Here is a 56,164-nt window from a genome sequence, read left to right as displayed (position 1 = left end):
GGTGGTCAACCCGGGCAGGCCGCAGACGATCTTGACGTTGAGATTCTCCTCGGCGATGGCCATGCAGATGAAGTCGTAGGCGCGGCGCGAGGCGAATACCGCATAGGTGGTGGCGAAGGGCACGCAGCCTTCGCGGGCCATACCGGCGGCGGCGCTCATCAGCAGTTGCTCGGCCATGCCCATCTGGTAGAAGCGCTCGGGATAGGCCTTGGCGAAGATGTGCAGGTCGGTGTACTTGGCGAGGTCCGCGGTGAGGCCGACGATGTCCTGGCGCTGTTCGGCCAGGGCCGCCAGGGCGTGACCGAAGGGAGCCGCTCGCGTCGGCTGGCCTTCGGCGGCGATGCTGGCGATCATCGCCGAGGTGGTCAGGCGTGGCTTGGTGGCGGTGGTAGTCATCAGAAGTCCCTCCCGGCATCCAGGGCATCGAGGGCCAGGGCCCATTCGTGCGCCTCGACGCGGATGAAGTGAGTCTTGTCGCGAGTTTCCAGGAAGGGCACGCCCTTGCCCATGCGGGTATCGCAGAGAATGATCCGGGGCTGCTGGCCGGGGTGCTGGCGAGCCCGGTCGAAGGCGGCGACCAGCGCCGCGCGGTCGTTGCCATCGACGCGTTGGACGAACCAGCCGAAGGCCTGCCAGCGCTCGGCCAGGGGCTCGAACGCCAGGATCTCGCGGCAATGGCCGTCGGCCTGCTGGTTGTTCACGTCCACCAGGGCGATGAGGTTGTCCAGCTGCCAGTGGGAGGCCGACATGGCCGCCTCCCAGGTTGAACCCTCGTTGAGTTCGCCATCGGACAGCAGGTTGTAGACGAAGGATTTCGATTGCTTGCGCTTGAGCCCGAGGCAGGCGCCCACGGCGATGCCCAGGCCTTGGCCGAGGGAGCCGCCGGTGATCTCCATGCCGGGGGTGTAGGCGGCCATGCCCGACATGGGCAGGCGGCTGTCGTCGCAGCCATAGGTCTCCAGCTCTTCCTGCGGCACGATCCTGGCCTCGATCAGCGCGGCATAGAGGGCGATGGCGTAGTGACCGATGGACAGGTAGAAACGGTCGCGCCCTTCCCATTCGGGCTCCTGCGGCTGATAGCTCAGGGCATGGAAGTAGGCGACAGCCAGGACGTCGGCGACGCCCAGGGCCTGGCCGACATAACCTTGACCCTGGATCTGGCCCATGCGCAGGGCATGGCGGCGGATGTTGTGGGCGCGCTCGGCCAGCGAGAGAGTGGCGAGCTGTGGCGAAGAAGCGGTCATGATCTGTACCTCGATTAGCGATTGACCAGGGCGGCGGGAATGCGCAGGACCAGCGTGGCGCCGATCACCAGCACCCCGGTGATGAGAAACATGCCGATGGCGCTGGAGCCGGTGCTGGTGGTGATCCAGCCGATCAGGTAGGGCGAGCAGAAGCCGGCCAGGTTGGCGAAGCTGTTCACCGCGGCGATGCCGGCAGCGGCGGTGACCCCGCCCAGCAGCGTGGTGGGCAGCATCCAGAACAGCGAGGACGCCGACAGGATGCCGGCCGCGGCCAAGCACAGGCTGAGGATCGACAGGGTGACGTTGTGGCCGAAGACCGCCGCGAGGCTGAGGCCACAAGCACCCAGCAGCATGGGAATCACCAGGTGCCAGCGGCGCTCGCGGTGCCGGTCGCCGCTGCGCCCGGCCAGCAGCATGGCGACGATGGCACACATATAGGGCAGGCTGGTGAGCAGGCCGATGTGTAGTGGATCGGCCACCCCCGAATTGCGCACCAGGGTCGGCAGCCAGAAGGTGATGGCGTACTGGCCCATGACCACGCAGAAGTAGATGGCGGCCAGCAGCCACAGCCGGCGATCACGGATGAAGTCACGCACGCTGGCGTGCTCGGTCTTGTGCTGGTTGTCCTCGGCCAGTTCCTTCTGGATCAGCGCCTTTTCCTCGTCGTCCAGCCAGGTTGCCTGGTGCACGCCGTCCTTGAGATAGCCGAGCACCATCAGCCCCACCACTACCGTGGGGATGGCTTCGATGACGAACATCCACTGCCAGCCGGCCCAGCCGTGGACGCCGGCGAACTGATTCATGATCCAGCCCGACAGTGGCCCGCCGATCATCCCCGACAGCGGAATGGCGACGAACCAGAGCACCGTCATGCGGGCGCGGCGGTAGGAAGGAAACCAATAGGTGAGATAGAGCAGCAGGCCCGGCGCCAGGCCGGCCTCGGCCACGCCGAGCAGGAAGCGCAGCAGGTAGAACTGCCAGGCCGTCTCGACGAAGGCGAACATCCCGGAAAGGATGCCCCAGGTGATCATGATGCGGGCGATCCAGCGGCGGGCGCCGACCTTGTGCAGGATGATGTTGCTGGGTACCTCGCAAAGGAAATAGCCGATGAAGAACATGCCGGCGCCGAGGCCATAAACGGCTTCGCTCAGGGCCAGGTCGTTCATCATCTGCAGCTTGGCGAAGCCGACGTTGACCCGGTCCAGATAGGCGCAGAAGTAGCACAGCATCAGGAAGGGCATCAGCCGCCAGGCGGTCTTGCGATAGGCGTTGGCGCGCGCCGAGGTGGCCGCTGCCAGGGTGAGCGTAGTCATGGTCTGATCTCTTGTTGTTATGGGCGCCGCAGCCGCGGGCGCCCTTGTCGATGCAGAGCGTTGAGAACGAGGGACGATCAGTGGATCAGCATGCCGCCGTTGACGTCCAGGGTGACGCCGGTCAGGTAGCTGGAGAGATCGCTGGCCAGGAACAGCGCGGCATTGGCCACGTCCCTGGGCTCGCCGAGACGACCCAGCGGGATGCCGTCGATGATCGACTGGCGGCGCTCATCGTGCATCAGCCCGCCGGTGATATCGGTCTGGATCAGACCGGGGGTCAGGGCATTCACGCGGATGCCGTCCGGCCCGAATTCCCGCGCCATGGCCTTGGTCAGGCCCAACACCCCGGCCTTGGCGGCACTGTAGTGCGGACCGCCAAAGATGCCGCCGCCGCGCTGGGCGGACACCGAGGACAGGCAGACGATGCTGCCACCGCCCTGCTCGCGCATGGCCGGGATCACCGCCTGGGACATCAGCAGGGTGCCGCGCAGGTTGACGTCGAGGATGCGGTCGTAGTCGGCGCGGCCGATTTCCAGGGTCTTTACCGGCTGGGTGATGCCGGCATTGTTGACCAGCACATCGAGGCGACCGTAGTGGGCGAGCGCCTGGTCGACCGCGGCCCTGACCTGGGCTTCGTCGGCCACGTTGGCCGCCAGGCCCAGGTGACCTTCGCCGAGGCTGGCAGCGGCATCCCGCGCCGCGCTGGCATCGAGGTCGAGGATGATGACCCGCGCGCCCTGGGCGGCGAAGGCCTGGGCCGTGGCCCGACCGATGCCGCGCGCGGAGGCGGCGCCGGTGACGAGGGCGATCTTGTCTTGCAGCAGCAGGGAATTAAGGGGCATGACGCTATCCTTCTTGTTGTTGTGGAGGGCTGTCGCTGAGGACCAGAGTGCCCCTGCCCCAGGCCCCCAGCAACGCAGCCTGCGTCAGACCGTGCTGAATTAAATTCATGCCTGCGGCTTGGCAGCCGGGCCAGGTCTCTCGACAATCAGACTCGAACTGGCCACAGGAGCTGCGCCCCATGGATTCCGGCAAGACGCTTTCCCTGCCACCCCTGAAGGCCCTTCAAGCCTTCGAGCAGACCGCCCGCTTCGCCAACGTCGCCCGGGCCGCCGAGCAACTGGCGCTGACGCCATCGGCGGTCAGCCATCAGTTGGCCAAGCTGGAAGCCCTGGTGGGGCGTGCCCTCTTCGTCCGCGGTGCCCGCGGCATGACCCTGACCCCTGCCGGGGAGCAATACCTGGAAGAGGTCAGCGAGGTGCTGCATCGGCTGGCCATGGCCACGGATCGCGCGGCCAGCGATGCCGGCCTGGAATGCCTGCGCCTGCACTCAGCGCCGAGCTTCGGCCTGCTCTGGCTGATGCCACGGCTGGAACAGTTCCGCCAGAGTCATCCCGACCTGCAGATCAATCTTTCCTGTTCCTACGAATCCCTGCATTTCAGCCGCGACAAGGTCGACATAGACATCCGCCACGGCCTGCCCAACTGGCCGAACCTGGAGATCCGCACCCTGCAGCGCGAACGCCTGGCGGTCCTGGCCGCGCCGCAGTTGCTGGAAAAACGTCCGGTCCAATCGCCGGCGGATCTGCTGCACAGCGAGCTGATCCTATCCGAGGCCACCCTGATGAAGTGGCCCAACTGGTTCGCCCAGCAGGGCCTGGCGCTGCCGGAGCGACCCTACACCCTGAGTTTCGATCGCTCCTACATGACCCTGGAAGCCGCTCGCCATGGCCTGGGCTTCGCCCTGGAGAGCACGGTACTGGCGGCGGACTATCTGGTCCGGGGCGATCTGGTACGGGTACTGCCCCAGGATGACGACCTGCCGGTGGCCGCTCACCACCTGGTGTTTCCCCGGGCGCACTCGCGCTACGCCCGGGTACGCCGCTTTCTCGACTGGCTGCAACAGGAGCTGGGCCAGCCCTTCGAGTACTAGCCTGCCTGCAGCCGCTCCCGAAGCAAGGCGACGAATGCCTGGGCCGCCGGGGTCAGGCTGCGGCCGGTGGGCGTCAGGATGCCCACCGGCCGGGCCAGGCTCTCGCCGCGGACCGGCAGGGCCACCACCGGGGCCTCGCCACCGGCCGATTCCGGCAGCAGGGCCAGGCCCTGACCGGCTGCCACCAAGGCCAGCAGGGTGCTCATGTAGTTGGCCTCCAGGGCCGCCACCAGGCGCAGACCAGCCGCGGCGAAGGCGAAGTCCAGGCACTCGCGCACGCTGCTGTCACGCCCGGTGAGCAGCAGGGGCACGGCGTCGAGTTCGCCCAGGGTGATCTGGGTGCGGGCCGCCCAGGGATGGTCGCGGGGGACGAACAGCTGCAGGTGATCGACATACAGCGGCTGGAAGTCTAGACCCACGGCCCGCGGGCGGACGCCGATGCCCAGGTCCACCTGCCCTTCCCTGACCAGCGCCTCGACCCGGCCGGCCACCACGTCCTGCAGGAGCACCTCGATGGCCGGATGACGGGCCTGGAAGGTCTTCAGCAATTCGGGAAAGGGCCCCATGAAAAACGACGGCAGGGCCGCCAGGGTGATCCGCCCGCGGCGCAGGCCGGCCAGGTCCCGGGCGTGGGTCTGGACATCGCCCAGGTCCACCAGGATGCGCTCCAGGGGGCCGCGCAGTTCTTCCCCGGCAGTGGTCAGCTGGACCCGCCGCGGGGTGCGCTCCAGCAGCTGCACCTCCAGCCAGGCTTCGAGTTGCTGGATCTGCACGGTGAGCGCCGGGGGTGACAGGTGCAATTCCTCCGCCGCCCGGGCGAAGGAGCCCTGGCGGGCCACGGCGAGAAAGGCCTGCACATGCTGGAGCAGATTCTTCATTTTGTTTTTCTGAACGCTGCTTCGGAAGATTCCAATTTACAGGACCTCGGACGTCTTCGAATACTGGACCCACAACAACAAAACCTCCCGTGCGCCCGCCTGCCGCGCCACGGTCCAAGGAGTCCGCCATGCTCGCCCTGCTCGGTGTCGTCACCATTCTCGCGTTGCTCGTCGCGGTCATGAGCAAACGCGTCTCGCCCCTGGTCGCCCTGATCGTCATCCCCATCGCCGCGGCGCTGATCGGTGGCTTCGGCCTGGGCACCAGCGCCTTCATCATCGCCGGCATCAAGGGCGTCGCCCCGGTGATCGGCATGTTCGTCTTCGCCATCCTGTTCTTCGGCATCATGACCGACGCCGGGATGCTCGATCCCATCATCGACCGTATCCTGCGCACCGTCGGCACCCGGCCGACGCGCATCGTCTGCGGCAGCGCCCTGCTCGCCCTGCTGGTGCACCTGGACGGCTCCGGCGCGGTGACCTTCCTGGTGACCATCCCGGCCATGCTGCCGCTCTACACCCGCCTGGGCCTGGACCGGCGCATCCTCGCCTGCGTGGCCGCCATGGCCGCCGGGGTCAACTTCCTGCCCTGGACCGGGCCGGTGCTGCGCTCGTCCGCCGCGCTGCACGTACCGGTGGCCGACCTCTTCCAGCCGCTGATCCCGGTGCAACTGGTGGGCCTGGCCTTCGTCTTCGCCAGTGCCTGGTGGCTCGGTCGTCGTGAAGAAAAGCGCCTGACCCTGGCCGGCCAGGCGCCCTGGCTGGCGGACGGTGGTGCCGGCGCCGCGCCGGAGCGGGTGCTCAGCGAGGCCGAGCGCGCCCTGCGTCGTCCGCAGCGCTTCTGGATCAACCTGCTGCTGACCCTGGTGGTGATGGGCGTGATGATCGCCGGCTGGGTCGATCCGGTGGTGATGTTCATGCTCGGCACCGTGGCCGCGCTCTGCCTGAACTACCCCTCGGTGGACGCCCAGAAGGCGCGCATCGACGCCCACGCCAAGACCGCCCTGACCATGGCCAGCATCCTGTTCGCCGCTGGCGTCTTCACCGGCATCATGCAGGGCAGCGGCATGCTCAAGGCCATGGCCCAGGTGGCGGTGGCCGGCATCCCGGCCGGACATGGCCAGCTGATCCCGGCGGTGGTGGGCTTCCTGTCCATGCCGCTGAGCCTGCTGTTCGATCCGGATTCCTTCTACTTCGGCGTCATGCCGGTGATCGCCGAGGTCGGCCGCAACCTCGGCGTCGATCCGGTGCAGGTGGCTCAGGCCTCGCTGCTCGGGGTGCACACCACCGGTTTCCCGGTCAGCCCCCTGACCCCGGCGACCTTCCTGCTGGTAGGCCTGTGCAAGCTGGACCTGGCCGATCACCAACGCTTCACAATCCCCTTCCTGTTCGCGGCCTCGGTGCTGATGACCCTGACCGCCCTGCTCCTGGGAGTCTTCTAGATGAGCCGTCTTCTTCGCATCGGCTGCGGCGCCGGCTATTCCGGCGATCGCATCGAACCCGCCGTGGAGCTGGCCGAGCACGGCCGGCTCGACTACCTGGTCTTCGAATGCCTGGCCGAACGTACCATCGCCCTGGCGCAACAGGCGCGGCTGGCCGATCCCGAGGCCGGTTTCGATCCGCTGCTGGAAGCCAGGATGCGCCGCATCCTGCCGCTGCTGCGCCAGGCCGGCCGACCGCGCCTGCGGGTGATCACCAACATGGGCGCCGCCCATCCCTCCGCCGCGGCGCGCAAGGTCGCGGCCCTGGCGCGGGAGCTAGGCGTAGCCGGGCTGAAGATCGCTGCCGTGGCTGGCGACGACGTGCTGGCGCAGTTGCCCGCCGACGCCCGGCTGGACAACGGCCAGACCCTGGCCGAGCTGGGCGATCGGGTGATCTCGGCCAATGCCTACCTGGGGGTGGAAGGCATCGTCCAGGCACTGGCAGCGGACGCCGATGTCATCGTCACCGGGCGGGTGGCCGATCCCTCGCTGTTCCTGGCGCCCCTGGTACATGAATTCGGCTGGGCGGCGGATGACTGGGAGCGGCGTGGACGCGGCACCCTGGTCGGCCACCTGCTGGAATGCGCTGGCCAGGTCACCGGCGGCTACTTCGCCGATCCCGGCTACAAGGACGTGCCTGACCTTGCGCGCCTGGGCTTTCCCCTGGCCGAGGTCGACGCCGATGGCCATGCCACGATCACCAAGGTGGCCGGCTCCGGCGGTTGCGTGACCCCGGCGACCTGCACCGAACAGCTGCTCTATGAGGTCCACGATCCGGCGGCCTATCTGACGCCGGACGTCACCGCCGACTTTTCCGGTGTCGCCCTGCAGCAGTCCGCGCCCGACCGGGTCGCGGTCAGCGGTGCCCGGGGCGGGGCGCGCCCCGAGCAGCTCAAGGTCTCGGTGGGTTATCGCGACGGCTGGCACGGCGAAGGCCAGATCTCCTATGCCGGCCCTGGCGCCGTGGGCCGGGCCCGGCTGGCGGCTGACGTGGTGCGCGAACGCCTGCAACTCTGCGGCGTACCGGTGGAAGAACTGCGCTGCGAACTGATCGGCTGCGACGCCCTGCACGGCGCGACCCTGGCCGCGCGCGCCAGCGGCGAACCCTGGGAGGTGCGGCTGCGCGTCGTCGGTCGCTGCGCCAGCCGGGCGGCGGCGGTGCAGATCGGCAACGAGGTGGAAACCCTCTACACCAATGGCCCAGCCGGCGGTGGCGGCGCCACCAAGGCGGTCCGCGAGGTCATCGCCGTGGCTTCGCTGCTGTGGCCGCGTGCGGCCGTCACCCCTACCCTGGAGTTGGAGACGCTGCCATGAAACTGCGCGAGATCGCCCACGTCCGTACCGGCGACAAGGGGGACATTTCGAACATGGCGGTGATCGCCTATCGCCGCGAAGACTTCGAGCGCCTGCGCCAGGCGCTCACCGCGGAACGGGTCGCCGCCTGGTTCGCCGACAGCCGCCCCACCGACGCCGCGCCCGTGCGCCGCTACGAATTGCCCGCCCTGGGCGCGCTGAACTTCGTGCTGCCGGGCGCCCTGCGCGGCGGCGTCACCCGCTCGCTGGCGCTGGACGCCCACGGCAAGGGCCTGGGCGCGGCGCTGCTGGATCTGGAGCTGGAGGACTGAGCCTGGCGCTCAGCTGGCCGAGAGAACGTCATCGCGCGGCAGGCGCGTCACCAGCACGGTGTCCTTGTCGAGGGGCACCTGGGCGCCCTTGCGGCGCAATTCGTTGATGGCGTGCAGCAGGATCAGATTGATCCGCTCGACCTCGTGCAGGTCATCGGCCCTGATCAGCCGCGACACCCGGGCGTTGTGATCCGGCTCGATGAGGGTAACCAGGAGGCCGTCGCTGCAGCGATCCAACTGGTGGCGGACGGGCGGATCGAGTTTGGCCAAACGTTCGTGCAATCTGTCCATGCGCAGGCTCCCGACGAAGGAACGTCACCTTTTCAGGCTAGCCGTCGCGCTGGGGAACGCAAGCCTCTGTATGGGGCCTTTCACCTGCCGAGGGATGTCCGGGAGCGCCGGCTGGTAGCTGTCGCTAGACGGTGTCACGAAGCTGCCATCGACCGCTGGCACGCTGGACCTCTTGACCGCCCAACGCCGCGGCAGAGGCCACTCGATGGATACCCGCCCCGCCGTCCACCTGTTCAGCGCCCTACCCGCCCCCTTGCGACACCTGAGCCCCAGCGCCGAAGCCGTCCGCTGCCTGGCGGCCCGGGGCCGCGGCCAGCGCATAGCGCGGGCCACCCGCCACCTGCTCACGCTCGGTCATCGCCGCATCCTGCTGGTGTCGGGGCCGGAGCAGGACGCCAGGCTCACCAATGCCGACATGTACGGCCATGCCCAGGTCATGCTGGCAGAGGGACTGCCGCTGCTGCCCAGACTGGAACTTGGTTCGGCGGTCTGGCCTGAGCTGGCGGCCTTGCTGGAGGAAATGGCCCCGACGGTGCTGCTGTGCACCGGAAAAACGCTCGCCCTGGGCCTTGCAGCCACCCTGCGCGGCCATGGCGATCTTGCCTCCCTGCTCATCGTGAGCCCCGAGTTCGGCAGCCTGGACAGGGCTAGGCCCCGTCATTGAGCCTTTGGCTGGTTCTGCCGTACCGCAGAAGTTCGCCCCGCTCGGCCTGATCGGGCCCTGCAGATTGCCCGAAGCAGCCGCCTTGGGCGGATGCCGGTCGATCTCCATCCGCCGTAGAGCTGCCGTCGTGAAGCGCTCGATGCACCCTACTGCGGCAGACCTCAGGCCTCGGGCTGCCGATGCGGCATGGCGATGCCGTGCAGCTTGAGCCGCCGATAGAGCGTCGCCCGGGAGATACCCAGCGCTCGCGCGGCAGGGATGGCCTTCCAGCGATGGCGGACCAGGGCCGCGAGGATGGCCCGGCGCTCGGGACTGTCGACCGATGGGCTGGGCTCCAGGGTCTGCGGCGAACCCCTCTGCACGCTGGCCGGCAGGTGGTCGAGGGTAATGAGACCGCCGTCGCAGAGGGCACAGGCATAACGTAGCGCATTGCGCAGCTCCCGCACGTTGCCTGGCCAGTCATAGGCGAGGATGGCCTCCTGCACCTGGGGCGCCAGTTCCGGCGCAGGGCGGTCGCCGCTTTCCTCCGCCAGCAGCCGCTGCGCCAAGGCCAGGCGGTCGGCCCGCTCGCGTAGCGGCGGCAAGCCGAAGACGGCGCCATTGAGCCGATAGAGCAGGTCTTCGCGAAACAGTCCAGCCGCGACCCTGGCGTCGAGATCCCGGTGGGTGGCGCAGACCAGCCGCACGTCCACCCGCCGCGGCTGGGCGCTGCCCACCGGCAATACTTCGCCTTCGGCCAGCACCCGCAACAGACGGGTCTGCAGGAGCAGGGGCATGTCGCCGATCTCGTCGAGGAACAGGGTGCCACCATCGGCCGCCACGATCAGGCCATCGCGTCCCTGGCGCTGGGCGCCGGTGAAGGCACCGGGGGCATGGCCGAAGAGTTCGCTCTCGATCAGGCTCTCCGGCAGGGCTGCACAGTTGAGAGCGACGAAGGGCCTGGCCGCGCGATCGCCGCCCTGGTGCAGGGTGCGGGCGAACACCTCCTTGCCGGTGCCGGTTTCGCCGGTGACCAGGATCGGCAGGCCATGGCGATACAGACGCTGGGCGGTTTCCAGGGCGCGGGTGACGCGCGGCTCCTGCTCGGGCTCGGTAGCCGTCCGTACCAGGGGGATGATCGTCGTCGGGCACTGGCGCGGCGCCCGTACCCGGGCATGGAAGCTCGTCTCGCCCAGGCGCAGGGGTTCGCCGTCATCCTCGCCGAGCCGCGCGGCGGCAGCGCGGCCGAACAGCTCGTCGAGCCGCTGTGGAAGATAGCCGAGCTGGCTCAGGCAGAGTTGCCGGGCCGGGCGATTCAAGCCGGTCAGGCGGCCGCTCTGATCCCAGGCCAGCAGGAACTCCGGCTGGGTATCCAGGTAGCTGGCCTGAGCGTGGCCGCAGAGTACCCAGTCGCCGCGGGCGCTGTGCATGAAATAGGCGTTCTCGATGCGCTGGGCGCTGTCGCGGGTGAATTGCTGGATCAGCAGCTGGCTGCGGCGGTCGTCCGGCGAGCGCGGCGCCGAGACATCCAGTACCCCGAGCAACTCGCCATTCGGGGCGAACACCGGGGCGGCGGTGCAGGTGAGGTGGGCGAAGGCCGCGCGGAAGTGATCGGCCTTGTGCACCGTGACCGGCGCCTGGTCGGTGAGCACCGCGGCCACGCCACAGGTGCCCTCCTCCTGCTCGGACCAGCAGGTGCCCAGGTAGAGGCCCGCGCGGCGGCAGTCGTCGCCGAGACGCTCGCTTACCCGATAGTCGAGGGTCTGGCCCTGGGCGTCGGCCAGCAGCACGCAGTAGTCGGCCGCCTCGACCCGCGCATGCAGGGCACCCAGTTCGCCATCGGCCACGCGCAGGAAGTCCTCGGCGGCCTGCTGGTGCTGGCGCAGTTCATAGCGCGAGAGGATGCGTGGGCCTTGCAGGCAGCCCGGATCGAGATGGTGCTGCTCGAAGGAACGCCGCCAGGACGCGAGGATGCGCCCAGGCGGGCTGGCGCTGCGCAAAGGTGCACGCAGCGCCTGGTCGACGGCGCGAGCGTGGTATCTGGCCTGGGTAGACAACATGGGGCGTCTCTCCCTGAGGTCCGGTCATGGCATGGAAGGCCGGTCATTGTTCTGCCCTCCATTTAGCGCCCCACCGGCCCTGGCTTCAAGTCCGTCGCCGGTTGAGACGAATCGTCTCACGGTCTCGCCGGCCGGCCGCCGTCCTGAGACGTCGTGACTCCCGCGAAGGCGCCGAGGAAGACCTCAGCCACCCCCCGAAACCCACGCTGGGCCTGGCCTGCAGGCATTTCAGGCCGAGCTGGCACCGGCCTTGCTCAGGGCTCTGCGACGCTCCCACGACAACGACAAGAGGGCCAGACCCATGAGCGCACCCCTGCTTGGCAAGACCGCCCTGGTGACGGGCGGCGGACGTGGCATCGGCCTCGGCATCGTCACTGCCCTGGCCGAGGCCGGCGCCGATGTCGCCGTGGCCGACCTGACCCTGGAACTGGCGCAAGGGGGCGCCGCCGCCGTGGCGGCCATCGGGCGACGCGCCCTGGCCATTGCCGTGGACGTGCGCGATGCCGCCAGCGTCCAGGCCATGGTGCAGCGCTGCCAGAGCGACTGGGGTCGCCTGGACATCGCGGTGAACAACGCTGGCGTCATCAGCATCGCCTCGGTGCGCGAACTGGACGAGGCGACCTGGGACCAGGTCCTGGACATCAACGCCAAGGGCGTCTTTCTCTGCTGCAAGGCCGAACTGGAGGTCATGCGCCCCCAAGGCTTCGGCCGTATCGTCAACACCGCCTCCATCGCCGGCAAGGTCGGCTTTCCCGATCTCGCCCACTACAGCGCCTCCAAGTTCGCCGTGATCGGCTTCAGCAATGCCCTGGCCAAGGAGGTCGCGCGCGAGGGCATCACCGTCAACGCCCTCTGCCCCGGCATCGTCGGTACCGGCATGTGGCGCGGCGAAGACGGCCTGTCCGGGCGCTGGCGCCAGCCGGGGGAAAGCGAGGAACAGTCCTGGGCCCGCCACCAGGCCACCCTGCTGCCCCAGGGCGAGGCCCAGACCGAAGCCGACATGGGCCAGTTGGTGGTCTACCTGGCCCAGGCGCCCCACGTCACCGGCCAGGCCATCGCCGTGGACGGCGGCTTTTCGCTCTAGGAGAGTCGCCATGCCCGTGACCGTCGGCATCCTGCCCAATCCCGCCTCGGGGCGCGACCTGCGCCGCCTGACCGGTAACGCCGCCCTCACTTCCAGCACCGACAAGGCCGGGGTGGTGATGCGCCTCTTGGCCGCCTTTGGTGCCACCGGGGTGGAACGGGTATTGCTGCCACCGGACATGACCGGCATCGCCGCTGCCGTGCTCAAGGCCAGTGGCAGTCGCCAGGCCCGCGAGCAGCGCTGGCCGGAGCTGGTCTTTCTCGACCTGCCGCTGACCCAGACCGTCGACGATACCCGCCGCGCTGCACGCGCCCTGCTCGGCCAAGGGGCGGCGGTGATCGCCGTGCTCGGCGGCGACGGCACCCACAAGGCGGTGGCCGCCGAGGTGGGCGATCTGCCGCTGCTGACCCTGTCCACCGGCACCAATAACGCCTTTCCCGAATTGCGCGAGGCCACCAGCGCGGGCCTGGCCGGCGGCCTGGTGGCCAGCGGCCGGGTCGATCCGGCCCTGGCGCTACGGCGCAACAAGCGGCTGCGCGTCGAGGTGCCTGAGCGCGGCCTGCGCGACTGGGCGCTGGTGGACGTGGCGGTCTGTCGCCAGGCCTATCTCGGCGCCCGGGCAGTGACCCAGGTGGAGGACCTGGCCGAGGTCTTCACTACCTTCGCCGAGCCCTGGGCCATCGGCCTCTCGGCGCTCTGCGGTCTCTGGCACCCCGTCGCGCGCAGTGCCCCCCATGGCGGCTGGGTTCGGCTGGAGCCGGAGGCCCCGGCGCAACTCACAGTGCCCCTCGCCCCCGGCGTGCTGGCCCAGGCCGGTATCGCCGCCAGCGGCATGCTGCTGCCGGGCGAGCCGCGCACCCTGGCGCTGGCGGCCGGCACCCTGGCGCTGGATGGCGAGCGGGAAATCGAATTCGGGCCCGAGGCGCGTCCCCAGGTGACGCTCGACCTCGACGGCCCCCTGAGCATCGACGTGGAGCGGGTGCTGGAGCTGGCGGCGCGGCAGCGCCTGCTGGTCCACCGCCGGCCCGCGTCGCCCCTCGGCAATCCTGGAGAACAATAAGATGAGCGAGACCCCAAGCGTCGACCAATTGAGCCATGCCTACCGGGTGATGCGCACCATCCGCGCCTTCGAGGAGCGGCTGCACGTGGAATTCGCCACCGGCGAGATCCCCGGCTTCGTCCACCTCTATGCCGGCGAAGAGGCCTCGGCCGCCGGCGTCATGGCCCACCTGGGCCACGAGGACAGCATCGCCTCCACCCACCGCGGCCACGGCCACTGCATCGCCAAGGGCGTGGACGTCTACGGCATGATGGCCGAGATCTACGGCAAGAAGACCGGGGTCTGCCAGGGCAAGGGCGGCTCCATGCACATCGCCGACCTGGAAAAGGGCATGCTCGGCGCCAACGGCATCGTCGGGGCTGGCGCGCCCCTGGCCGCCGGTGCCGCCCTGGCGGCCAAGCTCAAGGGCAGCGACGCCGTGGCCGTGGCCTTCTTCGGCGATGGCGGCTCCAACGAGGGCGCGGTGTTCGAGGCCATGAACCTGGCGTCGGTGTGGAATCTCCCCTGCATCTTCGTCGCCGAGAACAACGGCTATGCCGAGGCCACCGCCTCCAACTGGTCGGTGGCCTGCGATCACATCGCCGACCGCGCCGCCGGCTTCGGCATGCCCGGGGTGACGGTGGACGGCTTCGACTTCTTCGCCGTCCATGAAGCCGCTGCGGCCGCCGTGGCCCGCGCCCGAGCCGGCGAAGGCCCCTCGCTGATCGAAGTGAAGTTCACCCGCTACTTCGGCCACTTCGAGGGCGACGCCCAGACCTATCGCGATCCCAACGAGGTCAAGCAGGCCCGCGAGCAGCGTGACTGCCTCATGCAATTCCGCGAGCGGGTGACGCGCTCCGGCCAGCTGCAACCCGCCCTGCTCGACAGCATCGACCAGGAAGTGGAACAGCTCATCGAGGACGCCGTGCGCAAGGCCAAGGCCGATCCCAAGCCCGGCCCGGAAGACCTGCTCACCGACGTCTACGTCACCTACGCCTGATCGGAAAACAACAAGGAGCGCCACCATGGCCAGAAAGATCAGCTACCAGCAAGCCATCAACGAAGCCCTGGAACAGGAGATGCGCCGCGATCCCACCGTCTTCCTCATGGGCGAGGACAACGCCGGAGGCGCCGGCGCGCCCGGCGAACAGGACGCCTGGGGCGGCGTGCTCGGGGTCACCAAGGGTCTCTACCACAAGTTCCCCGGGCGGGTGCTGGACACCCCGCTGTCGGAGATCGGCTATGTCGGCGCGGCGGTGGGTGCCGCCGCCCGTGGCACCCGGCCGGTGTGCGAATTGATGTTCGTCGACTTCGCCGGCTGCTGCCTGGACCAGATACTCAACCAGGCAGCCAAATTCCGCTACATGTTCGGCGGCAAGGCGGTCACTCCCCTGGTCTTGCGCACCATGGTCGGCGCCGGCCTCCGGGCCGCCGCCCAGCATTCTCAGATGCTGACGGCCTGGTGGACCCATATCCCCGGGCTCAAGGTGGTCTGCCCGGCCACCCCCTATGACGCCAAGGGGCTGCTGATCCAGGCCATCCGCGACAACGACCCGGTGATCTTCTGCGAGCACAAGCTGCTCTACGGCATGCAGGGCGAGGTGCCGGAGGAGTCCTACGCCATCCCCTTCGGCGAAGCCAGCTTCCTGCGCGAAGGCGACGACGTCAGCCTCATCACCTATGGCCGCATGGTGCACCTGGCCATGGACGCCGCCGCCAACCTGGCGCGCCAGGGCATCTCCTGCGAGGTGCTCGACCTGCGCACCACCAGCCCGCTGGATAGCGACAGCATCCTGGAAAGCGTGGAGAAGACTGGCCGCGCGGTGGTCATCGACGAGGCCAATCCGCGCTGCTCGGTAGCCACCGACATCGCCGCCCTGCTCGCCGAACAGGCCTTCGACGACCTGCGCGCCCCGGTGCAGCTGGTGACCGCGCCGCACACTCCGGTGCCCTTTTCCGATGCCCTGGAAGACCTCTATATCCCCGACGCGGCCAAGATCGAGCGCGCCGTGGTCAAGATCACCCAAGGGAGACAGGCCGCATGAGCCAGATCCATACCCTGACCATGCCCAAGTGGGGCCTGTCCATGAGCGAGGGTCGGGTCAACGCCTGGCTCAAGGCCGAGGGCGACCCCATCGCCAAGGGCGATGAGGTGCTCGACGTCGAGACCGACAAGATCAGCAGCAGCGTCGAGGCGCCCTTCTCCGGCGTCCTGCGCCGCTGCCTGGCACAAGAGGACGAGACCCTGGCAGTGGGCGCCCTGCTGGCCATCGTGGTGGAAGGCGACGCCAGCGAGGCCGAGATCGACGCCGTGATCGCCCGCTTCCAGGAAGCCTTCGTACCCGGTGGCGAAGACGCCGCCGAGGCCGGTCCCCAGGCCCAGCGCATCGAACTCGATGGCCGGCCGCTGCGCTATCTGGAACGCGGTGAAGGCGGCCTGCCGCTGGTGCTGATCCATGGTTTCTCCGGCGATCTGGACAACTGGCTGTTCAACCACGAGGCCCTGGCCGCCGAGCGCCGGGTGATCGCCCTGGACCTGCCCGGCCATGGGCAGTCCGGCAAGACCCTGGCCACGGGCGACCTTGCCGAGCTGGGCGCCGCGGTGCTCGGCCTGCTGGATCATCTGGACATCCCCCGCGCCGTGCTGGTCGGCCATTCCATGGGCGGCGCCGTGGCCTTGCATCTGGCGCAGGTGGCGCCGCAGCGGGTCGCCGGCCTGGTGCTGATCGGCAGCGCCGGCCTGGGTGCGGAGATCAACGGCGACTATCTGCAAGGCTTCGTCGCCGCAACCAGCCGCAACCAGCTCAAGGGGCCGGTCAGTCTGCTGTTCAGCGATCCCGGCCTGGTCACCCGGCCACTGCTGGAGGACCTGCTCAAGTACAAGCGCCTGGAAGGCGTGGATCAGGCGCTGCACCAGCTGGCAGGCAACCTCTTCCCCAACGGCCAGCAGGCCCAGGTGCTGCGCCAGGTACTGGGCGGCGAGATGCCAGCGCTGCTGATCTGGGGCAAGGCCGACGCCATCATTCCGGTCCAGCATGCCGATGGCCTGCCCGCGGCCGTCCAGGTCGAGATCCTGGAGGGCCAGGGCCATATGGTGCAGATGGAAGCCGCCGACCGGGTCAATGCCCTGATCCAGGCCTTTCTGCCCCGCTGCCAACGCTAGAGGAGTCTCATCATGAAAGCTGCTCGTTTCCATGCCGCCCGCGATATCCGGGTGGAAGACATTCCGCCGCCCGGCGCGCCGGGCCCTACCCAGGTGCTGGTGAAAAACCAGTTCTGCGGCATCTGCGGCACCGACCTGCACGAATACCTAGGCGGGCCGATCTTCATTCCCACCGCGCCGCACAGCTACACCGGCGGCCAGGTGCCCCAGATCCTCGGCCACGAGTATTCGGGCGTGGTGGAAGCCGTGGGCAGCCAGGTGACCGCGGTGAAACCCGGTGACCGGGTGTCCATCCAGCCCATGGTCTCGCCGCGGGACGACTATTACGGCCGCCGCGGCCAGTACCAGCTCAGCGAGCAGCTGGCGATCATCGGCCTGTCGCATCCTTGGGGCGGCATGGCCGAATACTCCCTGGTGGAGGACTACAACGCCATCCCCATGCCGGACCACCTCAGCACCGAACACGCGGCGCTGATCGAGCCCACGGCGGTCACCGTCTACGCCACCCACAGGGGCGGAGTGAAACCCGGCGACAGCGTGCTGGTGGCCGGTGCCGGACCCATCGGCCAGTTGCAGGTGCTGGCCGCCCGCGCCGCCGGGGCGACCCGCATCTTCCTGGTGGATCTCAACGACAACCGCCTGGAAATGGCCCATCGCCTGGTGGACGGCCTTATCACCCTCAATCCCGGCAGCACCGATGTGCTACGCGAGGTGCGCGCCCACACCGCCGGTGGCGTCGGCGTGGACGTGGCCTTCGAATGCGTCGGCGCCGAGGCCCCGCTGGGGCTGTGCCTGGAAGCGGTGCGCCGCCAGGGCGTGGTGGTGCAGGTGGGGATGCAGGGCAAGCCGCCGGCGCTGGACGGCTTCACCCTGACCTACAAGGACGTCGACCTGCGCGGCTCCTGGTGCTATTCGACGCTGATGTGGCCCCAGGTAGCCGCGCTCATCGCCAGCGGGCAGCTACCGGCGGAGAAGGTCGTCACCCGCCATATCGCCCTGGACGAGGTGGTGGAACAGGGCTTCGAGGCGCTGCTCGACAAGGGCGGGACCCAACTGAAGATCCTGATCGAGCTGTAGGGCTTTCCCACGCGGCCCGCCGCGTGGGTTTTCCGTCTTACTGGAAGGTCGTCGCGCTAAAGCTGGGACGCGCCACGAGGCGCCGGTGGAAGGCCACCAGTCGCACACGAGCGGACCAGTCGATCTCCGGCAGGCGGAAGCTCAGATAGTCCAGGCCGACGGCCGCCAGGTAATGGCCGAAGTCGAGGTCTTCGGCGTCCAGCGCGGCGGTTTCTTCTAGGCGCGTCAGCAATCGCTCGATGGCTGCCAGGCGCCGTGCGCCGAGCACGCTTTCATCCTGGGCGACGCCGCCATATTTGCGCCCGATCACGGTAGCGAAGGTGGCGTCGATCAGGCCCTGACCGAGGCCGGCCAGTTGCAACTGCGCGGGTGTCAGCGCGCCGCCACCCGCCAACTGGTGCAAATGGAGGCAAATCAGCAGGGTTTCGCTGAGGGCGATGCCCTCGTCGGTGATCAACACGGGCACCTTGTTCGCCGGGTTGGCCGCCAGCAGTCGCGCGTCCTCGTTCCAGGGGTCGCTCCATACCAGCTCCAGGCGTTCGCCGAAACCGGCTTCCAGGGCGGTGACGCGCACGGCGCGGGCATAGGGCGAGGTCTGGTTCAGCAGCAATTGCATGGCGGACTCCTGGGCACGAACGGGGCGGAAGCATTCCGCCCGCCAGTTTAGCCTGCGGTCAGGCCGGCCGTGTCACCGTCAGCATGACCGCCGCGATCCGGTCGGTATGGGCGTAGACGCCCGCCTCCAGCTCTTCGCCAAAGACGTCCGGGTCCAGCTCACGATAGCGCCAGGCGAAGGTGCTATCGGCCAGGCGCGTCTGGACCTCCGCCAGAAAGGGATCGCGCCCCTCGACCATGGCCACCCCGGTGTAAAGCAACAGGGTGCCGCCCGGTGCCAGGCGCTCCAGCGCGGTATCGAGGATGGCCAGCGACAGCCCGGCGCCCAGGGGACCGCCGCCATGGCGATAGGCGCGCTCGCCCGGGTCGACCAGATAAGGCGGGTTGGAGAGGATGAAATCGAAGTCGCCGTCCACGTCGTGCAGCAGATTGCTATAGCGCGCCTTGACGTTGCTGGCCCCGGCCAGCTCGGCGTTGATCCGGGTCAGGGCCAGGGCGCGCTCGTTGATGTCCACCGCCAGCACCTCGGCGTCGGGCCGCGCCAGGGCGACCAGGATGGCGCCGGGGCCGGCGCCGCTGCCGATGTCCACCGCCCGGCGGATGGCGCCGGTGTCATGGCGCAGCTGGGCTTCCAGGGCGTTGGCATAGCGGTAGGTGTCGGGGCCGAAGAACACCGCATCGGCCTCGTCGGTAGGATAGGCGGAATGCACGAACAGCTGGTCAGCCAGACTGGATACCCGCACCCGGCTGCGCCAGCCGCCGGGCACAGGGGTCAGCAGCTCGGCCGCCGCCAGGGCCTCGATGAGGGCTTCCGGCAGCAGCTCGCCAGAGAACGGCCGACTCCAGCCGAAGATCCCTTGCAGGTCCCGCGCCCAGGCATTGCCGGGACGGGCGTTGACCCGCGCATGAGACGCGGGGGTCGGGGTGATGAACTGATAGTCCGCTGCACGCAGCGTTTCGATCAGCAGTTTCAGCGCCGCGGCGGGATCGGGGGTGGCAGCGGTACGTTCGGGATGTTCCATGGCCGTCACGGGCAGATCCTTGAATGGCAATCGAAATGAAAAAGGACCCTCACGGGTCCTGTATTGGGTCTTAGCCGAGCAGGTCCACGAACAGCCGCGTCGCCAGCAGGCCGGCGCGGCTGTGGTGACGGGCTGGCGACAGCTGCTCGACCAGCAGGGCCATGGCCGCAGCGCGACTGGGCTGGCTGGCCAGGCGTTGCTCCAGGGCCGCCTCGTCCCTATCGCAGTCACTCGCCTGGGCGCTCGCGGCGTTGGCCGCCATGCCCTGCTCCGTCGCCAGCGCCGGACACAGCCGTTCCTGCTGCCGCTGGCGGGCACGAAAGCTGATCTCGCGGCGCGGCACTACCGCGACGCGCTCGGCAGCGGCGCGCTGCTTGGCGCCGCTATGGATGAAGTCACCGGCGATCCAGTCATGGATCAGCTGCTGCTCATAGGCGGTGAAAACGCCGAACATCTCCGCGCGCTCGCCCTGTATCAGGCGCCAGAAGCGGCTGTTGGTGGGGTCTTGGTGACGCTTGATCCAGCCCTGCTCCTGCATCACTTGGAGGAAGTCGGGGATCTGCGCCGGATCGCCTAGCCAGTCGCTGACGCTGCGCCCGCCAATCCGGCAGTAATCGGAGTGCACGTAGCGGCCGACGCTGCTCTTTTCCGCCAGCACCTCGATCACCGCCTGCTCCAGATCGAAGCTTTCGATCACCGATGTAGTGCTGGCACCGAGTTCGTTGAGCAAGTAACCCTGCACCACTCGCCGATAGAAGGCTGCGCGGCCGTCGGCCGGCATGGCGTCGTGTACCGCCTGCAGCGCCTTGCGCGCATGGCCGGTGCCGGCGTTATCCACCGTTACGTGCAGGGTGAAGTAGTAGGGGTCGATGCCCAGCTCGTTGAGTTCGTAGGCCGTGATCAACAGGTGCAGCGGCAGTTGCTCGTAACCCAGATTGAAGCCGAGCACCTCGGGCAGGTAGCGATCAGCGTGGTGGGCCAGCGCCAGCTGGATGGCACCCTGCACATAGTGATCGTCGCTCAGTGGCGACAAGTCCTCGCAGCCGTGGTTAGCCAGCAGCTTGCGATAGAGCACCACGTGGTTCTTGTCCGGCTGGCCATCGCCCAGCTCTTCCAGGTAGATCTGGATGGCCGCGCGATAGCGCAGGTCGTCCCAGTGGGCGAGCGTGCCATAGAGCCAGGCACCATCCACCAGCTTGGTGGGTGCGACGCCCCGCAGAAAATACAGCGCCTGGGCCTTGCTGCCGAAGTAACGCCGCGGGGCACCGGCCTTGCGCGCGGCCAGGTAGTCGCGGTACTGGGCGCCGACCCGGGCGGTGTTCTCCAGCATCCAGGCTTCCAGGCTCTCGGGGTCTTCCGGCAGATCGGCCGCGAGAGGACTCACGAGCTGCAACTGATCGGCGAGGTAGTGGCCTGCCCGCTCCCGTGCGGCGGCGCTGGGCTGAGGTACCAGCAACTCGGCGTAGAGCGACTTGGCAGGCTCGAAGGTGACGGGCGTGGGCGCCTGGTACTGGCCGGTAACGGCTCTTGTAGTGGTCTGCATAAGGGGCACATCTGGCAGCTGATGATCACAGCGTTCGGCCCAGCGGACCGGGCTTGGTTCCACCCTGGCGCCCGCGCCCACCGGGACCGTCCCGCTTGCGGACGTCAACGCCGAGGGACTCCCGGAGGTACCACTCGTCGGCGGCCGAAACCGGGAACTGCCGCCAGGCGCGACACCTCGTGGGCCGCCGCGGTGCTCTGATGGGCACCGGCGGAGATCTGGATCGATAGGTCGCGAAGGCTCACCAGGTTGAGATCCATCGAACGGGCGACCTGCCCCTGTTCCTCCGCAGCGATGTCGATGAGGAAGTTGATCTCGGTGATCGAGCGATCCCCGCCAGCACCGTCCCGGGGTCGCGGGTGATCTTCAGGGTGGCGTTCGCGTCGTCGCGACTGCGCTGCCTGGCCTGCATGGCGCCTTCCAAAGTGGCGTTGAACCGCCCATTCATCGCCGATGAACGGGCGCTTCGTTTACAGTCGCAACCTAGAGCGGGCGCGGGCTCCAGGGGTATTTACCGCTCTCGCGAAGGCTACGTTTTTCGACGAACTACCCTTCGGTCTCAGGCTAGAATCCCACCTTTCCGCCATTGAAGCCGACATGTCGCCGTCGACCGCTACCCCCGCGCGCCTGATCCCTCTGCGCAACCGCCTGCTGGCGATCGCCTTCGCCGGGATCGTTCCCCTGGCCCTGGTCGCCGGGCTGGGCCTTTGGCTGCTGGTGCATCATCAGCAACACGAAGCCGAACAACGAGCGCTGGAGTCCAGCCGCCAGGCGGCCACCACCATCGAAAGCGAATTGCGCCGCGCCGTGACCATCCTGCAGGCGCTCGCCCAGTCGCCCTTGCTGCTGGCCGGGAACCTGGACGATTTCGCCACCCTGGTCGGGCGGGTCCTACCGCTGGTACCGGGTTGGCGGACGATCTTGCTCGCCACGCCCGATGGGCAGATCGTGCGACGGATGTCCACCCAGGGGCAGGCGCCGGGCGGTCCCCTGGCCGAACCGGCGAGTTTCGCCGAGGTGATCGCCCAGCGCCGGCCAGTGGTCGGGCAGCTGGCCCAGGGACCTACCGGCCTGCTGGCCTTTCCGGTACGGGTACCGGTACTGCGCAACGGCCAGGTGGGCTTCGTGCTCACCGCCGTGATGACCCCGGACAGTATCCGTGCGGCGCGCCTGACCCGCGCCCTGCCTGAGCACTGGGTCGGCTCCGTGTTCGACCGCCACGGCCTGCGGATCGCCCGCACCGCGCTGCACGCGGAAACCCTGGGCCAAGCGGCCCTGCCGGGTTTGGCGAAGATCCTCGCGCAACCCGGCGACGAAGGTATCGGCGTAGCCCGGACTCTCGAAGGCCGGGACGTCTACACGGCCTTCGTGCGCCTGCCCGACTCCGGCTGGACGGTCACCACGGGCATTCCCACCACCGAGGTCTCGGCGGCGGCCACCCGTTCCTTCGCGCTCTATGGCGGCGGCCTGATCCTCTCGGTGGTCTTCGCCTGGACGGTCGCCCTGCTGCTGTCGCGGCGCATCAGCCGTCCGGTCCAGGCACTGCAAGAGGCGGCGCTGGCGCTCGGCCAGCGACGGACACCGGTCCTGCCGGACAGTGATGTCCTGGAAATCCAGCAGGTGGGCCAGGCGCTACTGGCCGCCGCCGATGCCCGCCGCCTGACCGAAGAGCAGCGCGACGACTACCTGCGGGAACTGCAGCAGAGCCAGGAGGCGCTCGAACTGCAGGTAGCCGACCTGGAAATCCTGCAACAGCTCAACCATCGCCTGCTGCAGCTACCCTCCTTGCCGCAACAGCTGGAGACGATCCTCGAGGTGCTCTGCCGCTTCCACCAGACCCCCTTCGGCTGCGTGTCGCTGCTGGCCGACGAGCAACGGCCGCAGCTGTATTTCGCCGCAGGCCTTTCTGCCCGGACCAGGGCGCGACTGGCCGCCCTGACCCCTGCGGAAAGCGCCTGCGACATCGCTATCCGCACCCAGCGCCGGGTCGTGATTCGTGACCTTGAAACCACGCCGGCTTTCGCCGCGCTGGCCGCCATCGGTCGCGGCGAAGGCTTCGCCGCCCTGCATGCCGTGCCCCTGCATAGCGCCCTGCACGGCACTCTCGGCGCCTTGACGATTCAGTTGCCGGAACCGCGCGAGCCCACGGCGCGAGAGCAGCGCCTAGCCGATCTCTGCGCTTCGAAGGCCGTGCTGGTGATCGACCGTGCCCGCATCCAGGAAGCGGCCCTGCGCTCGCAGCGGCGCCTGCGCGTGGCCCTGGAAAGTTCGCTGGTGTGCTTTGGCATCGCCGTGCCCGAGGCCGAAGGCACCTTCGTCTGGGACTATCTCAACCCCATCGGCACCCTCACGCTGGGCCTGGCGGTCGACCTTGCGCCCGAGGCGACGGTGAGGCTGGATTGGGCCGGCCCTCGTCTGCTCCAGCTCTGCCAGGAGCACAGCGGCAGCGAAGCCGCCTGGTCGGCGGAGTTACAGGGCCCGGATGCCGAAGGAACCCGTCGCTGGCTACAGATCAACGCGACGCCCTTCGATGGCAACCTGGCCGTCTGGTTCCTCGACATCAGCGAGCGCAAGTGCCAGGAAGAGGTGTTGCGCGACACCGATCGGCAAAAGGACGAGTTCCTCGCCGTCCTGGCCCACGAACTGCGCAATCCCCTGGCTCCCATTCGCCATGCGGCGGCGCTGATCGCCGCGCCGACCGTCTCGCCCGAGCAGCAGCAACGCAGTTGCCAGACCATCGAGCGGCAAGTCGAACGCATGGGCGCGCTGCTCAACGACCTGCTGGATATCTCGCGCATCACCTTTGGCCGGATCATCCTGCACCACGCCTTCGTCACCCTGCAGTCCGTGCTCGACGCGGCCGCCGATGCGGTGCAGGTACTGATGCAGGAGAAGCAGCAGACGTTCGACCTGCGCCTGCCCGCCACGCCGGTCTGGCTGTATGCCGACCCGCTCCGCCTGGAGCAGATCTTCCTCAATTTGCTGAGCAACGCCTCCCGCTATACGCCGGTGGGTGGCCGGATCAGCCTGGGCGTGCGGCAGGCGGACGACGAGGTGCAGGTGGACATCGCCGACAACGGCAGCGGCATCGCTCCGGACCGCCTGGATGCGCTGTTCCAGATGTTCGGTCAGCTTGATCCGCGCCAGGCGGAACGCTCGGCGGGACTGGGCATCGGCCTGGCGCTCTCCCGTGAACTGGCGCGACTGCAAGGCGGCGACATCCGCGCGGAAAGCGCCGGACTGGGTCTGGGGAGCCGTTTCACCGTGATTCTGCCGATCACCGTCGCGCCGCCAGCGACCGAGCCAGGGGTGCCCGCGGCGGCTGCCCCCCTGGCCGCCAAGCGACGCATCCTGGTCGCCGACGATAACCCGGATATCGCCGATACCATCGCCGAACTACTGGAGCTGGACGGCCATCAGGTCCGGGTCGCCTATGACGGCCAACAGGCCCTGGACGCCTTCCAGGGCTATGGCGCCGACATCGTCATCTCCGACATCGGCATGCCGGGCCTGACCGGCTATCAACTGGCCCGGGCGATTCGCGCGACCGTGCCGGGCCAGACGGTGAAGCTGATCGCCATGACCGGCTGGGGCCAGGCCAAGGACCAGGCCGAGGCCCTGGCGGCCGGCTTCGATCATCATCTGACCAAGCCCGCCGACATGCAGACTCTGTATGCCCTGGTCGGCTCCTGAGTCCGTCAGGAGCCCACGGTACGGGCACCGACCAGCCGGGTCAGGCCATAGAGTACGCCGCCCACCAGTAGCATCAGGCCCGCGCGCAGCCAGGTCGCCGCGCCCTGCTGGGCGATCAGCAGCGCACAGGAGCCCAGGGCCAGCACCGGGAAGATCCAGGGTACCCGGAAGTGCGGGTGTTCCACCCGGTCGCGCTTGAGGGCCAGCACCGCCAGGTTGGTGCTGATGAAGACCACCAGGAGCAGCAGCACCACGGTCTCGGCCAGCACGTCCAGGGTACTGGTGAAGGTCAGGGCGATGGCCACGGCGGTGGTGGCGAGGATGGCCACGCCAGGCGTCCGCCGCCGCGGCAGCACCCGGCCGAGCACGGCCGGCAGCAGGCCCTCGCGGGCCATGCCGAAGGCCAGGCGGCTGGCCATGATCAGGGTCAGCAAGGTGCCATTGGCCACGGCGATGAGCGCGATGACGGCAAACAGCCGGGTCGGTACCCCCAGGCCCGAAGCCGCCAGCACGTCCATCAGCGGCGCGCCGGACTGCTTGAGCCGCTCGACCGGCAGCACCAGCGCCGCCCCGGCGCCGACCAGCAGGTAGACGATGCCGGCGATGATCAGGGCGCCGAACAGTGCCCGCGGATAGACACGGCTGACGTCCTGCACCTCTTCGGCCAGGTTGGCCGAGGTCTCGAAACCGACGAAGGAGTAGAAGGCCAGCAGCGATGCCCCGAGGATGGCCGCGGGGGCCGCGGCGGCATCCACCTCCAGCAGCCGCGCCGGCTCGCCCTGGCCCTGCACTACGAACCAGCCAGCCGCGACGATGACGATCGCCAGGCCGGACAGCTCCACCAGGGTCATCAGCAGATTGACCGACAGCGATTCCTTGATGCCGCGGGCATTGAGCAACCCCACCAGCAGCAGGAAGCCCAGGCAGACCCAGGCGCTCGGCCAGGCCACCAGCGCCTGCAGATAACCGCCGGCAAAGGCCACCGCCAGCCCCGCGGCGCTGGTGACCCCCGCGGCCAGCATCGAGAACCCCACCAGGAAGGACAACCACGGCCGGCCGAAGGCGCGCTCGGCGAACACCGCCGCGCCGCCCGCCTTGGGATACTTGGTGACCAGCTCGGCATAGGAGGCAGCGGTCAGCAGCGCGAAGAACAAGGCGATCAGCAGTGGCGCCCAGATGGCCCCGCCGACCCGCCCGGCGATGGTGCCTGCCAGCGCATAGACGCCAGCGCCGAGCACGTCGCCGAGAATGAAGAACACCAGCATCGGCAGGGTGATGGCACGTTTGAGTGGACCCGCTGCGGGTGCGTCGGCGGCGGCCGCTGAAGGGAGGGGTTCCGAGGCCATGCGCGCGAGGCTCCTGAATTGAAGGCGACGAGGAAAGGACGGCTGTGACGCGCGTCGCGTGCTAGCGTAGAGGCCACCCACCCCACCGGGTTCCAGGGCCCGACCGTTCGTCAGCCGAGCTCCGTCAGTCGTTACCCCGCGCCGCGCTGCCCACCACGCGAGCCGCGTTACCGAGCCCGCTTCGCTTGCCCCGCTCTACCCCGCCAACCCGTGACAGGCCGTCGTTTCGCTGAAGGTCACGGCGTGTGGCGGCTAGACTCCCTGCAGGTTGCTCGCCGCTTGCCGATGAACGGCAAAGCGCCTTGCGCGGCCGCCAGCGCAGCCACACTCCGGCATTTTCGCGGTCGAACGAGATCACCCACGCCCCCGAGGAAATCCTGCGAGATGAGTGAGGTACCCCTGGCCGCGCTGACCCGCGAGGCCCTCGAGGAGGAAGTCCTGCGCCTGCGCGCCGCCGTGCAGGAGCTGACGCTCCGCGCAACCTCCGCCGACGCCTCGCCTGGCAGCCGGGCCAAGGCGCGCAGCCGCGCGGTGCTGGAGAGCACCACCCAGTTCGCCATCGTGGTCAGCGACCGCCAGGGCCGTATCACCGACTGGAATCCGGGTGCTGAACAGGTCACCGGCTGGAGCGCCGAGGAAATGATCGGCCAGGACTCCTCGCGCCTGTTCACGCCCGAAGACAGCGCCAACCGTCACGGCGAATACGAGATGGCCAAGGCGCTGCGCGACGGCAGCGCCCTGGACGAACGCTGGCATCTGCGCGAGGACGGCCAGCGCTTCTGGGCCTCGGGCGAGATGATGTCGCTCACCGATGACAATGGCGACCCCCTGGGCTTCGTCAAGATCCTCCGCGACCGCACCGTCGAGCACCTGGCGGGCCTGGCCTTGAAGGAAAGCCAGGAGCGCTACCGCGTGGTCGCCGAGGCCACCAAGGACGCCATCTGGGACTGGGATTGCCGCAGCGGCCTGGTGCTCTGGAACGACGCCCTGGGCACCGCCTATGGCTACCGGCCGGATGCCGTCGAACCTACCGTCGCCTGGTGGCTGGCGCAGATCCATCCGGACGACCGGCCGCGCATCGAGGCCTCCGCGGCAGCGGTGATCGAGGGCGACGGCCTGGTCTGGACCGACGAATATCGTTTTCGGCGGGCGGATGGCTCCTATGCCCTGGTCTACGACCGCGGCCGGGTAATCCGTGACCAGGACGGCCGACCCACGCGGATGATCGGCGCCATGCTCGACATGAGCCCGCTGCAAAGCGCCCAGGCCGCGCTGCGCAAGAGCGAAGAACGCTTTCGCGCCATCATCGAGACCATCGGCTCGGCCTTCGCCATCGTCCAGGTCAAGTTCGATGCCGACGACAAGCCCATCGACTATCGCTTCCTCGAAGCCAATCCGGCCTTCGAGCGCCAGGCCGGGGTCAATCTGCGCGGCAAGTGGGTGACCGAATTCGCCCCCAACCTGGAACAGTTCTGGTTCGACACCTATGGCCACGTGGCCAAGACCGGCGAACCCGCCACCTTCGAGAACTACGCCAACACCTTCGAGCGCTGGTTCGACGTGCGCGCCGTACGGGTCGGCGATCCTGAGGAACGTCAGATCGCCATCTTCTTCAGCGACGTGACCGAGCGGCGCAATGCCGAAGAGCGCCTGCGCATCAGCGAAGCCCTGGCCCGGGAGAACATCGAACGTGTCCAGCTGGCGCTGTCGGCCGGCGCCATCATCGGCACCTGGCATTGGGACCTGCCCACCGACAGATTCACCGTGGACGAGGCCTTCGCCCGCTCCTTCGGGCTCGATCCGGCCCTGGGTCGCGAAGGCCTGAGTCTGGCCCAGGTGATGGCGACGGTACATCCGGACGACCAACCCGGCCTCGCCGCGGCCATCGAGACGGTAGTCGCGCAGGGGGGGCCCTACGCCCAACAGTACCGCGTACGTCGAGCCGACGGTCTTTACTACTGGGTGGAGGCCAACGGCCGGGTCGAGCACGCTGCCAACGGTAACCCGCTGCGCTGTCCCGGCGTGCTCATCGACGTCGAGGAACGCCGCGCGGTGGAAGCCGAACGCGACAAGGCCCTGGCCGCCCTGCGCGCCCTCAACGACACCCTGGAAACCCGCGTCGCCGAACGCTCCGCGGAGTTGATGCAGGCCGAGGAAAAGTTGCGGCAATCGCAGAAGATGGAGGCTGTCGGCCAGTTGACCGGCGGCCTCGCCCATGACTTCAACAACCTGCTGGCCGGCATCTCCGGGGCGCTGGAGCTGATGGAGACGCGCATCGCCCAGGGCCGGCTGCGCGAACTCGACCGCTACCTGGCCGCTGCCCAGGGCGCAGCCAAGCGCGCCGCCGCCCTCACCCATCGCCTGCTGGCCTTTTCCCGGCGCCAGACCCTGGCGCCGCGGCCGGTGGACGTCAACCAGCTGATCGACGGCCTCACCGAACTGATCCAGCGCACCGTGGGGCCGGGTATCCAGGTCGAGACCGTCGGCGCCACGGGGCTCTGGCCCGCGCTGGTGGACCCCAGCCAACTGGAGAATTCACTGCTCAATCTCTGCATCAATGCCCGTGACGCCATGCCCGAAGGGGGGCGCATCACCATCGAGACCGCCAATCGCTGGATGGACCGCGAGAGCGCCCGCGCCCTGGAGTTGCCGGAGGGCCAGTACCTGTCCCTGTGCGTGACGGACACCGGCGTAGGCATCCCACCCGAGGTCGCGGCGCGGGTATTCGAACCCTTCTTCACCACCAAGCCCATCGGCCAGGGGACCGGCCTGGGGCTGTCGATGATCTACGGCTTCGCGCTGCAGTCCGGCGGTCAGGTGCGGCTCTATTCAGAGGTGGGTCAGGGCACCACCCTGTGCATCTATCTGCCGCGCTATCTCGGCGAGACAGTGGCCCCGGAAGACCTGGCCACCCGCCTGGACCTGGCCGCCACCGCCCAGGGCGAGACGGTGCTGGTGGTCGACGACGAGCCGACGGTACGGATGCTGGTGGTGGATATCCTCGAAGACCTCGGCTACGCGGTGATCGAAGCGGCCGACAGCCTCACCGGCCTGAAGATCCTGCAGTCCGACGTGCACCTCGATCTGCTGATCAGCGACGTCGGCCTGCCCGGCGGCATGAACGGCCGGCAGCTGGCCGAGGCGGGGCGCCAGTCGCGCCCGGGGCTCAAGACCCTGTTCATCACCGGCTACGCGGAGAACGCCGCCATCGGCAACGGCCATCTCGATCCCGGCATGGAGATCCTCACCAAGCCCTTCGCCGTCGACAGCCTCACCCGCCGCGTACGGGATCTGATGGGTAACTGACGTCCCGGCTAGAAACTCACCCCGAGCTTGAGGGCCACGGTATAGCCCTCCGCCCGGTTGCGCGCGTCGAACTCCTTGTAGGCGTGCAGCCAGATCGCCGGCAGTCCGGAGGTGGGCTGGAAGAAGCTCACCGCCGGGCCCAGGGCTACCACCCGCGCCCGATTGCCACGGCTGAGGCCGGGGGCGTCGTCGTCGCTGAGCTGGCGGTAGTAGTAGCCGCCCAGGCCCAGGGTCCAGTCGCCGACATGCTGGCCGACGGCGAATTCGTGGCGATACTCCACCCCGCTGCGGTAGTCCGTCGCCGGGTTGCGCGCGTTGATGTCGACCTGGAAGCTGGACGACAGCTCCAGTCCGCTCGGGCTGATATAGCTGGCGTTGAGAATGGGCGAGACGGTCCAGTGGTTGGTGCCGGGGCTGACCAGGCGACTCTTGTCGTAGGCGCCGGTGGGCGCCTGGATCGATAGCTGGGTATTGATGCCCACCCCGGGCGCCGGGGTCCAGGCGAGGATCAGCGGGATCAGCTGGATGTCCGCCGGGCGGAACAGCTCGGCGCTGTCGCTGAATACCCGCTGGCCACCGGCATTGATGCCCAGGCTGGCATCCATGCGGAAGAACACCGAGACGGCGCCGAAGCCGTAGCGCGCACCCAGTACCTGCTGGTCGGTCATGCGCAGGTAGGCCAGGCCGATGGCCAGGACGTTGATGTCGAAGTCGTTGCCGTCATCGCGACCGTGGCTGTCCTTGAGCACCCGCGCCTGGTAGTCGCTGATGCGCAGGCCCAGGGTGCCGAAGGGCGTGGAGGGCGGCATGAAACCGGCGCCGAAGTCCTGCACCCCGGCCGCCGTGGTCGGCATGCCATTTTCGGTGGCCTGGGCCGCACTGCCGGCGAGCAGCGCCAGCAAGACGGCCCCGGCCGCGGGTAGAACGCCTGACAGACGCGACATGGTGAGACTCCTGCGAACTTTCGTGGGGACGAGCGATGCCTCACCGGGCGCGCTGGGCGCTCGGTCCGGGTGAGGCGTTCAGGGAAGGGTCGAACTCAGTCGGGGGCGGTCCCGACCTGCTGGGCGATCTGCGCCTTGCGATTGACGCCGAGTTTTTCGTAGATGCGCCTCAGGTGGTGGCGCACCGTGGCCGGTGCCATGCCCAGGGTGCGGGCCACTTCCTTGTAGGTCTGGCCGAGGGCGAAGCACTGGGCGACTTCCAGCTCGCGGGCACTGAGGCGCTCCGCCGGGCTGCGCCGACGCGCCTTGAGCAGCAGCAGGTCGCCCAGCGGCTGGGCCTCGAGCTGCAGGGTACGGCCCTGGTAGGGCTCTTGCGGAACGCAGGGCATTGGCAACTGATTGCCCTGCCAGCCCTCCCACTCCGTCGCCAGCAAGGCGGCGAATCCGGGCTCCAGGGACAACAGCACGCCATGGCGATCGCTCACCGCCAGCGCCAGCTCGTCGAAACGGCCCTGGCTGTCCCTCAGGGTCGCCAGGGTGCGCAGGCAACTCTCGCGCTCGGCATGCAGCAGGTGCGGCATCAGCCATTCCACCAGTTGGCATTCCAGGGCGGTGAAGGGGGTGGCGGGGTCCTCACGGAACACCGTGAGGTGGACGCCCAGGCGGGTCTGGTCGTCGGTGAGCACGATGCGCAGGCCATGGGCCAAGCCATGACGCTGACCGAGGGCGGCCAGGCTCGGCGAGGCCGTCATGTCCCGGCAGTCGAATACCTGGCAGCGCCCCTGTATGAGATGCAAGTCGCCGAGGCGGCGGTCATCGGCCTTGAGGGCATCCCATTCCCGGGTATAGCTGCCGGGCAGCCCCAGCAGGAAGGTGCTGTGCGCCACGGGAACCCCGTCGCGCCACGCGGAGTTGCCCCACCAGGCCTTGTCGAAGGCGACCAGGCGCTGCAGCTGCGCCAGGGCCTGGGCATGGAATTCGGTGATGGCACCACCACGTAGACGGGCTTGCAGCGCCAGGACGACCTGGCTGAAGCGAGCGACCACCTCGCTGGGTACACTGCAGGAAACGACGGCTGACTGATCCATGCTACCCCCATTGTTCTGATTGTCTGGGTAGGGCGCCGGCCCTTCGTGGGGCCTGGCAATGGGTCCGAGTCTACCGTACCGCAGCGGCGCGCCTATCGTTCAGATGCAGGATAGGTGCAAGCCAACCCACCGGCTCAAGCACCGGCCTGTCAGCGCCAGGGACACCCAGGGCCGCGGCGTGGTCCATCGTTCATCTGATCGATTGCCGATCCCACCGCCACCGCCGAGGCTGCTGGCCATCCGGCGTCAGTCCCGGCGTTCCGGCCCATCAGGAGAATCCCCATGCACGACGTCTTCGCGCGCCTCACTCCCGAGGTTGCCGGCCTGCTGGCGCAAATGGCCGCCCATCCGCAGCCACCGATGGACAGCCTCACCCCGGAGCAGGCGCGCGCCGCCTATGTGCAGCTGAATCGCACTCTCGGGCTGCCGCCTGCGCCCCTGGCCCGCATCCAGGAGCTGGCCGCCCCCGGGCCCCTGGGGCCGATTCCCCTGCGCCTGTATCGCCCCCGCGAAGAAGGGTCCCGCCCGCAGCCGCTGGTGGTCTATCTGCACGGCGGCGGCTGGGTGATCGGCGATCTGGACAGCCACGACTCGCTGTGTCGCCAGATCGCCCTGGGCACCGGCTGCGCGGTGCTCGCCGTGCACTATGCGCTGGCCCCGGAGCATCCGGCGCCCGCTGGTCCCGACGATGTGCTGGCCGCCCTGCGCTGGCTGGCCGAAGCCGGCGGCGCCTTCAACCTCGATCTCGACCGGGTGGCCGTGGCCGGTGACAGCGCCGGCGGCGGCCTGGCCGCCATGGCCGCGCTGCACCTGCGCGAGGGTCCTCTCACGCTCAGGGCCCAGGTGCTGATCTATCCCGGCGTCGACAACACCCCCACGGCCTGGGATCACCCCTCGCGCCGCGAGAACGCCCAGGTACCGCCGCTGACGCGACCGATGATGGATTACTTCTCCGGGATGTATCTGCAGGACGTGGACACCCGCGATCCGCGGGTCTCGCCGCTCTTCGCGCCGTCCCACGCCAAGCTGCCGCCGGCGCTGATCTTCGGCGCCGAGTGCGACGCCCTGCGCGACGACGCCCGCCTCTATGCCCAGGCGCTGATCGGCGCCGGCAACGCCGTGGAATTCCACGAGCTGCCGGGCATGATCCACGGCTTCATCGAGATGCTCGGGGTACTGCCGAGCGTGCGCTGGACCCTGGAACGGATGAACGCCTTCCTGCGCGAGCAGCTGGACGTCGAGGCCTGAGCCCTGGAGCCAGGCTACAGCCGCCCCAACCAGTGCAGCACCAGCCGATAGAGGTGCTGCGGCCAGCGCGACCACCAGCCGCCCTGCTCCACCGCCATCAGCGCCACCAGCGGGCGGGTCTGCAGGATACGCTCGCCATCCACCAGCTCCAGGCGCCCGACCACGTCGCCCTGGGCGATGGGTGCCACCAGGGGTTCGTCCAGCACCAGGCGCTGCTGCGGTTCGTGCTGGCCCTTGGGGCGGGTCAGCACCACGTCCTGGCTCACCCCCACCGGTAGGGTCGAGCGCTCGCCCTCCCACACCGCCGGCGTACCCAGGGCGACGTTGGCCTTGTCGAAGGTCTGGTTCTCGAAGAAGCGGAAGCCATAGGTGAGCAACTTTTGCGTATCGGTGGCCCTGTTGTTCAGTGAGGTGGAACCGAACACCGCGGTGATCAGCCGGCGCCCGTCGCGCTGCGCCGAGGTCACCATGCAATAGCCCGCGGCCTCGGTGTGGCCGGTCTTGAGGCCATCCACGGTGTGGTCGCGCCAGAGCAGCAGATTGCGATTCGGCTGACGGATGCCGTTCCAGGTGAAGTACTTCTTGGCGTAGAGCTCGTAGTAGGCCGACTCGTCCAGGATGATGGCGCGGGCCAGCAGCGCCATGTCGTAGGGCGAGGAAAAGTGCTCGGGATCGGGCAACCCGGTGGGATTCATGAAATGGCTGTCGTGCAGGCCGAGGCGCTGGGCGGTGGCGTTCATCAGGCTGGCGAAGCTCTCCTCGCTGCCAGCGATGTGTTCGGCCAGGGCCACGCTGGCATCGTTGCCCGAATCGATGACGATGCCCTGCAAGAGGTCGTGGATCGAGACCTGGCTGCGCGGATCGAGGAACATCCGTGAACCTTCGGTGCGCCAGGCGTGCTCGCTGACGGTGACCTTGTCGTCCACCTTGAGCCGCCCGGCCTGGATGTCGCGAGTCGCCACATAGACGGTCATCAACTTGGTCAGGCTGGCCGGCGGCAGGTGCTGGTGGGAATCCTCCTCGGCGATCACCTGGCCGGTGGTGGCATCCAGCAATACCCAGGCCTTGGCCGAGAGCTGGGGTGGCGAGGGAATCAGGGCATCGGCGGTGGGAGCGGCGTCCGCCTGACCGAGCCAGGCGAGGCAGAGGGCGGCAAGACCCAGGCGGAGGAAGGGGTGTTTCACGAGCGGCGCATCCGGTTCAACGGGAAGGGCCGCCACCCTAGGCAAGCCCTGCCGGTGGCTCAAATGAAGGAAAGTGAAGAAAAATTTAGGAAGCCGGTGCCTCAGGTAGCGCTGGCGATGACCACCCGTGCGCCGGTCGGTTCGGCTGCTGCGATGCTCAGGCTGAAGCCATGCAAGCGCACGATGGCGGCGACCAGCGACAGCCCCAGGCCATAGCCCGGCTGCTGGCGACTGGCATCGCCGCGATAGAGCCGGCGCAGCACGCTCTCCCGCTCGGCCTCGGGGATGCCGGGGCCGTCGTCGATGACCTCGATGCGCAGCCCAGCCCCGGCGGCGTAGGCGACCAGGCGCACCCGGCCGCCCACCGGGGCGAACTTGACGGCATTGTCCAGCAGGTTGACCAGCGCCTCGAACAGCAACTCCGCGTCGCCCTGCACCGCCGGCAGGTCAGCGGCCAGTTCCAGGGTCAGGGTCTGGGCCTTTTCCTGGGCCATGGGCTCGTAGAACTCATGGGCCTGGCGCAACAGCGCGGCCAGGTCCAGCGGGGCGAAGGCCATGCGCCGCCGGGTATCCTCCAGCTCGGAGATGCGTAGCAAGCCCTGGAAGCGCGACATGATGGCCTCGGTCTCGGCCAGCGCCTCCCCCAGACGCTCGGCCTGGGGCTCGGCCAAGGGCAACTGCTGGAGCTGATGCAACCGCGCGCGCAAACGCGTCAGCGGAGTGCGCAGGTCATGGGCGATGCCATCGCATACCCCCTTCACCTCGTGCATCGAGCGCTCCAGCTGGGCCAGGGTGGTATTGACCGCATCGGCCAGCATGTCCAGTTCGTCGTGGCGCGGCGACAGCGGCAGGCGTTCTTCGAGGTGACCGGCGACGATGAGTTCCAGACTGCGTTGCAGTCGTTCGACGCGCCGCAGCGGTCGGCGCCGCAGCAGGTGCCAGCCGACCAGTCCAGGGATCAGGGTCAGCGACAGGCCCCAGAACAGCGCCTGGCCGATGATGCCGCCCACCGCCGAGATGGAGCCGCCATCGCGGGCCAGTACCAGGATGCGGCCGTCCGCGCGGCGCTGCAGAAAGGCATGGCTGCTGCGCGTCTCGTCCAGGGCGTCGGTGGTCCTGAGGCCGCGCTGCAGGTAGTGCACCTGGCCGTCATCCGGCAGGTTGCGCAGTAGCTTGACCAGATTGCCGGCCACATAGCGACCATCGGCCTCGAACAGGCCGTAGGCGTCGATGCCGGGCATGGAATAGACCTCGCTGGCCTGCAGCTCGCCCAGCAGGTCGGCGTCCGCGACCTTGCCGTAGTAGTGCGCCCGTTGCAGCAGGGTGCGCTCCGCCACCGCACCCAGGTAGCCGGAGATCTGCCAATAGAGCACCCCGGTGAAGACCGCGCCCCAGGCCACGAAGAGCAGCGCATAGAGCGCCAGCAGGCGACTGCTGCCCGAGCGCCAGCGCCTAGTCCGGGACGACGAGGACATAGCCGGCTCCTCTTACCGTATGCACCAGCGGCCGCCCTGCCCGCTCGATCTTGCGTCTCAGGCGGCCCATGTGGACATCGATGATGTTGGTGCCCGGATCGAAGTGATAGCCCCAGACCTGCTCGAAGAGCATGGTGCGGGTCACCAGTTGCCCGGCGTTGCGCATCAGGTAGGTGAGGATCTTGAATTCGGTCGGCAGCAGAGCGATGGCTTCGCCGGCGCGGGTCAGGGTGTTGTCGATCAGGTCCAGGGTCAGCTCGCCCACCCGCAACTGATGACTGGCGGACTGGGCAACCGGGCGTCGCAGCAGGGCCTCCAGGCGCGCCACCATCTCCACCAGGGAAAACGGCTTGGTCAGGTAGTCGTCGCCGCCGCACCTCAGGCCGCGCACCCGCTCGTCGACATCGGACAGGGCGCTCAGCATCAGCACCGGGGTGGCGATGCCGAGGCCGCGCAGGGTGCTGACGATGGTCAGGCCGTCGAAGTCCGGCAGCATGCGGTCGAGGGTGATGATGTCGTGGCCGCCGGCGATGGCGGCGGCCAGGCCGTCGCGTCCGGTGCTTTCCCAGCGCACCTGGTAGTCCTGCGCGCGCAAGGCGCTGGCGATGGACTGGGCGGTCACCTCGTCGTCCTCGATGACCAAAGCCTGGGTCATGGTTGCCTCTCGATCTCGTCCCCGGTTCAGCGGACCGCACACCCTAGGCAAAACCCCTGGGTCGGTAAACTAAATTTTTTTTCATCCTGACTCATGCGCCAAGCCCGGGCGCGCGGTCTATCGTCGGTCTTTTCCAACGAGAGTCTCTGCCATGTTCCGACGTCTACCCTCCCTCGCCCTGGGCGCCCTGCTGCTGGCCTCCACCACTCCCCTGCTCGCCGCGCAGCCCACCACCCTCACCATCCTGAGCTCGGGCGGCATCATGGGCGCCATCCGCGAAGTGGCGCCGGCCTACGAGAAGGCCACCGGGGTGAAACTGGAGATCGCCGCCGCGCCATCCATGGGCGACACGCCCCAGGCCATCCCCAATCGCCTGGCACGTAAGGAGCCGGCAGACGTGGTGCTGATGGTGGGTTCGGCGCTGGACAAGCTGATCGCCGACGGCCAGGCGGTGAAGGACAGTCGCGTCGACCTGGGCCAGTCGTTCATCGCCCTGGCGGTGCGCAAGGGTGCGCCCAAGCCGGATATCTCGACCATGGACGCCTTCAAGCAGACCCTGGAAAGCGCCCAGTCGGTGGCCTATTCCGACAGCGCCAGCGGCGTCTACCTGTCCCGCGTGCTCTTTCCGCGCCTGCAGCTGGGTGAGGCCTTCAACGCCAAGGCGCGCATGATCCCCGCCACTCCCGTGGGCGAGGTGGTGGCCCGCGGCGAGGCCCAGCTGGGCTTCCAGCAACTGAGCGAACTCAAGCCCGTGCAGGGCATCGACATCGTCGGCCTGATCCCCGACCAGGCGCAGAAGATGACCCTCTATTCCGGCGCCGTGGTCAGCCACAGCCAGCATCCGGACGCCGCTCGCGCCATGCTCAAGTACCTGGCCTCCAAGGACGCCGCCAAGGCCATCGAGGACAGCGGCCTCAAGCCCATCCCCGCCCAGTGAGCCTCCGGGAGTCGCCCCGGCGGCGACTCCCCTCCCCGGCTACCAGAGCGCCAGATCGTAGGTCAGGTACAGGCGGTTGCTGTCCCGGCCACGGGCGAAGTCGGCGCGATAGACATAGTTGCGCACCTTGGCGCCGAAGCCCTTGAGCGGTCCCTTGGGTACCACGTAGGCCAGCTCCACGTCGCGCTCCCACTCGTGCAGCCCTTCGCTGCCGGAACGCCCGTTATCGCCGCTGATGTAGCGCGTCATGAAGGTCAGCCCGGGCAAGCCCACGGACTTGAAGTCGTAGGCATAGCTGAGCAGCCAGCTCTGCTCGTCTTCCTCGATGAATTTGCCGATGCCGACGTTGCTGAAGGAATAGACGGTGGCACCGCTGATGTAGGGCAGGCCGGCGTCGCCATTGAGTTTCTGCAGTCCCGCGCCGACCGTGTGACCGCTGTGGGCGTAGGTCAGTTGGCCGCTGAGCATGGCGTTGTCGATCTTTCCCGCGTAGGCCGCGCCAGTGTCGCGACTCTTGAAATAGCGCAGGTCGCTGGTCAGCACACCCCCCGCCAGCGGCAGGTCGTGCTGGAAGCCGGCGAAGTCCTGGCGGTAGAAGTCGTTCAACTGGCCATGGAAGTAACTGACCTTCAGGGCCTTGCTCACCTGGTAGTCCGCCCCGGCGTAGCTGAAATCGCCTGACTGGCCACCACTGTAGCCATCGGCGAAGAGACCCTTGCTGTCGGTGGAATCGCGCAGCTTGAACCTGTCCAGGCGCGCCAGGGTGAGGGTCAGGCCGGCGATGTCGTCGCTGACCAGCTGGGTGCCCTGATAGGTCTGGGGCAGCAGCCGGGCGTCGTTGTAGACCAGCACCGGCGTCTTGGGCAGCAGGGTGCCGTGCTTGACCACCGTCTTGCCCAGCCGGGCCTTGGCGGTAGCGCCGAAGGAACTGGCCTCCGCCGCCGCCCGCCCATCGCTGTGCACCGGCAGTAACCCGGTACCGCTGCGGCCGCGTCCGGAGTCCAGACGCAGTCCGAGCAGGCCGATGGCGTCCAGGCCGAAACCGACGGTGCCCGGGGTGAAGCCCGAGCGGTAATCCAGCAGGAACCCCTGGGCCCATTCGGTGCGTTCGCTCTTCGCCGTGGCGGCGGCGCGGGCGCTCAAGCCCTGTTCGTCGCGGAAATTCTCGTTGAAGTAGACGTTGCGCAGTTGCAGCTTGAGCTTGCTGTCGTCGAGGAAGCCGGCGGCATCGGCGAAGGGCACGCAGGCGCACAGGGCGGCGCAACCCGCGCCGCTCTTGAGAAGTAGGGACATTGGCGTTCTCTTGTTGTTGTCGAAGCGAGGGCGCTGGCGAACCGGCACGCAGGCGCGTACCGGCTCCCCAGGTGGTCAGACGAAGAAGGAGATGGCGCCGGTGAGCAGCGCCAGGGCGGTGATGACCAGGGACGTCAGCACCGCCCATTTGACGGTGGCCTTCTGGAAGTCACCGATGTCGCGGTCGACCATGCCCACCAGCAGCAGGGTGGAGGCCACCAGCGGACTCATCAGGTGCACCGGCTGGCCCAGTACCGAGGCGCGGGCGATCTCCACCGGATCGATGCCGTAGGCCGCGGCGGCGTTGGCCAGGATGGGCACCACGCCGAAGTAGTAGGCATCGTTGGACAGCACGAAGGTCAGCGGCATGCTGGTGATGGCCACCACCAGCGGGAACCAGTGGCCCCAGGCCGGCGGAATCCAGTTGACCAGGGTCTGGGCCAGGGCATCGACCATCTTGGTCCCGGAGAAGATGCCGGCGAAGATGCCCGCGGCGAACACCAGCAGCACCACCGTCATGGCGTTGCCGGAGTGCGCCAGGATGCGCTCCTTCTGCAGCTCCAGCTGCGGATAGTTGATCATCAGCGCCAGCACGAAGCCGATCATGAACAGGATGGCGGCGTGCATCACACCCATGACCAGGGCGGTCATCACCGCGATCACCAGTACCAGGTTGACGTAGGCCAGACGCGGCCGCTTGGTCGGCGAATCGCCGAGGATCTCCTCGATGTAGCACTTGCCGCCGGCCGTGCCACCGCTCTCCAGGGCGACGTTGCCGATGCGCCCGCGTTCGCGGCGGCCGAGCAGGAAAGCGGTGAACACCACCCAGGCCGCCCCACCGATCACCGTGGGCAACATGGGAATGAAGTAGGCGGTGGCGTCCAGCCCCAGCGCGGCGATGGCGCGGGTGGCCGGGCCGCCCCAGGGACTCATGCCGCTCATGATGCTCAGCGAGAGCATGGAGATGGTCGCCAGCACCATGGGGTTCATGCCGATGCGCTTGTACAGCGGCAGCATGGCGGCGCAGGTGATCATGTAGGTGGTGGTGCCGTCGCCATCCAGGGCGACCAGCAGCGAGAGCAATGCGGTGCCGATGGCGATCTTCACCGGATCGCCGTTGACGCGCTTGAGGATCTTGCGGATCAGCGGATCGAACAGCCCGGCGTCGATCATCAGGCCGAAGAAGAGGATGGCGAACAGCAGCAGGGCCGCCGAGGGTGCCACCATCTTCAGGCCGTCGAGCATCATCTTGCCCGTGGTCGGGGCGAAGCCACCGATGATGGCGAAGACGATCGGCACCACGGTGAGGGCCACGATGGGCGATAGACGTTTACTCATGATCAGGTAGGTGAAGGTCACCACCATGATCAAACCGAGGAGTGCGAGCATGAGCGTATCCCTTAGTTCTTGTTGTGTTCTTAGCGTAAGAGCGGCTGCGCGCGGCGCAGCCGACCCCGCCCCCCGGCCAGCTGACGGCGCGGGGGTGGGGCTACAGCGGTGACAGGCTTAGCGGGTGGCGATCAGGCGTGGGGACGGACGTCCGGCGCGGTCCACTCGGGCGCGTCGGTCACGGCCAGGGGTTCGGCCTTGCCGGTTTCCAGGGCGCGCATCAGCTTCTCGCGGTCGCAGGCGCCTTCGGCCAGGGAGATCACCACGGTGGCCACGGCGTTGCTGGCCAGGCTGGTGAGGGCGCGGGCTTCGGACATGAAGCGGTCGATGCCGATGAGCAGCGCCAGGCCAGCCAGGGGGATGTCGTGGATCACGGTGAGGGTCGAGGCCAGGGCGACGAAGCCGCTGCCGGTCACCCCTGCCGCGCCCTTGGAGGACAGCAGCATGATCGCCAGCATGGTCAGGGTCTGGCCGACGCTGAGCTCGATGTTGCAGGCCTGGGCGATGAACACGGCGGCCAGCGACAGATAGATGGCGGTACCGTCCAGGTTGAAGGAGTAGCCGGTGGGCAGCACCAGGCCGACCACGCCCTTCTTGCAACCCAGGCCTTCCAGCTTCTGCAGCATGCGCGGCAGCACCGGCTCGGTGGACGAGGTACCGAGCACCACCAGGAATTCCTCGCGGAAGTAGCGCAGCAGCTTCCACAGGCTGAAGCCGCGCGAGCGGCACAGCGCGCCCAGCACCACGAAGACGAAGAAGGCGCAGGCGATGTAGAGGGTGGCGATCAGCTTGGCCAGGGAACCCAGCGAGGTGATGCCGTACTGGCCCACGGTGAAGGCCAGGGCACCGAAGGCACCCACCGGGGCGAAGCGCATCAGGTAGCCGAAGATGCGGAAGACCATCTGCGAGGCCGACTCCAGCACCTCCAGCACCGGCCGGCCGCGCTCGCCCATGGCGGACAGCGCGAAGCCGCAGAGCACGGCGATGAACAGCACCGGCAGCACCTCACCCTTGTTGAACGCCCCCATGAAGGTGTCCGGGATGATGTGCATGAAGAAGTCGACCACGCTGAGCTTGGCCGCCGACGCCGTGTACTGGGCGATGCTGGCGGTGCTCAGGGTCGCCGGGTCGATGTTCATGCCCACGCCAGGCTGGAACAGATAGACCGCGCCGAGGCCGATGAACAGGCTGATCACGGTGAGCACCAGGAACAGCAGCAGGGTCTTGCCCATCAGGCGACCCAGGGTGCTCTTGTCGGTCATGCCGGCGATGCCGGTGACGATGGTGCAGAACACCACCGGGGCGATCATCATCTTGATCAGCTTGATGAAGGCGTCACCCAGGGGCTTGAGCGCGACGGCCTGTTGCGCCCAGAAGTGACCGACCAGCACCCCGAGGACCACGGCGCAGAGGATCTGGAAGTACAGCGATTTGGCGAGTTTCATGAGGCATCACCCTTTATTGAAGTTGTGTGGATGCGCTGGTGGGTGGGGGGTGGGGTCTGCTAGCCGGCGAGCCTCCGCGCGGTGGGCGCGTACACGTGGCCGGCGAACAGTCGGCGCGCGGTCCGGACGACCGAGGCCTGGATGGTAGTGCCGTCCGCGCCGCCGCGCGACAGCACCACGTCGATACCGCCGCTCGGATGCTCCAGGCGGACATGGGTCAGGTCCCGCGCCGACTCACCGAGCAGCGCCGTAACCACCGTTTCCGGGGTGACGCAGGCGGTGGCCAGGCCGATGGAGCCGGTGATGGCCAGCGCCCGATGGCAGCTGTGCGGCATGAAGTAGCGCACCTGCAGGGTACCGCCCTGCTGCGCCTGGGAGATCAGTACCGGCTTGGGAATCACCTTGCCGCTGACATCGCCCAGGCCCATGGCCCGGCCGGCCTGCAGGCGCAAGGCTTCCAGCCGCGCCAGCAAGGCCGCGTTGGCATCCAGCTCGGCCGGCCGTTCGCTGCCGGTCACGCCCAGGTGGCGGGCCTCGACGATCATCATCGGCATGGCCATGTCGATGCAGGTCACCGGCACGCCGTCGAAGACGTCGGTGGCCTGGCCGGTGGGGAAGAGCTTGCCGGTCTTGCTGCCCACGGCATCGAGGAAGGTCAGCTGGACCGGGGCGGCGGTACCGGGTACGCCGTCGATGGCGGTGTCGCCTTCATAGCGCACCACGCCGCCGGGCGTATGTACCAGGGAGTCGACGAAGCTGTTGGTGTTGAGATTGCGGATGCGCACCAGGGTCTTGCCGTCCTCGGCAGCGACCATCCCCTGCTCCACGGCAAAGGGACCTACGGCGCAGAGCATGTTGCCGCAATTGGGCGCGGTGTCGACGCGCCGCTCGGCGACCATCACCTGGACGAAGAGATAGTCCACATCGGCAGCGGGATGGCTGGACGGACTGATGATGGCAACCTTGCTGGTCTGGGGGCTGCCGCCGCCGATACCATCGATTTCCAGTTCATGACCGGCACCCATCAGGTCGATCAGCATCTCGTCGCGCAGGGCGGGGTCGCTGGGCAGGTCGCTGGCAAGGAAGAAGGGGCCTTTGGAGGTACCGCCCCGCATGAGAACGCACGGAATACGTTGCATGACTGCTGACTCTTATTGATCAATAGCGGTTATTGATGTTCTGGAAACAAGATTGGCAGCCCCGAATAAATCTATCCAATGCAAAAATCGTCACTATTATTCCATCTAAGTGATCAATAACCGAATGACCCGGGCGGGAGCCTGTCATGGATTATGAGCTGCAAGATATCCGATCTTTCGTGAAAATCGCCGAACTTGGCAGCTTCCACGAGGCCGCAGATGCCCTGCACCTTTCTCAGCCGGCCCTGAGTCGGCGCATCAAGAAGCTGGAGGACGGCCTCGGCACGCCGCTGCTCGAACGCACCACTCGTCGGGTCGGCCTCACCAGCGTGGGTCGGGATTTCCTGCCCAAGGCACGCCGCCTACTGGACGATTTCGAGGACTCCATCCTCAGCATCCGCGAACTGGCCGAACGCCAGACCGGTCAGGTCACCCTGGCCTGCATCCCCACCGCGGCCTTCTACTTCCTGCCGTCGGTGATCCGCCAGTACAACGAGCAATATCCCAAGATCCGCATCCGCCTGCTCGATCTCAGCGCCAATGACGGCCTGGAAGCCGTGCTGCGCGGCGAGGCCGACTTCGGCATCAACATGCTCAGCGGCCAGCACCCGGATATCGAATTCGTGCCCCTGGTGCAGGAGCAATTCGTGCTCGCCTGCCGGCGCGACCACGATTTGGCCGCGCGCAGTTCGGTCAGCTGGGCCGAGCTGGTCGAGCATCGACTGATCGGCGTGGGGCGCCTGAGTGGCAACCGGGTGCTGCTCGACCATGCTCTCTCCGCCCGCGGCATCCGCCCCAAGTGGTTCTATGAGGTGCAGCACCTGTCGACCTCCCTGGGCATGGTGGAAGCCGGCCTTGGCGTCTCGGCCATGCCCAGCCTGGCCATGCCGGACGCCGATCACCCGACCCTGGTCAGCGTGCCGCTCAGCGACCCGGAGGTGACCCGGACGCTGGGCCTGGTCTCGCGCCGCGGCGCCTCGCTGTCGCCCGCCGCGGAAAAATTCGTCGCCATCCTGCTCGGTCAGTGGCAGACCGAACGCAGCTGAAATCCTTCTCGATGCTGGCGCTAGAGCGCCGGACCGGCGGCAGGGCGGATCGCCACGCTAGCCAAAGGCCAGCCAGCCGTGAACGTCCGCCGCCTTCGTGGGGTCTGTTGGCTGCAACAACTGGTTACGGTCCGAGCCCCCATGCCCCTTGCGAGCCCATCGCCATCCATCGGTATCCGCCGCTCGCCACGCTGCGGCTACCTGTTGCCGCTGCTCCTGCTGGGTGGCTGCTCCCCCCTGCAGCACGGCTTCCTCGCTCCGGCCGGTCTCGCCGCCGCTGGCGAACGCGACCTGCTGCTCTGGATCGTCGGCCTGACGCTGGTGGTGGTCCTGCCAGTGATCCTGCTCACGCCGCTGATCGTCTGGCGCTATCGCCACGGTAACGACCGCGCCGCCTACCGGCCGCGCTGGGAATTCTCCTGGCTGCTGGATCTCTTCGCCTGGGGCGTGCCGGCGCTGGTGGTGGCGGTCCTCGCGGTGCTGGTGTGGACCCGCACCCACAGCCTCGACCCCTATCGCTCGCCTACGCCAGATGAGCAGCCCCTGGAAGTCCAGGTGATCGGCCTGGACTGGAAGTGGCTGTTCCTCTACCCCGAACAGGGCATCGCCACGGTCAACGAGCTGGTCTTGCCGGCCGGGCGCCCGGTGCAGCTCAAGCTCACCAGCGATACGGTGATGCAGTCCCTGCTGCTGCCGCGCCTGGGCGGCCAGGTCTACGCCATGGCCGGCATGCAGACCCAGCGCTTCCTGCAGATTCCGGCACCCGGCCAATTCGAGGGCCGCAATGCCCAGTACAGCGGCGAGGGCTTCCAAAACCAGCATTTTCCGATTCGGGTGCTGGACGCGCAGGACTTCCAGGCCTGGAGCCAAGGCGTCGCCCAGGCCCGCGCAGCGCTGGACTGCGCCCACTACCAGGTACTCGCACGCCCCGGCACCCTGGAGCAGGCCGCCGAGCTGCGCCTGACCCAACCTGCCCTCTTCGCCTGGGTGCTGGCGCGTTATCGCCAGGACCCGGTGCCCGTCTGCGCCACCTTCCAGGGAGCCACCCATGACTGATTCCTCGGCCCTCTGGCACCTGCTGTTCGGTCGCCTGGGCTATGACGCCCTGCCCTTCTACAGTCTGATCGCCACCTGCGGCGCCAGCGTGGTCATCCTCGGCGCCCTGGCTACCGCCGGGGTGATCACCTGGCTCGGCAAATGGCGCTATCTCTGGCAGGAGTGGTTCACCAGCCTGGACCACAAGCGCATCGGCATCATGTATGTGGTGCTGGCCCTGGTGATGTTCAGTCGTGGCGTGGTGGAGGGGGTGATGATGCGCACTCAGCAGGCCCTGGCCATCGATGCACCGGGCTACCTGCCTCCGGAGCACTTCGGCCAGCTATTCAGCACCCACGGCACCATCATGGTGTTCTTCGTCGCCATGCCCTTCCTCACCGGGCTGATCAATTTCGCCATGCCGCTGCAGATCGGCGCCCGCGACGTGCGCTTTCCGCTGCTCAATGCCATCAGCCTCTGGCTGACGGTGGCCGGCGCGGCGCTGGTGATGGTCTCGCTGGTGCTGGGGCGCTTCTCCACCGGGGGCTGGAGCGGCTATCCGCCCTATACCGGCGCCGAATACCAGCCCGGCGTCGGCCCCGACTACTGGATCTGGGCGCTGACCCTGAGCTCCCTGGGCAGCACCCTCACCGGTCTCAACTTCGCCGTCACCCTCTACAAGGAAAGGGCGCCGGGCATGCGCCTGTTCCAGATGTCGCTGTTCAGCTGGACGGCGCTGTGCACCAGCATCCTGATGATCTTCGCCATGCCGCCGCTGACCGTGGCCACCCTGCTCCTGGCCCTGGACCGCTACCTGGATTTCCACTTCTTCACCAACACCCAGGGCGGCAACCTGATGAACTACATCAACCTGTTCTGGCTGTTCGGCCACCCGGAGGTGTACATCCTCATCCTGCCGGCCTTCGGCGTCTTCTCCGAGGTGTTCTCGACCTTTTCCACCAAGCGACTCTACGGCTACCACTCGCTGGTCTGGGCCACCCTGGTGATCGCCGTACTGTCCTTCACCGTCTGGCTGCACCACTTCTTCACCATGGGCCAGTCACCGAAGATCAACGCCGTGTTCGGCATCGCCACCATGCTCATCGGTATCCCCACCGGAGTGAAGATCTACGACTGGATGGCGACCATGTTCCGTGGCCGCGTCCGCCTGACCACGCCGCTGATCTATGCGGTGATGTTCATCATGCTGTTCGTCATCGGCGGCCTCACCGGCATCACCCTGGCCACGCCACCGGTGGACTACCAGGTACACAACACCGTCTACCTGGTCGCCCACTTCCACAACATGCTGATCCCGGGAATGCTGTTCGGCATGCTGGCCGGCTACCACTTCTGGTTTCCCAAGGCCTTCGGCTTCCGCCTCGACGAGCGTTGGGGCCGCATCGCCGCCCTGAACTTCGGCCTGGGCTTCATCCTCGCCTTCATGCCGCTGTACGTGCTGGGCGCCTCGGGGCTGCCGCGGCGCAGCCAGGCCATCCACAACCCCGACTTCGCCCCGCTGCTGTGGGTCGCCGAAGTGGGCGCGGTCCTGCTGCTCGCCGCCCTGGCGAGCCTGGTGATCCAGCTGGTGGTGAGCATCCGCCGCCGCGACCAGGCACGGGTGCCGGTGGGCGATCCCTGGAACGGCCGCACCCTGGAATGGGCCGTGGCCGCGCCGCCGCCGGAATACAACTTCGCCGTGCCGCTGCCGATCAACGACCGCGATCCCTTCACCTGGCTCAAGGAGCAACGCCTGGCCTATGACCGGCCGCGTACCTATGCCGACATCCAGTTGCCAAAGAACAGCGCCGTACCAGCCATCGTCGGGGCGGCGGGCTTCGCCTGCGCCTTCGGCCTGGTCTGGCACATCGGCTGGCTGGCCGTGCTCGGCCTGGTAGTAGCCTGGGGCGCGGTGATCGCCCGTAGCTTCCAGCGCGATACCGAGCGGCTGATCTCGGCGGCCGAGATCCGGCGTGAACACGAGGCCTGGCTGGATAGGGTCGCCGCGACGCGGGCGATCAATCGCGACGAGGAAACCGGGCCGGGCAACCGTGGCCTGGCGGAGATGGGTCCATGAGTCCGCGCGACATGAATCACGCCGGGCTCAACGTCGGCGCCACCGATCACGCCACCCACGCCGAGGCCGAGTATTCGTTGTTCGGCTTCTGGATCTTCCTGATGAGCGACGCCCTGCTGTTCGCGTTGCTGTTCGCCCTCTACGCGACGCTGCAGCACGCCAACGCCGGCGGTCCGCGCCCCGGGGACGTCTTCGAGATCGGTAGCGTGACCCTGCAGACCCTGGTGCTGCTGGCCAGCAGCTTCACCTACGGCCTGGCCTCGCTGGCGATGAAGTACCACGAGGGTCGCCTAACGCCCCTGGTGACCTGGCTGCTGGTGACCCTGGTCCTGGGCCTGGTCTTCCTCGGCCTGGAGCTGCACGACTTCATCGGCATGGCGGACCAGGGCGCCCTGCCCCAGCGCAGCGCCTTTCTTTCGGCCTTCTTCGCCCTGGTGGGCATGCACGGCGTCCACGTCGCCAGCGGTTGCCTCTGGCTGGTGGTAATGCTGGTGCAACTCCGGGTATTCGGCCTGGATACCCCAGTGAAGACCCGGCTGATGCGCCTGGGCCTGTTCTGGCATTTTCTCGATATCGTCTGGGTGGCCATCCTTTCGGTGGTCTACCTGCAAGGACTCCTGCCATGAAGCGTGACGACTACCGCCGCGAACTGGCGAGCTATGTGATCGGCCTGGCGCTGGCGGTGACGCTGAGCCTGATCCCCATCAGCCTGGTGCTCTTCCCGACCTGGCCGCGCGGGACCACCCTGGCCCTCGTCTTCGGCCTGGGCCTGCTGCAGATCCTGGTGCACCTGCGCTGCTTCCTGCATGTCAGCCTGGGCCGCTCGCACCGCCACGACCTCTATCTGCTGCTGTTCACCAGCCTGATCCTGGTGCTGATGGTGGTGGGCAGCCTGGTGGTGCTGGGTGATCTGCAGCACCGGATGCATTGATCGGCTCGCCGCCCCACTGCGCGGCAAGCCGATCTTTCTCGCACCTTATTGAGTGCGCGTCACCCGCCAGACGGTATTGGCCAGGTCGTCGGCGATGATGACACCACCGCGCTGATCCACCGCCACGCCTACCGGTCGGCCACGGGTCTTGCCGTCGTCGCCGTAAAAACCGGTGGCGAAGTCGATGGGTTCACCGACGGGCCGCCCCTGCTGGAAAGGCACGAAGACCACGCGATAGCCCACCGGCTTGTCGCGGTTCCAGCTGCCGTGTTCGCCGACGAAGACCCCATCGGTGAACTGCCCGCCCACCGCCGTGGTAGAAAAGGCCACGCCCAGGGCGGCGACATGGGAGCCCAGGCTGTAGTCGGGCTTGATGGCCGCAGCCACCTTGGCCGGGTCCTGCGGCTGGGCGCGGGTATCGACGTTCTGCCCCCAGTAGCTGTAGGGCCAGCCGTAGAAGCCGCCTTCGCGGATGGAGGTCAGGTAATCCGGTACCAGATCGGGGCCGATTTCGTCGCGCTCGTTGGCCACGGCCCAGAGCTGACCGCTGCCGGGCTGGATGGCCAGGGCCGTGGGGTTGCGCACCCCCGTGGCGTAGGTCTTGTGGGCGCCGCTTTGGGCATCGATCTGCCAGATCACCGCGCGATCCACCTCGACGTCCATACCCCGCTCGCCGACGTTACTGTTGGAGCCGATGCCCACGTACAGATAGCGACCATCGGGGCTGACGGTAAGCGCCTTGGTCCAGTGGTGGTTGATCGCCGCGGGCAGATCGACCAGCTTGTCCGGCGCGCCGCTGGCCTGGGTCTGGCCGTCCTGGTAGGGGAAACTCACCAGGGCGTCCTGATTGGCCACATAGATGCGGCCGTTGGCGAAGGCCAGGCCGTAGGGCGCGTTGAGATTCTCGGCGAACACCGTCTTGAGTTCGTATTTGCCGTCGCCATCGGCGTCGCGTAGCAGGGTCAGGCGATTACCGCCCTTCACCTGGGTGTTGCCCTGGGCCTTGATATAGCCGGCGATAACGTCCTTGGGCTTGAGCTTGGGCGCATTGCCGCCGCGGCCCTCGGCCACCAGGATGTCGCCATTGGGCAGCACCAGCATCTGCCGCGGAATGCGCAGATCGGTGGCGATGGCGGTGATGGTGTAGCCCTGGGGCACCGTGGGCACGCGATCGCCCCAGGGCGCCGGCTGGGCGATCTTCATGCTCGGCAGGAGGCCACGCTGGGGTTCGGGCAGCTTGGGATCGGGGCCGCGGGCCTGGACGTCGGCGCCGCCTTCGTTACCGCAGGCGCTCAGCAGCGCGGCCAGACCGAGGACGCTCAAGGCTTTTGCAGTGCTCATCGGACCACCTCCGAACGCAGGTTGGAGAGCGCGGTCCAGGCGGCCACCAGGCTCAGCACCGAGACCACCACCGAGAGGATCAGTCCGACGGGCATCACCGCCCAGGCGTCCTTGGCATGCTCGAAGGCATTGACCAGCCCCAGCACCCAGGCCAGCAGCAGCAGGAGGAAATAGGCCGCCGGCCGACGACCGCGGAAGCGCGCGCCGAACAGATTGCCCAGGGCGAACAGCAGGGCCAGGCCAGACAGCAACAGCGCCCCGGCGATCAGCCAGGCGGCGAAGTTGGCCCACTGGATCTGCATCGTCTGGTAGTAGGCGATATCGCTGAGCAGGCCGCCGATGAACAGCGGGACGGAGCCGGCCAGCAGCAGCGCGTGCAGCGGGCCGGGCCGGACAGGGTGGTAATGATGGGCAGCTACGGTCACTGACGACTCCTTTTCATGACGGGCGCCGCAGGCCACTTGGCCAACACGGCGAGAAGGACGCACTGAAAAGGATTGCCCGTACACCGGGTTAGTTCAGCCGTTTCGCCTGGTGGACACCTCTTGCAAAAGACTGGCTGCCGGTCGAGCCATTCGTGATAAAAAGTCAGTTTTATTACAAGACAGCCTGCCCATGGTCAGCATCCATCCCGTCGACCGCGACTCCCGGCGGGCGGCGATCGTTCTCGCGCTGTGCTTGCCCAGCGACGTCCTGCTCTATCTCATCCTGCCGATGAATGCCGAGGCCTTCGGTATCGGCCTGACCGAAGCCGGCGTACTGCTCGCCGCCAATCGCCTGGTGCGCATCTTCGGCTACCGCTACGTCGTCCACGGCTATGCCCGCTTCGGCGACCGTCACAGCCTCATGCTCGCGGCCGGGGTAGCAGCGCTGTGCGCCCTGGGCAACGCGACGCTCTCGGGCTTCTGGTGGCTGATCCTGCTGCGGCTGGCCTGGGGCCTGTGTTTCGCGGTCTTCAATCTCTCCACCCAGGTACTGGCCACCGCCGAGCCAGGCGGCGCCGCACGCCGCTCGGGTACCTCCCGCGCCCTGATCGCCATCGGCCCCATGCTGGCGCTGCCCCTCGGCGCCTGGATCACGCTGCACTTCGGTCCGCGGTTGATCTTCCTCCTGCTCGCCGGCTGCTGCCTGGTGGGCCTGCTGGTGGCCAGCCGCCTGCCGACGCAACCTCACCGACTCGCCAGCTCAGGGCGGCGTTTCCAGTGGCCCGACCGCATCGCCATCTGGTCCTTCATCGAGGGCGTTGCCCTGGATGGCCTGTTCATCTTCGGCCTCTCGGTCTTCGCCCAGGCCGCCCTCGGTGGCAACGCGGTGCTGATCGCCGGGCTGCTGATGGCCCTGCGCTACGCCTCGGAGATGAGCCTGAGTCCCCTGGGTGGCTGGGCCGCCGAGCGCTACGGTGCGGCGACCATGCTGGTGACCTTTTCCGCCCTCACGGCCCTCGCGCTGAGCGCCTTCGGCTGGCACTGGCTGGTGCTGGGCGCCGGCGGCGTGCTGATCCTGCGGGCGCTGCAGCTGCCCCTGGTGGTGACCCTGGTGGCCGCGCGTCATCCTGGCCAGGCACGGGTGCAGGCGCTGGCCGCCAACGCCGTCTGGCGCGACGTGGGCGCCGGCCTGGGTCCTCTGTTGGCCGGCGTCCTGTTGCCGCTGCTGTCACCGGCCTGGGTCTATCCGCTCGCCGGTCTCGCCATCCTGGCGAGTGCCCTGGCCTGTTGGCAGACCGTGCGGGCGCCGGCTTAGCGACCGACGCCCGCGTGTTCCGGGCTAGCGCTTGACCGGCAGCACCGGCTCGCTGACGCCATTGACGCCGACCAGGGTCAGGCTGGTCAGCAGCACGTTCTGCGGCCCCTGGTAGGCATCCACCGGCTTGTACCACTCCGCCAGCGAATGGGCACTACCACCCTCCCCGCCACCGCTGATGGTCATGGCCGGAATGCCCAGGGCCATGGCGGTGTTGGAATCGGTACTGCCGCCACTGAGGGCTGCCTTGGCACCACCGGTGACCGCCGCGATGGAGCGCTGGGCCGTTTGCACCATGGGCGAGTCCTCGGGCGTGCCCCCGGCCGGACGGTCGCCGATCAGCTTGATGTCGACCGAGATCTGATCGGTCTCCCAGCGCTGGTTCTCTTCCTTCACCGCATCCTGCACCAGGGCCAGGATCTCCTTCTCTTCGGCGAGCAGCGCGGCCTCTTCGTTGGATCTCATATCCAGGGTCAGCCGCGCCTCGGCGGCGATGGCGTTGACCGAGGTACCACCCTGTACCGTGCCTACGGTGAAGGTGGTCTTGGGCTCCTTGGGCGGCCGTACCTCGGCGATCTTGGCGATGGCGCGACCAAGGGCATGGATGGCGCTGGGTCGCCCGAATTCCCCGAAGCTGTGGCCACCCGGCCCCTTGAAGGTGATCTCATAGCGATGGCTGCCAGTACCGCGATTGACGATGCGCCGCACGTCGATGCCATCCACCGAGATGAAGCCGTCGATGCCCTGGCGATCCTTGAACAGCGCCTTCACCCCGCGCAGGTTGCCCAGCTCTTCCTCGCCCACGGTGCCGACGAACACCAGATCCCCCACCGTTTCGATCCCGCTCTTGTTCAGGGCGTCGATCACCGACAGCAGCGCCGCCAGGCCGCGGGCGTCATCACCGATGCCGGGGCCGAAGGTCTTGCCGTCCTTTTCCTTGAGGGTCAGGTCGGTGCCCTCGGGAAACACCGTATCCAGGTGTGCCGACACCACCAGCTGCGGCCCCTGGCCACTGCCCTTGCGGGTAGCGATCACATAGCCTTCCGGGGCGATGCTGGCGTCCTTCAGACCCAGCTCCTGGAAGCGCTTGAGGTAGTACTCGGCGCGCACCTTTTCCTTAAACGGCGGCGCGGGAATCTGGGCAATATGCTGCTGTTCCGTGAAGGTCCGACTATCGTCGGCGCGCAGCGCCTCAAGGGCCTTGGTCACCCGGGCATCCCCCTGTACGGCGGACAACGATGCCTCGACACCCGGCGCGGCGGCCAGGGGCAACGCCAGGGTGGCGGTCGCGGCGGCGAGAAGAACAGCGGACAAGCGGTTGGCCAAGGCCGAACGAGCAAAAGACATCTGACACTCCCATTGCCTAGGTTGGTATTCCGATGGCGCGCAATCGTCAGACGAATGCGCAACCTCTTGACGCTAGGTGGGGGTGAATCAATCGTCAAAAAGCGGGACGTAACCGGATGCTACATCCAGGCAGCGCCGGTCTGTGCCAAGTACGCCGGAGTCGCACTGCCGAGCCATCCCTGTCGCGACACGCCCTGCCAATCGAGCGGATTCATCTCGACAGGTACTGCTTTATGAACTCGAGGTCCTTCGCGAGCTGTATCCGCATGACCTTGAGCAGTTTTCGCGCCGTATCCGAGAGCGGCTTTCCAGGACGGAACACCAGCAGGCTTCGTGTCCGCACATCCAGGTCGAAAGGCCTGATCACCAAGCCCCGGTCGACGAAATCGAGCGCCGCCAGGGGATTGATGAAGGCCACTCCGGTGCCTCTCAACACCAGATTGCAGATCGTATGCAGGTAAGCCGTTTCCACCCTTACGTTCAAGGCCACGCCTGCCGAATCGAGGGCGACCTCCAGGCGGCGGCGACTGCTGTCTTCCGGATTGAGGGCGATGAACTCGCAACCCGCCAGATCCCTGGCCGCAATGGACGATTTCCGGGTCAGCGGATGCCCCTGAGGCAAGGCGATCACCCCCGGCTCGTTCATGAACTCGGAATGTTCGAGTCCGGCGGCCGGCATTTCGTCGGCCATGACGCCAAAATCGCAGAGTCCGGCAGATACCTCCTGATGCACCTCCCGCGAACTCTGCACACGCAGGGAAACCCGGATGTCCCTTTGCTCGAGATCGAACTCAGCCAGGGCACGCGGCATGAACGCATTGCCCATCAAGGGATGTACCGCGATGGCCAGTCGGCCGGTGCCGAACTGCTTCAGACTCTTGATGCGATGCTCGATGGCATCCATACCGATGAACAGCTTGTCGACATCGATCAGCAGCGCCCGAGCTTCCTCGGTCGGAATCAGACGACCATGGGCACGGTGAAACAGCTGCAGCCCTGCGCTGCTTTCCAGCTTGCGAATCGACTGGCTGACGGCCGGCTGGCTGACACCCAGCACCTGGGCTGCCTTGCTGGTACTTCCTGCGCTCATCACTACGCGGAACACCTCGATATCTCGCACACCCATGCAGAAGACCTATAAGCCTGGCTTATCGTCTTGATAATCCTAGAGCTAGCCGCTGGCTCCGGTCCAGCCAACAATGGGCCGGACACGGACTCGCTGACAGGCCCCCTCCATGAAAACCATCGACTTCGCAGGAAATCCCTACGCCAGCCTTTCGCCCCCGGTGTGGCGCGGTTCAACGGTGGTCTTCGATAGCTTCGAAGACTTCGTGGACCGCAAGCGCCGGCAGCCCGACGGGTACAGCTACGGCACCACGGGTACCCCGACCGCACGCCAGTTGGAGAGCAAGATCGCCCAGCTCGAAGGTGCCCAGCATTGCCTGTTGATGCCTTCCGGTGCCGCGGCCCTGATCACCACCGTGCTCTCCTTCGTCCGCGGGGGCGATCATCTGCTCATCGCCGACTCCTGCTATGGCTCCTTGAAGGCCTTCGCCGAGCTGTGGTTGCAGCGGATGGGCGTGGATGTCGAGTTCTACCCGCCGACCCTGGATGACGGTATCGAGTCGCTGATCCGTTCGAATACCCGAATGATCTGCCTGGAAGCCCCTGGCACGGTCACCATGGAAATGCAGGACATAGATGCCATCACCCGTATCGCCCGGCGCCATGGCGTTCTGACGATGATGGACAATACCTGGGCCAGTCCGCTGTTCTGCAAAGCCCTCGACCACGGTGTCGATTTCGTCATCCAGGCCGTCACCAAATACCTGGGCGGTCACTCCGACCTGTTGATGGGCAGTATCAGCCTCAACGACCGGGAGCATTACGCTACCTTGCGGGAAACCCAAAGCGTCTTCGGCCAGGCGACCAGTCCGGAAGACTGCTTCCTGGTAGAGCGAGGCCTGCAGACCTACCCACTGCGGCTCCGCGAACAGAGCCGCAAGGCGCTGAGCGTGGCGCGTTGGCTGGAGACCCAGCCCATGGTCGAACAGGTGCTGTTTCCCGCGCTGGAAAGCGACCCGGGCCATCGAATCTGGCGAGAACAGTTTCAAGGCTGCGGGTGCCTGCTGTCGCTCATCCTGACGCCCACGGAGCAGGAGTCCGCCTTCGCGGCCTTTTTCAACACCCTGCAACTCTTCCCGATTGGCGCCAGCTGGGGCGGAACCCGCAGCCTGATCGCCTACTACCCGGCCGAACTCCAACGCGCTCGCCGCTACTCACCCACCGATCAGCCCGTAGTACGGATTTCCGTCGGACTTGAGGACGAAGCCCTGCTGATCCAGGACCTGGAACAGGCCTTGAAGGCCTACGCAGCCGCGCGGTAACCAGCGACACGGTCATTCGCGCTGCATAGCGGAGGCTTAGGGTGAGCGGGTGAAGCCAATTGCCAGGCCGTCGCTGGGCGCGAGGCTGGTCGAGCGGGATTAGGCCTCGCTGGTCATGGCTGCCTACTGAACGGCCTTTAGCGAGACTATTTGTCACTCAATGTTTCACCACAGCGACACTTTCCAAGTTTCAACGGGCAGTCGCTCCCTTACCTGGCCGTTGCAAAAGCCGCGAGCCAGATAGACTGGATTCGTCGCGCGAATAGAGTCGCCCAGTGACCTGAGGCTACCGGACAGACCAAATCCGCTCGGTCGGTACATGGCCAACCGAGCGCGCGCCGCAATAATGCATCTATCTTGATCTAGGGTTCGAGAACAAGTGGCGACGAATACCAGCCAGCCTTAAAGACTGACTAATCCCATGTCAAATCCCGCTCTCCTTCCGCCTTAGTTAAGAGACCGAGTATTGAAAGAAGAAAGCCCAGTGCAAGCAAACGACAACAAGGACTGCCTGCTGATCAATATAAGGGAGCCCTCCGAACTGCACTTCTGGTCGAAGCGGTTGGGCATTTCCAGAACGGCGCTGGAAACCCTGGTTCGAAGTACCGGTACCCGGGTGGATGATATTAAGAAGGCCTTGACCCAGCAGACACCGCTCCAGGGAGACACCCAAGGAGATCGCCGGACCGGCAACGGACGCAAAAAACGGCAGGGTTAGCTTTTTTTCATGAAGGCATGACCATTTTTTGACAATTCAGGCGCGATGATGCGCGCCTCGCCGGCCACTTCGTCCGGCTCCCTCTTTCTGGCATGCCTTCCCATGAACAAGCTTCCCCACATCACCCTGGCTTTCTGGGTCATGAAGATCTGTGCAACCACCCTGGGCGAGACGGCCGGGGATCTGGTGTCCATGACCTTGGGGGTCGGCTACGCCCTGAGCTCGCTGATCCTCATCGGTTTCTTCGTGGCGACCCTGCTCGGGCAACTCTCGGTGCGTCGCTACCATCCAGCGCTGTACTGGACGGTCATCCTCTCGACCAGCATCGCCGGCACCACCCTGTCCGACTTCATGGATCGCACGCTGGGCCTGGGTTACGCCACCGGCTCGGTCATCCTCATCGCCATCCTGACCAGTATTTTCTGCCTCTGGTACCTGAGCGAAAGAAGTCTTTCGGTGAGCCACATCGCCAGTCGCCGGGCGGAGTTGTTCTATTGGTTCGCGATCCTCTTTTCCAACACCCTGGGTACGGCGCTGGGTGACTACCTGGCCGACGACTCCGGCCTGGGCTTCGCCGGCGGCGCCCTGCTGATTGGCAGCCTGATCGCCCTGATGGCCATACTGCACTATGCAACCCGGCTCTCTTCGGTATTGATCTTCTGGGTCGCCTTCGTGCTGACTCGGCCGTTTGGTGCCACCTTGGGCGATGTGCTTACCAAGCCTCGAGATCATGGCGGCCTGGACTTCGGCACCCTGGGTTCTTCCCTGGTACTCCTTTCCATCCTGCTCGCCCTGGTCATCTATGCCTCGATCATGAATCGACGCCCTGACATAGGCATTGCCAAACCGTGAAGCCATCACCTAGAACAATCAATAAACCAGGCAAATGCAACCTGGAAGTTCAGCTCAAAAGTTCGAGCCCTAGATTCTCGCCTGCCATCTAGTGCTCCTTCTCATGGCGATCTGCCGTCAATTGATCGGCCCGGAAGAATCAGCGAAAGTGCCCGGCGATTACTCGTCGGGCGTTTCGCTGAAGGCGTACTAAGCTGACTTGAATGAACTTCGCCAACGGACAAGGTGTTATGACAAATTCGCTTCAAGGCTCTGCAACGCTCGACGCCGATCTACCCTTTCTGCCCTTCTCCCGCCCCAGTATCGGGAGCGAAGAAGTAGCGGCCGTGAGTGAAGCCCTCACCTCCGGTTGGATCACCACCGGGCCCAAGGCGAATGCCCTGGAAGAGCGCTTCGCCGCCTCGGTGGGCGCCGCCCACGCCGTGGCTCTGTGCTCGGCCACCGCGGCCATGCACGTGACCCTGCTGGCGCTGGACATCGGCCCCGGCGACGAGGTGATCACCCCCTCGCTGACCTGGGTCTCCACCGCCAACATGATCA

Annotated in this window: 49 protein-coding genes (1 of these 49 cut by a window edge); 25 read left to right on the top strand and 24 right to left on the bottom strand. The window is 67.3% G+C overall.

Annotated features, from left to right (window positions below; translation table 11 throughout):
* The 4 genes from QZ471_RS02415 to QZ471_RS02400 all read right to left on the bottom strand — a co-directional run.
* Positions 1-396 carry the beginning of a transketolase family protein gene (locus tag QZ471_RS02415; protein ID WP_295460724.1) on the bottom strand. The gene continues 600 nt to the left of window position 1, outside the view, so 396 of the gene's 996 nt are visible here — the first part of the coding sequence; the start codon lies at positions 394-396; its stop codon lies off the left edge, out of view.
* Entirely contained in the window at positions 396-1,244 is an 849-nt protein-coding gene (locus QZ471_RS02410) for a transketolase (protein ID WP_295460723.1), read from the bottom strand. Before QZ471_RS02410 ends, QZ471_RS02415 begins: the two co-directional genes overlap by 1 nt.
* A gap of 14 nt (positions 1,245-1,258) precedes the next feature.
* Positions 1,259-2,557, bottom strand: a complete 1,299-nt coding sequence (locus QZ471_RS02405) for an MFS transporter (RefSeq protein WP_077172714.1) — start codon at positions 2,555-2,557, stop codon at positions 1,259-1,261.
* A 77-nt stretch (positions 2,558-2,634) separates the two neighbouring features.
* Entirely contained in the window at positions 2,635-3,384 is a 750-nt protein-coding gene (locus tag QZ471_RS02400) for an SDR family NAD(P)-dependent oxidoreductase (protein ID WP_295460737.1), read from the bottom strand.
* Positions 3,385-3,578: 194 nt separating this feature from the next.
* Between QZ471_RS02400 and QZ471_RS02395 the strand changes: the two genes are divergently transcribed.
* Positions 3,579-4,490 carry a LysR substrate-binding domain-containing protein gene (locus QZ471_RS02395; RefSeq protein WP_295460722.1) on the top strand — a complete coding sequence of 304 codons (912 nt, stop codon included), beginning with the start codon at positions 3,579-3,581 and terminating at the stop codon, positions 4,488-4,490.
* On the opposite strand, the gene QZ471_RS02390 is transcribed toward QZ471_RS02395, so the two are convergent.
* Positions 4,487-5,368 carry a LysR family transcriptional regulator gene (locus tag QZ471_RS02390; RefSeq protein ID WP_295460721.1) on the bottom strand — a complete coding sequence of 294 codons (882 nt, stop codon included), beginning with the start codon at positions 5,366-5,368 and terminating at the stop codon, positions 4,487-4,489. The genes QZ471_RS02395 and QZ471_RS02390 overlap by 4 nt on opposite strands.
* Before the next feature lie 128 nt (positions 5,369-5,496).
* Between QZ471_RS02390 and QZ471_RS02385 the strand changes: the two genes are divergently transcribed.
* Genes QZ471_RS02385 through QZ471_RS02375 form a run of 3 tightly spaced genes read left to right on the top strand, consistent with a single transcriptional unit; the run spans position 5,497 to position 8,471 of the window.
* Positions 5,497-6,807, top strand: a complete 1,311-nt coding sequence (locus tag QZ471_RS02385; RefSeq protein WP_295460720.1) for a citrate:proton symporter — start codon at positions 5,497-5,499, stop codon at positions 6,805-6,807.
* Entirely contained in the window at positions 6,808-8,160 is a 1,353-nt protein-coding gene (locus QZ471_RS02380; RefSeq protein WP_295460719.1) for an acyclic terpene utilization AtuA family protein, read from the top strand.
* The gene (locus QZ471_RS02375) at positions 8,157-8,471 is read left to right on the top strand and encodes a hypothetical protein (protein ID WP_295460718.1); all 315 of its coding nucleotides are present in this window, start codon (positions 8,157-8,159) and stop codon (positions 8,469-8,471) included. The genes QZ471_RS02380 and QZ471_RS02375 overlap by 4 nt, the downstream gene beginning before the upstream one ends.
* 9 nt (positions 8,472-8,480) lie before the next feature.
* On the opposite strand, the gene QZ471_RS02370 is transcribed toward QZ471_RS02375, so the two are convergent.
* Positions 8,481-8,762: a hypothetical protein gene (locus tag QZ471_RS02370; protein WP_295460717.1), complete on the bottom strand. Its 282-nt coding sequence runs from the start codon at positions 8,760-8,762 to the stop codon at positions 8,481-8,483.
* A 205-nt stretch (positions 8,763-8,967) separates the two neighbouring features.
* Here QZ471_RS02370 and QZ471_RS02365 point away from each other — a divergent pair, with 205 nt between their 5' ends.
* Positions 8,968-9,426 (top strand): hypothetical protein, encoded by a 459-nt coding sequence (locus QZ471_RS02365; RefSeq protein WP_295460716.1) that lies wholly within the window; start codon positions 8,968-8,970, stop codon positions 9,424-9,426.
* 161 nt (positions 9,427-9,587) lie between these two features.
* On the opposite strand, the gene QZ471_RS02360 is transcribed toward QZ471_RS02365, so the two are convergent.
* Complete coding sequence (locus tag QZ471_RS02360) at positions 9,588-11,465, bottom strand: sigma-54-dependent Fis family transcriptional regulator (protein ID WP_295460715.1); 1,878 nt, start codon at positions 11,463-11,465, stop codon at positions 9,588-9,590.
* Positions 11,466-11,766: 301 nt separating this feature from the next.
* Here QZ471_RS02360 and QZ471_RS02355 point away from each other — a divergent pair, with 301 nt between their 5' ends.
* From QZ471_RS02355 to QZ471_RS02330, 6 genes are read left to right on the top strand one after another with little or no spacing between them, the layout of a single operon-like run.
* The gene (locus QZ471_RS02355; protein WP_295460714.1) at positions 11,767-12,549 is read left to right on the top strand and encodes an SDR family NAD(P)-dependent oxidoreductase; all 783 of its coding nucleotides are present in this window, start codon (positions 11,767-11,769) and stop codon (positions 12,547-12,549) included.
* 10 nt (positions 12,550-12,559) lie between these two features.
* Entirely contained in the window at positions 12,560-13,609 is a 1,050-nt protein-coding gene (locus tag QZ471_RS02350) for an NAD(+)/NADH kinase (RefSeq protein WP_295460713.1), read from the top strand.
* A 1-nt stretch (position 13,610) separates the two neighbouring features.
* On the top strand, positions 13,611-14,588 hold the full coding sequence (locus tag QZ471_RS02345; RefSeq protein ID WP_042133856.1) for a thiamine pyrophosphate-dependent dehydrogenase E1 component subunit alpha: 978 nt from the start codon (positions 13,611-13,613) through the stop codon (positions 14,586-14,588).
* Positions 14,589-14,613: 25 nt separating this feature from the next.
* Positions 14,614-15,633 (top strand): alpha-ketoacid dehydrogenase subunit beta, encoded by a 1,020-nt coding sequence (locus QZ471_RS02340; RefSeq protein ID WP_295460712.1) that lies wholly within the window; start codon positions 14,614-14,616, stop codon positions 15,631-15,633.
* Positions 15,630-16,751 (top strand): acetoin dehydrogenase dihydrolipoyllysine-residue acetyltransferase subunit, encoded by a 1,122-nt coding sequence (locus QZ471_RS02335; RefSeq protein ID WP_295460711.1) that lies wholly within the window; start codon positions 15,630-15,632, stop codon positions 16,749-16,751. The genes QZ471_RS02340 and QZ471_RS02335 overlap by 4 nt, the downstream gene beginning before the upstream one ends.
* 12 nt (positions 16,752-16,763) lie before the next feature.
* On the top strand, positions 16,764-17,828 hold the full coding sequence (locus tag QZ471_RS02330; protein WP_295460710.1) for a 2,3-butanediol dehydrogenase: 1,065 nt from the start codon (positions 16,764-16,766) through the stop codon (positions 17,826-17,828).
* Positions 17,829-17,865: 37 nt separating this feature from the next.
* Here the strand turns inward: QZ471_RS02330 and QZ471_RS02325 are convergent, their stop codons facing one another.
* The 3 genes from QZ471_RS02325 to QZ471_RS02315 form a co-directional block, all read right to left on the bottom strand.
* Complete coding sequence (locus QZ471_RS02325; protein ID WP_295460709.1) at positions 17,866-18,444, bottom strand: glutathione S-transferase N-terminal domain-containing protein; 579 nt, start codon at positions 18,442-18,444, stop codon at positions 17,866-17,868.
* Positions 18,445-18,502: 58 nt separating this feature from the next.
* The gene (locus tag QZ471_RS02320) at positions 18,503-19,465 is read right to left on the bottom strand and encodes a class I SAM-dependent methyltransferase (RefSeq protein ID WP_295460736.1); all 963 of its coding nucleotides are present in this window, start codon (positions 19,463-19,465) and stop codon (positions 18,503-18,505) included.
* Between the two features lie 70 nt (positions 19,466-19,535).
* Complete coding sequence (locus QZ471_RS02315) at positions 19,536-21,008, bottom strand: iron-containing redox enzyme family protein (RefSeq protein ID WP_295460708.1); 1,473 nt, start codon at positions 21,006-21,008, stop codon at positions 19,536-19,538.
* Positions 21,009-21,605: 597 nt separating this feature from the next.
* Between QZ471_RS02315 and QZ471_RS02305 the strand changes: the two genes are divergently transcribed.
* Positions 21,606-24,701, top strand: a complete 3,096-nt coding sequence (locus QZ471_RS02305; protein ID WP_295460707.1) for a response regulator — start codon at positions 21,606-21,608, stop codon at positions 24,699-24,701.
* A 5-nt stretch (positions 24,702-24,706) separates the two neighbouring features.
* Here the strand turns inward: QZ471_RS02305 and QZ471_RS02300 are convergent, their stop codons facing one another.
* On the bottom strand, positions 24,707-26,047 hold the full coding sequence (locus tag QZ471_RS02300; RefSeq protein ID WP_295460706.1) for an APC family permease: 1,341 nt from the start codon (positions 26,045-26,047) through the stop codon (positions 24,707-24,709).
* A gap of 384 nt (positions 26,048-26,431) precedes the next feature.
* Here QZ471_RS02300 and QZ471_RS02295 point away from each other — a divergent pair, with 384 nt between their 5' ends.
* Complete coding sequence (locus tag QZ471_RS02295; RefSeq protein WP_295460705.1) at positions 26,432-29,353, top strand: PAS domain-containing protein; 2,922 nt, start codon at positions 26,432-26,434, stop codon at positions 29,351-29,353.
* Between the two features lie 8 nt (positions 29,354-29,361).
* Here QZ471_RS02295 and QZ471_RS02290 read toward each other — a convergent pair whose 3' ends face one another.
* Entirely contained in the window at positions 29,362-30,297 is a 936-nt protein-coding gene (locus tag QZ471_RS02290) for a transporter (RefSeq protein ID WP_295460704.1), read from the bottom strand.
* Positions 30,298-30,392: 95 nt separating this feature from the next.
* Positions 30,393-31,385: a helix-turn-helix transcriptional regulator gene (locus QZ471_RS02285; protein ID WP_295460703.1), complete on the bottom strand. Its 993-nt coding sequence runs from the start codon at positions 31,383-31,385 to the stop codon at positions 30,393-30,395.
* A 282-nt stretch (positions 31,386-31,667) separates the two neighbouring features.
* Between QZ471_RS02285 and QZ471_RS02280 the strand changes: the two genes are divergently transcribed.
* Positions 31,668-32,633, top strand: coding sequence for an alpha/beta hydrolase (locus QZ471_RS02280; protein WP_295460702.1), 966 nt, complete (start codon positions 31,668-31,670; stop codon positions 32,631-32,633).
* Positions 32,634-32,647: 14 nt separating this feature from the next.
* Here the strand turns inward: QZ471_RS02280 and QZ471_RS02275 are convergent, their stop codons facing one another.
* The 3 genes from QZ471_RS02275 to QZ471_RS02265 all read right to left on the bottom strand — a co-directional run bounded on the left by QZ471_RS02275 (position 32,648) and on the right by QZ471_RS02265 (position 35,947).
* Entirely contained in the window at positions 32,648-33,817 is a 1,170-nt protein-coding gene (locus QZ471_RS02275; protein WP_295460701.1) for a D-alanyl-D-alanine carboxypeptidase family protein, read from the bottom strand.
* 101 nt (positions 33,818-33,918) lie between these two features.
* Entirely contained in the window at positions 33,919-35,292 is a 1,374-nt protein-coding gene (locus tag QZ471_RS02270) for a HAMP domain-containing sensor histidine kinase (protein WP_295460700.1), read from the bottom strand.
* Positions 35,270-35,947 carry a response regulator transcription factor gene (locus tag QZ471_RS02265; RefSeq protein WP_295460699.1) on the bottom strand — a complete coding sequence of 226 codons (678 nt, stop codon included), beginning with the start codon at positions 35,945-35,947 and terminating at the stop codon, positions 35,270-35,272. Before QZ471_RS02265 ends, QZ471_RS02270 begins: the two co-directional genes overlap by 23 nt.
* A gap of 151 nt (positions 35,948-36,098) precedes the next feature.
* On the opposite strand from QZ471_RS02265, the gene QZ471_RS02260 reads away from it, so the two are divergent.
* Positions 36,099-36,884, top strand: coding sequence for a substrate-binding domain-containing protein (locus tag QZ471_RS02260; protein WP_295460698.1), 786 nt, complete (start codon positions 36,099-36,101; stop codon positions 36,882-36,884).
* Between the two features lie 39 nt (positions 36,885-36,923).
* On the opposite strand, the gene QZ471_RS02255 is transcribed toward QZ471_RS02260, so the two are convergent.
* The 4 genes from QZ471_RS02255 to QZ471_RS02240 form a co-directional block, all read right to left on the bottom strand.
* Positions 36,924-38,177, bottom strand: a complete 1,254-nt coding sequence (locus QZ471_RS02255) for an OprD family porin (protein ID WP_295460697.1) — start codon at positions 38,175-38,177, stop codon at positions 36,924-36,926.
* A 75-nt stretch (positions 38,178-38,252) separates the two neighbouring features.
* Entirely contained in the window at positions 38,253-39,566 is a 1,314-nt protein-coding gene (locus tag QZ471_RS02250; protein ID WP_295460696.1) for a citrate:proton symporter, read from the bottom strand.
* 131 nt (positions 39,567-39,697) lie between these two features.
* Positions 39,698-41,011, bottom strand: coding sequence for a C4-dicarboxylate transporter DctA (dctA, locus tag QZ471_RS02245; RefSeq protein WP_295460695.1), 1,314 nt, complete (start codon positions 41,009-41,011; stop codon positions 39,698-39,700).
* A gap of 59 nt (positions 41,012-41,070) precedes the next feature.
* On the bottom strand, positions 41,071-42,150 hold the full coding sequence (locus QZ471_RS02240; RefSeq protein WP_295460694.1) for a 4-oxalomesaconate tautomerase: 1,080 nt from the start codon (positions 42,148-42,150) through the stop codon (positions 41,071-41,073).
* A gap of 146 nt (positions 42,151-42,296) precedes the next feature.
* Here QZ471_RS02240 and QZ471_RS02235 point away from each other — a divergent pair, with 146 nt between their 5' ends.
* The 5 genes from QZ471_RS02235 (at position 42,297) to QZ471_RS02215 (ending at position 47,239) form a co-directional block, all read left to right on the top strand.
* Complete coding sequence (locus QZ471_RS02235; RefSeq protein WP_295460693.1) at positions 42,297-43,196, top strand: LysR family transcriptional regulator; 900 nt, start codon at positions 42,297-42,299, stop codon at positions 43,194-43,196.
* 141 nt (positions 43,197-43,337) lie between these two features.
* Positions 43,338-44,252 (top strand): ubiquinol oxidase subunit II, encoded by a 915-nt coding sequence (locus QZ471_RS02230; RefSeq protein ID WP_295460692.1) that lies wholly within the window; start codon positions 43,338-43,340, stop codon positions 44,250-44,252.
* A complete protein-coding gene (locus QZ471_RS02225) occupies positions 44,245-46,308 on the top strand; it encodes a cbb3-type cytochrome c oxidase subunit I (protein ID WP_295460691.1) in 2,064 nt (687 codons plus the stop codon). The genes QZ471_RS02230 and QZ471_RS02225 overlap by 8 nt, the downstream gene beginning before the upstream one ends.
* Complete coding sequence (locus tag QZ471_RS02220; protein WP_295460690.1) at positions 46,305-46,934, top strand: cytochrome c oxidase subunit 3; 630 nt, start codon at positions 46,305-46,307, stop codon at positions 46,932-46,934. The genes QZ471_RS02225 and QZ471_RS02220 overlap by 4 nt, the downstream gene beginning before the upstream one ends.
* Positions 46,931-47,239 carry a cytochrome-c oxidase gene (locus QZ471_RS02215; RefSeq protein WP_295460689.1) on the top strand — a complete coding sequence of 103 codons (309 nt, stop codon included), beginning with the start codon at positions 46,931-46,933 and terminating at the stop codon, positions 47,237-47,239. The genes QZ471_RS02220 and QZ471_RS02215 overlap by 4 nt, the downstream gene beginning before the upstream one ends.
* Before the next feature lie 45 nt (positions 47,240-47,284).
* Here the strand turns inward: QZ471_RS02215 and QZ471_RS02210 are convergent, their stop codons facing one another.
* Together QZ471_RS02210 and QZ471_RS02205 are read right to left on the bottom strand one after the other, a co-directional pair.
* Positions 47,285-48,580 carry a sorbosone dehydrogenase family protein gene (locus QZ471_RS02210; RefSeq protein WP_295460688.1) on the bottom strand — a complete coding sequence of 432 codons (1,296 nt, stop codon included), beginning with the start codon at positions 48,578-48,580 and terminating at the stop codon, positions 47,285-47,287.
* Positions 48,577-49,005 carry a DUF2231 domain-containing protein gene (locus QZ471_RS02205; RefSeq protein ID WP_295460687.1) on the bottom strand — a complete coding sequence of 143 codons (429 nt, stop codon included), beginning with the start codon at positions 49,003-49,005 and terminating at the stop codon, positions 48,577-48,579. Before QZ471_RS02205 ends, QZ471_RS02210 begins: the two co-directional genes overlap by 4 nt.
* A 190-nt stretch (positions 49,006-49,195) precedes the next feature.
* Here QZ471_RS02205 and QZ471_RS02200 point away from each other — a divergent pair, with 190 nt between their 5' ends.
* Complete coding sequence (locus QZ471_RS02200) at positions 49,196-50,320, top strand: MFS transporter (RefSeq protein ID WP_295460686.1); 1,125 nt, start codon at positions 49,196-49,198, stop codon at positions 50,318-50,320.
* Positions 50,321-50,344: 24 nt separating this feature from the next.
* On the opposite strand, the gene QZ471_RS02195 is transcribed toward QZ471_RS02200, so the two are convergent.
* Positions 50,345-51,667, bottom strand: coding sequence for a M20/M25/M40 family metallo-hydrolase (locus QZ471_RS02195; protein ID WP_295460685.1), 1,323 nt, complete (start codon positions 51,665-51,667; stop codon positions 50,345-50,347).
* A 211-nt stretch (positions 51,668-51,878) separates the two neighbouring features.
* On the bottom strand, positions 51,879-52,793 hold the full coding sequence (locus QZ471_RS02190) for a LysR substrate-binding domain-containing protein (protein WP_295460684.1): 915 nt from the start codon (positions 52,791-52,793) through the stop codon (positions 51,879-51,881).
* A 109-nt stretch (positions 52,794-52,902) separates the two neighbouring features.
* On the opposite strand from QZ471_RS02190, the gene metC reads away from it, so the two are divergent.
* From metC to QZ471_RS02170, 4 genes are all read left to right on the top strand, one after another.
* Positions 52,903-54,054, top strand: coding sequence for a cystathionine beta-lyase (gene metC, locus QZ471_RS02185; protein WP_295460683.1), 1,152 nt, complete (start codon positions 52,903-52,905; stop codon positions 54,052-54,054).
* 466 nt (positions 54,055-54,520) lie between these two features.
* On the top strand, positions 54,521-54,772 hold the full coding sequence (locus QZ471_RS02180) for a DUF3606 domain-containing protein (RefSeq protein WP_295460682.1): 252 nt from the start codon (positions 54,521-54,523) through the stop codon (positions 54,770-54,772).
* A gap of 102 nt (positions 54,773-54,874) precedes the next feature.
* Positions 54,875-55,624, top strand: a complete 750-nt coding sequence (locus tag QZ471_RS02175) for a hypothetical protein (protein ID WP_295460681.1) — start codon at positions 54,875-54,877, stop codon at positions 55,622-55,624.
* A 230-nt stretch (positions 55,625-55,854) separates the two neighbouring features.
* Positions 55,855-56,164, top strand: a 310-nt coding sequence (locus QZ471_RS02170; protein WP_295460680.1) for a DegT/DnrJ/EryC1/StrS family aminotransferase, incomplete at its 3' end; no start/stop codon positions are given.

Source organism: uncultured Pseudomonas sp., assembly GCF_913774235.1.
GTDB lineage: Bacteria > Pseudomonadota > Gammaproteobacteria > Pseudomonadales > Pseudomonadaceae > Chryseomonas.
This window is presented reverse-complemented; position numbering and strand designations above follow the sequence as displayed.

Excerpts from the sequence above, each read along its gene's own strand:
- QZ471_RS02410 (WP_295460723.1), bottom strand. The coding sequence starts at position 1,244 with ATGACCGCTTCTTCGCCACAGCTCGCCACTCTCTCGCTGGCCGAGCGC.
- QZ471_RS02405 (WP_077172714.1), bottom strand. The coding sequence starts at position 2,557 with ATGACTACGCTCACCCTGGCAGCGGCCACCTCGGCGCGCGCCAACGCC.
- QZ471_RS02395 (WP_295460722.1), top strand. The coding sequence starts at position 3,579 with ATGGATTCCGGCAAGACGCTTTCCCTGCCACCCCTGAAGGCCCTTCAA.
- QZ471_RS02390 (WP_295460721.1), bottom strand. The coding sequence starts at position 5,368 with ATGAAGAATCTGCTCCAGCATGTGCAGGCCTTTCTCGCCGTGGCCCGC.
- QZ471_RS02385 (WP_295460720.1), top strand. The coding sequence starts at position 5,497 with ATGCTCGCCCTGCTCGGTGTCGTCACCATTCTCGCGTTGCTCGTCGCG.
- QZ471_RS02380 (WP_295460719.1), top strand. The coding sequence starts at position 6,808 with ATGAGCCGTCTTCTTCGCATCGGCTGCGGCGCCGGCTATTCCGGCGAT.
- QZ471_RS02375 (WP_295460718.1), top strand. The coding sequence starts at position 8,157 with ATGAAACTGCGCGAGATCGCCCACGTCCGTACCGGCGACAAGGGGGAC.
- QZ471_RS02370 (WP_295460717.1), bottom strand. The coding sequence starts at position 8,762 with ATGGACAGATTGCACGAACGTTTGGCCAAACTCGATCCGCCCGTCCGC.
- QZ471_RS02365 (WP_295460716.1), top strand. The coding sequence starts at position 8,968 with ATGGATACCCGCCCCGCCGTCCACCTGTTCAGCGCCCTACCCGCCCCC.
- QZ471_RS02360 (WP_295460715.1), bottom strand. The coding sequence starts at position 11,465 with ATGTTGTCTACCCAGGCCAGATACCACGCTCGCGCCGTCGACCAGGCG.
- QZ471_RS02355 (WP_295460714.1), top strand. The coding sequence starts at position 11,767 with ATGAGCGCACCCCTGCTTGGCAAGACCGCCCTGGTGACGGGCGGCGGA.
- QZ471_RS02350 (WP_295460713.1), top strand. The coding sequence starts at position 12,560 with ATGCCCGTGACCGTCGGCATCCTGCCCAATCCCGCCTCGGGGCGCGAC.
- QZ471_RS02345 (WP_042133856.1), top strand. The coding sequence starts at position 13,611 with ATGAGCGAGACCCCAAGCGTCGACCAATTGAGCCATGCCTACCGGGTG.
- QZ471_RS02340 (WP_295460712.1), top strand. The coding sequence starts at position 14,614 with ATGGCCAGAAAGATCAGCTACCAGCAAGCCATCAACGAAGCCCTGGAA.
- QZ471_RS02335 (WP_295460711.1), top strand. The coding sequence starts at position 15,630 with ATGAGCCAGATCCATACCCTGACCATGCCCAAGTGGGGCCTGTCCATG.
- QZ471_RS02330 (WP_295460710.1), top strand. The coding sequence starts at position 16,764 with ATGAAAGCTGCTCGTTTCCATGCCGCCCGCGATATCCGGGTGGAAGAC.
- QZ471_RS02325 (WP_295460709.1), bottom strand. The coding sequence starts at position 18,444 with ATGCAATTGCTGCTGAACCAGACCTCGCCCTATGCCCGCGCCGTGCGC.
- QZ471_RS02320 (WP_295460736.1), bottom strand. The coding sequence starts at position 19,465 with ATGGAACATCCCGAACGTACCGCTGCCACCCCCGATCCCGCCGCGGCG.
- QZ471_RS02315 (WP_295460708.1), bottom strand. The coding sequence starts at position 21,008 with ATGCAGACCACTACAAGAGCCGTTACCGGCCAGTACCAGGCGCCCACG.
- QZ471_RS02305 (WP_295460707.1), top strand. The coding sequence starts at position 21,606 with ATGTCGCCGTCGACCGCTACCCCCGCGCGCCTGATCCCTCTGCGCAAC.
- QZ471_RS02300 (WP_295460706.1), bottom strand. The coding sequence starts at position 26,047 with ATGGCCTCGGAACCCCTCCCTTCAGCGGCCGCCGCCGACGCACCCGCA.
- QZ471_RS02295 (WP_295460705.1), top strand. The coding sequence starts at position 26,432 with ATGAGTGAGGTACCCCTGGCCGCGCTGACCCGCGAGGCCCTCGAGGAG.
- QZ471_RS02290 (WP_295460704.1), bottom strand. The coding sequence starts at position 30,297 with ATGTCGCGTCTGTCAGGCGTTCTACCCGCGGCCGGGGCCGTCTTGCTG.
- QZ471_RS02285 (WP_295460703.1), bottom strand. The coding sequence starts at position 31,385 with ATGGATCAGTCAGCCGTCGTTTCCTGCAGTGTACCCAGCGAGGTGGTC.
- QZ471_RS02280 (WP_295460702.1), top strand. The coding sequence starts at position 31,668 with ATGCACGACGTCTTCGCGCGCCTCACTCCCGAGGTTGCCGGCCTGCTG.
- QZ471_RS02270 (WP_295460700.1), bottom strand. The coding sequence starts at position 35,292 with ATGTCCTCGTCGTCCCGGACTAGGCGCTGGCGCTCGGGCAGCAGTCGC.
- QZ471_RS02265 (WP_295460699.1), bottom strand. The coding sequence starts at position 35,947 with ATGACCCAGGCTTTGGTCATCGAGGACGACGAGGTGACCGCCCAGTCC.
- QZ471_RS02260 (WP_295460698.1), top strand. The coding sequence starts at position 36,099 with ATGTTCCGACGTCTACCCTCCCTCGCCCTGGGCGCCCTGCTGCTGGCC.
- QZ471_RS02255 (WP_295460697.1), bottom strand. The coding sequence starts at position 38,177 with ATGTCCCTACTTCTCAAGAGCGGCGCGGGTTGCGCCGCCCTGTGCGCC.
- QZ471_RS02250 (WP_295460696.1), bottom strand. The coding sequence starts at position 39,566 with ATGCTCGCACTCCTCGGTTTGATCATGGTGGTGACCTTCACCTACCTG.
- dctA (WP_295460695.1), bottom strand. The coding sequence starts at position 41,011 with ATGAAACTCGCCAAATCGCTGTACTTCCAGATCCTCTGCGCCGTGGTC.
- QZ471_RS02240 (WP_295460694.1), bottom strand. The coding sequence starts at position 42,150 with ATGCAACGTATTCCGTGCGTTCTCATGCGGGGCGGTACCTCCAAAGGC.
- QZ471_RS02235 (WP_295460693.1), top strand. The coding sequence starts at position 42,297 with ATGGATTATGAGCTGCAAGATATCCGATCTTTCGTGAAAATCGCCGAA.
- QZ471_RS02230 (WP_295460692.1), top strand. The coding sequence starts at position 43,338 with ATGCCCCTTGCGAGCCCATCGCCATCCATCGGTATCCGCCGCTCGCCA.
- QZ471_RS02225 (WP_295460691.1), top strand. The coding sequence starts at position 44,245 with ATGACTGATTCCTCGGCCCTCTGGCACCTGCTGTTCGGTCGCCTGGGC.
- QZ471_RS02220 (WP_295460690.1), top strand. The coding sequence starts at position 46,305 with ATGAGTCCGCGCGACATGAATCACGCCGGGCTCAACGTCGGCGCCACC.
- QZ471_RS02215 (WP_295460689.1), top strand. The coding sequence starts at position 46,931 with ATGAAGCGTGACGACTACCGCCGCGAACTGGCGAGCTATGTGATCGGC.
- QZ471_RS02210 (WP_295460688.1), bottom strand. The coding sequence starts at position 48,580 with ATGAGCACTGCAAAAGCCTTGAGCGTCCTCGGTCTGGCCGCGCTGCTG.
- QZ471_RS02200 (WP_295460686.1), top strand. The coding sequence starts at position 49,196 with ATGGTCAGCATCCATCCCGTCGACCGCGACTCCCGGCGGGCGGCGATC.
- QZ471_RS02195 (WP_295460685.1), bottom strand. The coding sequence starts at position 51,667 with ATGTCTTTTGCTCGTTCGGCCTTGGCCAACCGCTTGTCCGCTGTTCTT.
- QZ471_RS02190 (WP_295460684.1), bottom strand. The coding sequence starts at position 52,793 with ATGGGTGTGCGAGATATCGAGGTGTTCCGCGTAGTGATGAGCGCAGGA.
- metC (WP_295460683.1), top strand. The coding sequence starts at position 52,903 with ATGAAAACCATCGACTTCGCAGGAAATCCCTACGCCAGCCTTTCGCCC.
- QZ471_RS02175 (WP_295460681.1), top strand. The coding sequence starts at position 54,875 with ATGAACAAGCTTCCCCACATCACCCTGGCTTTCTGGGTCATGAAGATC.